36 protein-coding genes and 1 pseudogene (2 of these 37 running past the window's edge) are annotated in these 57,671 nt (G+C 63.0%); 17 read left to right on the forward strand and 20 right to left on the reverse strand.

The window, feature by feature from the left end; genetic code table 11:
* The 4 genes from GGC65_RS04080 to GGC65_RS04095 form a co-directional block, all read right to left on the reverse strand.
* On the reverse strand, positions 1 to 394 hold the 5' portion of the coding sequence (locus GGC65_RS04080) for a TonB-dependent receptor domain-containing protein (protein WP_192645990.1). Its footprint begins 2,252 nt before the window's first position; the window shows 394 of its 2,646 coding nt (coding positions 1–394); it begins with the start codon at positions 392 to 394; its stop codon lies off the left edge, out of view.
* Between the two features lie 210 nt (positions 395 to 604).
* Positions 605 to 1,366, reverse strand: coding sequence for a DeoR/GlpR family DNA-binding transcription regulator (locus GGC65_RS04085; RefSeq protein WP_318780116.1), 762 nt, complete (start codon positions 1,364 to 1,366; stop codon positions 605 to 607).
* An 84-nt stretch (positions 1,367 to 1,450) separates the two neighbouring features.
* Positions 1,451 to 2,746: an L-rhamnose catabolism isomerase gene (rhaI, locus tag GGC65_RS04090; RefSeq protein ID WP_192645992.1), complete on the reverse strand. Its 1,296-nt coding sequence runs from the start codon at positions 2,744 to 2,746 to the stop codon at positions 1,451 to 1,453.
* A gap of 22 nt (positions 2,747 to 2,768) precedes the next feature.
* Positions 2,769 to 4,883, reverse strand: a complete 2,115-nt coding sequence (locus tag GGC65_RS04095) for a bifunctional rhamnulose-1-phosphate aldolase/short-chain dehydrogenase (protein WP_192645993.1) — start codon at positions 4,881 to 4,883, stop codon at positions 2,769 to 2,771.
* A 158-nt stretch (positions 4,884 to 5,041) separates the two neighbouring features.
* Between GGC65_RS04095 and GGC65_RS04100 the strand changes: the two genes are divergently transcribed.
* The 4 genes from GGC65_RS04100 (at position 5,042) to GGC65_RS04115 (ending at position 10,919) form a co-directional block, all read left to right on the forward strand.
* A complete protein-coding gene (locus tag GGC65_RS04100) occupies positions 5,042 to 6,418 on the forward strand; it encodes an FGGY-family carbohydrate kinase (RefSeq protein ID WP_225940668.1) in 1,377 nt (458 codons plus the stop codon).
* Positions 6,415 to 7,557, forward strand: coding sequence for an FMN-dependent L-lactate dehydrogenase LldD (lldD, locus tag GGC65_RS04105; RefSeq protein WP_192645995.1), 1,143 nt, complete (start codon positions 6,415 to 6,417; stop codon positions 7,555 to 7,557). The genes GGC65_RS04100 and lldD overlap by 4 nt, the downstream gene beginning before the upstream one ends.
* Positions 7,558 to 7,578: 21 nt before the next feature.
* The gene (gene rhaT / locus GGC65_RS04110) at positions 7,579 to 8,637 is read left to right on the forward strand and encodes an L-rhamnose/proton symporter RhaT (RefSeq protein ID WP_192645996.1); all 1,059 of its coding nucleotides are present in this window, start codon (positions 7,579 to 7,581) and stop codon (positions 8,635 to 8,637) included.
* Between the two features lie 95 nt (positions 8,638 to 8,732).
* The gene (locus tag GGC65_RS04115; protein WP_192645997.1) at positions 8,733 to 10,919 is read left to right on the forward strand and encodes an AsmA family protein; all 2,187 of its coding nucleotides are present in this window, start codon (positions 8,733 to 8,735) and stop codon (positions 10,917 to 10,919) included.
* A 12-nt stretch (positions 10,920 to 10,931) separates the two neighbouring features.
* On the opposite strand, the gene GGC65_RS04120 is transcribed toward GGC65_RS04115, so the two are convergent.
* The 9 genes from GGC65_RS04120 to GGC65_RS04160 form a co-directional block, all read right to left on the reverse strand.
* Positions 10,932 to 11,801 (reverse strand): ROK family protein, encoded by an 870-nt coding sequence (locus GGC65_RS04120; RefSeq protein WP_192645998.1) that lies wholly within the window; start codon positions 11,799 to 11,801, stop codon positions 10,932 to 10,934.
* Between the two features lies 1 nt (position 11,802).
* Positions 11,803 to 12,510, reverse strand: a complete 708-nt coding sequence (locus tag GGC65_RS04125) for a FadR/GntR family transcriptional regulator (protein ID WP_225940669.1) — start codon at positions 12,508 to 12,510, stop codon at positions 11,803 to 11,805.
* Positions 12,507 to 13,256, reverse strand: coding sequence for a helix-turn-helix domain-containing protein (locus GGC65_RS04130; RefSeq protein WP_192645999.1), 750 nt, complete (start codon positions 13,254 to 13,256; stop codon positions 12,507 to 12,509). Before GGC65_RS04130 ends, GGC65_RS04125 begins: the two co-directional genes overlap by 4 nt.
* 53 nt (positions 13,257 to 13,309) lie before the next feature.
* Entirely contained in the window at positions 13,310 to 14,617 is a 1,308-nt protein-coding gene (locus tag GGC65_RS04135) for an MFS transporter (RefSeq protein WP_192646000.1), read from the reverse strand.
* Positions 14,617 to 16,020: an FAD-binding oxidoreductase gene (locus GGC65_RS04140; protein ID WP_192646001.1), complete on the reverse strand. Its 1,404-nt coding sequence runs from the start codon at positions 16,018 to 16,020 to the stop codon at positions 14,617 to 14,619. Before GGC65_RS04140 ends, GGC65_RS04135 begins: the two co-directional genes overlap by 1 nt.
* Positions 16,021 to 16,022: 2 nt before the next feature.
* Positions 16,023 to 18,200: a TonB-dependent receptor gene (locus GGC65_RS04145; RefSeq protein ID WP_192646002.1), complete on the reverse strand. Its 2,178-nt coding sequence runs from the start codon at positions 18,198 to 18,200 to the stop codon at positions 16,023 to 16,025.
* Positions 18,201 to 18,451: 251 nt separating this feature from the next.
* On the reverse strand, positions 18,452 to 19,225 hold the full coding sequence (locus GGC65_RS04150; RefSeq protein ID WP_192646003.1) for an SDR family NAD(P)-dependent oxidoreductase: 774 nt from the start codon (positions 19,223 to 19,225) through the stop codon (positions 18,452 to 18,454).
* A gap of 5 nt (positions 19,226 to 19,230) precedes the next feature.
* Complete coding sequence (locus tag GGC65_RS04155) at positions 19,231 to 20,718, reverse strand: carboxylesterase/lipase family protein (RefSeq protein ID WP_192646004.1); 1,488 nt, start codon at positions 20,716 to 20,718, stop codon at positions 19,231 to 19,233.
* Positions 20,719 to 20,832: 114 nt separating this feature from the next.
* Positions 20,833 to 36,369 (reverse strand): autotransporter-associated beta strand repeat-containing protein, encoded by a 15,537-nt coding sequence (locus GGC65_RS04160; protein ID WP_192646005.1) that lies wholly within the window; start codon positions 36,367 to 36,369, stop codon positions 20,833 to 20,835.
* A 1,038-nt stretch (positions 36,370 to 37,407) separates the two neighbouring features.
* Here GGC65_RS04160 and GGC65_RS04165 point away from each other — a divergent pair.
* Entirely contained in the window at positions 37,408 to 39,072 is a 1,665-nt protein-coding gene (locus GGC65_RS04165) for a recombinase family protein (RefSeq protein WP_192646006.1), read from the forward strand.
* A 187-nt stretch (positions 39,073 to 39,259) separates the two neighbouring features.
* Here GGC65_RS04165 and GGC65_RS04170 read toward each other — a convergent pair whose 3' ends face one another.
* Entirely contained in the window at positions 39,260 to 39,898 is a 639-nt protein-coding gene (locus GGC65_RS04170; protein ID WP_192646007.1) for a choice-of-anchor C family PEP-CTERM protein, read from the reverse strand.
* A 395-nt stretch (positions 39,899 to 40,293) separates the two neighbouring features.
* Here GGC65_RS04170 and GGC65_RS04175 point away from each other — a divergent pair, with 395 nt between their 5' ends.
* Positions 40,294 to 40,932: a helix-turn-helix domain-containing protein gene (locus GGC65_RS04175; protein WP_192646008.1), complete on the forward strand. Its 639-nt coding sequence runs from the start codon at positions 40,294 to 40,296 to the stop codon at positions 40,930 to 40,932.
* 401 nt (positions 40,933 to 41,333) lie between these two features.
* On the opposite strand, the gene GGC65_RS04180 is transcribed toward GGC65_RS04175, so the two are convergent.
* Entirely contained in the window at positions 41,334 to 42,356 is a 1,023-nt protein-coding gene (locus tag GGC65_RS04180) for an acyltransferase family protein (protein ID WP_192646009.1), read from the reverse strand.
* Between the two features lie 245 nt (positions 42,357 to 42,601).
* Here GGC65_RS04180 and GGC65_RS04185 point away from each other — a divergent pair, with 245 nt between their 5' ends.
* Entirely contained in the window at positions 42,602 to 43,732 is a 1,131-nt protein-coding gene (locus tag GGC65_RS04185) for an acyltransferase family protein (RefSeq protein ID WP_192646010.1), read from the forward strand.
* Between the two features lie 174 nt (positions 43,733 to 43,906).
* Here GGC65_RS04185 and GGC65_RS04190 read toward each other — a convergent pair whose 3' ends face one another.
* Positions 43,907 to 44,590 (reverse strand): helix-turn-helix domain-containing protein, encoded by a 684-nt coding sequence (locus GGC65_RS04190; RefSeq protein WP_192646011.1) that lies wholly within the window; start codon positions 44,588 to 44,590, stop codon positions 43,907 to 43,909.
* A gap of 469 nt (positions 44,591 to 45,059) precedes the next feature.
* Between GGC65_RS04190 and GGC65_RS04195 the strand changes: the two genes are divergently transcribed.
* The 3 genes and pseudogenes from GGC65_RS04195 to GGC65_RS23255 all read left to right on the forward strand — a co-directional run.
* A complete protein-coding gene (locus GGC65_RS04195) occupies positions 45,060 to 45,734 on the forward strand; it encodes a PEPxxWA-CTERM sorting domain-containing protein (protein WP_225940670.1) in 675 nt (224 codons plus the stop codon).
* 212 nt (positions 45,735 to 45,946) lie between these two features.
* Positions 45,947 to 46,396: a L,D-transpeptidase family protein gene (locus GGC65_RS04200; protein ID WP_225940671.1), complete on the forward strand. Its 450-nt coding sequence runs from the start codon at positions 45,947 to 45,949 to the stop codon at positions 46,394 to 46,396.
* Positions 46,397 to 46,524: 128 nt separating this feature from the next.
* A pseudogene (locus GGC65_RS23255) lies at positions 46,525 to 46,947 on the forward strand (CAP domain-containing protein); the annotation flags it as partial.
* An 89-nt stretch (positions 46,948 to 47,036) separates the two neighbouring features.
* On the opposite strand, the gene GGC65_RS04205 reads toward GGC65_RS23255, so the two are convergent.
* Positions 47,037 to 48,047, reverse strand: a complete 1,011-nt coding sequence (locus tag GGC65_RS04205; protein ID WP_192646012.1) for a cell wall hydrolase — start codon at positions 48,045 to 48,047, stop codon at positions 47,037 to 47,039.
* A 174-nt stretch (positions 48,048 to 48,221) separates the two neighbouring features.
* Here GGC65_RS04205 and xrtV point away from each other — a divergent pair, with 174 nt between their 5' ends.
* The 4 genes from xrtV to GGC65_RS04225 all read left to right on the forward strand — a co-directional run bounded on the left by xrtV (position 48,222) and on the right by GGC65_RS04225 (position 51,981).
* Positions 48,222 to 49,136, forward strand: a complete 915-nt coding sequence (xrtV, locus tag GGC65_RS04210; protein WP_192646013.1) for an exosortase V — start codon at positions 48,222 to 48,224, stop codon at positions 49,134 to 49,136.
* Positions 49,129 to 49,833, forward strand: coding sequence for an exosortase-associated protein EpsI, V-type (gene epsI / locus GGC65_RS04215; RefSeq protein WP_192646014.1), 705 nt, complete (start codon positions 49,129 to 49,131; stop codon positions 49,831 to 49,833). The genes xrtV and epsI overlap by 8 nt, the downstream gene beginning before the upstream one ends.
* Positions 49,834 to 49,837: 4 nt before the next feature.
* Entirely contained in the window at positions 49,838 to 50,677 is an 840-nt protein-coding gene (locus GGC65_RS04220; protein WP_192646015.1) for a hypothetical protein, read from the forward strand.
* A 209-nt stretch (positions 50,678 to 50,886) separates the two neighbouring features.
* A complete protein-coding gene (locus GGC65_RS04225; RefSeq protein ID WP_192646016.1) occupies positions 50,887 to 51,981 on the forward strand; it encodes a glycosyltransferase family 4 protein in 1,095 nt (364 codons plus the stop codon).
* Here the strand turns inward: GGC65_RS04225 and GGC65_RS04230 are convergent.
* Complete coding sequence (locus GGC65_RS04230; RefSeq protein ID WP_192646017.1) at positions 51,970 to 52,926, reverse strand: UDP-glucuronic acid decarboxylase family protein; 957 nt, start codon at positions 52,924 to 52,926, stop codon at positions 51,970 to 51,972. The two genes, GGC65_RS04225 and GGC65_RS04230, sit on opposite strands and share 12 nt — an antisense overlap.
* A 145-nt stretch (positions 52,927 to 53,071) precedes the next feature.
* Between GGC65_RS04230 and GGC65_RS04235 the strand changes: the two genes are divergently transcribed.
* Positions 53,072 to 54,235, forward strand: a complete 1,164-nt coding sequence (locus GGC65_RS04235) for a glycosyltransferase family 2 protein (protein WP_192646018.1) — start codon at positions 53,072 to 53,074, stop codon at positions 54,233 to 54,235.
* Here GGC65_RS04235 and GGC65_RS04240 read toward each other — a convergent pair.
* Positions 54,195 to 54,992 (reverse strand): WecB/TagA/CpsF family glycosyltransferase, encoded by a 798-nt coding sequence (locus GGC65_RS04240; RefSeq protein WP_192646019.1) that lies wholly within the window; start codon positions 54,990 to 54,992, stop codon positions 54,195 to 54,197. The two genes, GGC65_RS04235 and GGC65_RS04240, sit on opposite strands and share 41 nt — an antisense overlap.
* Entirely contained in the window at positions 54,989 to 56,443 is a 1,455-nt protein-coding gene (locus GGC65_RS04245) for a tetratricopeptide repeat protein (RefSeq protein ID WP_192646020.1), read from the reverse strand. The genes GGC65_RS04240 and GGC65_RS04245 overlap by 4 nt, the downstream gene beginning before the upstream one ends.
* 222 nt (positions 56,444 to 56,665) lie before the next feature.
* Between GGC65_RS04245 and GGC65_RS04250 the strand changes: the two genes are divergently transcribed.
* Both GGC65_RS04250 and GGC65_RS04255 read left to right on the forward strand, forming a co-directional pair.
* Positions 56,666 to 57,310 carry a polysaccharide biosynthesis/export family protein gene (locus GGC65_RS04250; RefSeq protein ID WP_192646021.1) on the forward strand — a complete coding sequence of 215 codons (645 nt, stop codon included), beginning with the start codon at positions 56,666 to 56,668 and terminating at the stop codon, positions 57,308 to 57,310.
* Positions 57,311 to 57,329: 19 nt separating this feature from the next.
* Positions 57,330 to 57,671, forward strand: partial view of a hypothetical protein gene (locus GGC65_RS04255; RefSeq protein ID WP_192646022.1) — the 5' portion only. It continues 867 nt past the right edge of the window; 342 of the gene's 1,209 nt are visible here — the first part of the coding sequence; its start codon is at positions 57,330 to 57,332; the stop codon falls past the right edge of the window.

The raw sequence follows: 57,671 nt of genomic DNA on the forward strand, positions 1-57,671 counted from the left end.
CGAGCACGAGTGTCGTCGAGCCACCGCTCGCGCCGAGGTTGCGAATGTTGGGGCGCACGATCGGATTGCCGAAATTCCCGAGCCCGGCCGGGATCGTCCCGAAATTGCCGACCTGCGGGATCGAGGCGAGCAGATCGTTCGCTGAGGCAGCGCCCGAGGCGACAACATCGGCCTCGGTGACCGCGACGACATTGGTGCCGACCGGCGCGACGCCGCGCAGCAGGGTGCCGGTGACGACGATGTCGGCATCGGTGGGCGCTTCAGCATCGGCGTCCTGTGCATGGGCGCTGGCCCCGCCAAACAGCGCGCCGGCGCATGCCAGTGCCGAAATGCCCCGCCGCCACGCGTTCCGCCGCGCAGCAAAATCCAGACCCGCGTTCGTCATCGCCTTCATCGCATCCTCCCTGCACTCGCCCTCGCGAGTTGTCCCTTTTGACGGAGGCGCCTGTCCGGCGATCTTTTCCTCCGATGCTACGCTTCGCTGAGCGTTTCTGCATCAATGCTCATTATTTGTCTTTATCAATCACGTCAACGATCATTTTCAATCATTCGAACCCGAACGGCACGGCGAACCGCGGTTTTCTTCCGAAAGGCTTTGGAAAATTCAGGCGACGATGACGCGGATGCCGGCGGCTTCCATCATCGCGACGTGGGGCGGCTCGATTCCGGAGTCGGTGACGACGATGTCGATCTCGTCGAGCGCACAGACGACGTTGCCCGAGGGACCCGAAAATTTGGAGCTGTCGACGAGCACGATGATCTCGTCGGCGCGTTCGATCAGGCGGCGCTCGGCGGCGACGAGGATGACGTCGGCCTGCATCAGCCCCGCAGGGCCCATCGATGCCGCGCCCATGAACAGCTTCGGCGCGTGAAAGCGCGGCATGCCGTCGTCGCCCGCCGCCGACAGCACGATATTCTGCTCGCGGAACACCTGCCCCGAGGGAATGAGGATGCGCGTCGTCGGCTGCGGCAGCAGCGCGCTGACGATGTGCAGCGAGTTGGTCAGAACCTGCAGGCTGAGCCCGTCGAGGTGCGGGCACATCTGCAGCGTCGTCGAGCCACCGTCGATCATCACGCCTTCGCCCGGAATGCAGAGACCCGCGGCTGCGCGCCCGATCGCCTCCTTGGCGCCGCGATTGCGGCCGATATTCTCGTGAAACGGAACGCCCGACAAACCGTCTTCGGACGCGGCGGGCGCGCCGGCTGCTCCGCCGACACGCTTCGCTCCGCCGCGCACGCGCGTGATGACGCCCGCTTCCTCCAGCCGGTCGAGGTCGCGGCGAATGGTGGCAGGTGACGCGGCAACGCGGCTTTCGAGATCGCGAAACGAGACGAACCCGCTCTCGCCCAAGCTGTCGAGGATCATTTTTTCGCGTTCGGCTGCGTGCATATGGGTCCCTGTCTGATGGCGTCTATTTGACGGGAGATGCGCCGAGTTGCAATCGAATGCTTAGACGATCCCTGCGGCCGCGCCCGCAGCCTTGCGTTCCTGCGCCTTGCGATCCCGCCAGCCGCTCGCGCGATAGGCCGCAATCGTATCGATCGCCCCACCCGCTTCGGCGCGCGCCGCCGCAAGGATCGGGGTGACATCGGTACGATAGGCGGCACGCAGCGCCTGAAACGCCATCATCGTGTCGTTTGCTTCCTGCGCCGCGAGCAAGGCCTCGCGGTCGACGAGCAGCGCCTTGGCATAGGCCGCTACGATCGCCTCGGCCGACGAAAGCATGCTTTCGATCGGGTCGGTCACATTGTGTGACTGGTCGATCATGTAGGCGGGACGAAAATCCCCACGCGGGTTCATCTCGGCCTCGATCAGTTCGTTGAAGACGAGGAAGAGCTGGTGCGGGTTGATCGAACCCGAGTCGAGATCGTCGTCGCCATATTTGCTGTCGTTGAAATGGAACCCACCGAGCTTTCCGAAGCGGTGCAGGCGCGCGACAATCTGTTCGATGTTAACATTCGGCGCATGATGACCGAGGTCGACGAGGCATTTCGCCTGATCGCCCAGTTCCTGCGCGACGAGGATCGAGCTGCCCCAGTCCGAGATGACGGTCGAATAGAAGGCCGGCTCGAACATCTTGTGCTCGATCAACATCCGCCAGTCGGCGGGGAGTGCGGCGTAGACCTCAGCCGCCGCATCGAGATAGCGGTCCAGCGAACGCCCCAGATCCTGTTGCCCCGGGAAATTGGTGCCGTCGCCGACCCAGACGGTGAGGTCGGTCACGCCCAGCTGCTTCCCGATCTCGATACATTCGATGTTGTGCGCAATCGCCTGCTCGCGCACATCGGCGCGGGTCGAAGACAGCGAGCCGGTCGCATAGCTCACCGCCTGCCCCGGCTGGTCCTGGAATGTGTTGCTGTTCACCGCGTCGAAAGCGAGCCCGAGCGACGCAGCCTCTTCGCGTAGCGCGCGATAGTCGCTGACCTTGTCCCACGGGAAATGCGGGCTGACGCGCGGGGTCGCGCGGCCGAGCTGCTGGATGACCGCGCAATCCTCGAGCTTTTCATGGATGTTCGTCGGCTCGCCCGCGATCGGGAATTTGGCGAAGCGCGTGCCGCCGCGCCCCGCACCCCAGCTCGGCACCGCGACCGAAAAGCCCGCGACCTTTGCCTTCACGCCATCGATGTCGATGCCGCGCCGGCCAAGCTGGCGGCCGAGGCTGCCATAATCATCGTCGAGCGCGTCGGTCAGACCGGCGTTCAGCCGCTCGATTTCATCCTGTGCGAGCGGCAGGTCGCCAGCCATCATTCTCTCCTGAATCCGTATCTTATCGCGTAAACGCCTGCGCGTTGCCCGCGTCGACGTTGATCATGTTGCCCGTCGACTTTGCCGACATATCGCAGCTGAGGAAATAGACGGCTTCGGCGACATCCTCGGGCAGCACGTCGCGCTTCAGCATCGACCGGTTGCGATAATGCTCCTCGAGCTCGCTACCCGAATCGATCCCATGCGCGCCCGCGCGTTCGCGGCGCCAGTCGCCGTCCCAGATGCGCGACCCCTTGATCACCGCGTCGGGATTGACCGTGTTGACGCGGATGCCGAAGGGGGCGCCTTCGAGCGCGAGGCAGCGCGCGAGATGCAGCGCCGCCGCCTTCGCCGAGGCATAGGCCGAAGCATTGGTCGCCGCGGCAATGCCGTTCTTCGATCCGATGAAGACGATCGAGCCGCCTTCCTGCGCCTTCATCAGCGGAAAAGCCGCGCGCGCGGTGAGGAAATAGCCCTGCGCCAGCACGTCGTAATTGCGCTGCCACAGTTCGAGCGTCGTATCCTCGATCGGCGCCGACGACGCGATCCCGGCATTGGCGACGAGGATGTCGAGCCCGCCGAATTCGCGCGCGCACGCCGCAAAAGCTGCGGCGACCTGCGCCTCGTCGGTGACGTCGCACACCGCCGAGCGGATGCGGTCATGGCCGAAGCGGCCTTCGAGTTCCGACGCGACCCTCGCCAGCGCATCGGCGTCGCGGTCGACGAGCAGCACGCACGCATCGTCGGCGGCAAGGCGCTCGGCGGTTGCGGCGCCGATGCCGCCCGCGCCGCCCGTGACCAGCGCGATGCGCCCGGCGAGCGGTTTGGGCTTCGGCATGCGCTGGAGCTTCGCTTCTTCCAGCAGCCAATATTCGATGTCGAACGCTTCCTGTTCGTCGAGCCCGATATAGGCGCCGATCGCCTCGGCGCCGCGCATCACGTTGATCGCATTCGCATAGAATTCGCCCGCAAGCCGCGCCGTCGCCTTGTCGCCGGCAAAGGTCATGCGGCCGATGCCGGGGACGAGCACGACGACCGGATTGGGATCGCGCATCGCGGGCGAGTTGGACCGTGCGCAGCGCTGGTAATAGGCCGCATAGTCGCCGCGATATGCCTCGATCCGCTCGGCAAGATAGGCTGTGTCGTCGATCCGCGCCGGATCGAGGACGAGCGGCGCGATCTTGGTGCGCAGGAAATGATCGGGGCACGAGGTGCCGATCGCGGCGAGCTTCGCGAAATCGCGGCTGCCGGTGAATTCGAGCGTTTCGGCATCGTCGGCGAAATGCCCGACGCGGCGCCCGCCCATCAGCCCGCGCAGCTTCGGCATCAGTTCCGCCGCGGCGGCGCCGCGCTCCGTCGCAGAACGCGCCGCGACAATCTCGCCTCCGAACGCCGGCGCACCGGCAAGCTTTGCGTTCAGATAATTCGCCGCGTCGGCGATCAGCGCGATCGTATTGTCATAGCAAGTCTTGGCGCTGTCGCCCCAGCAGATGATCCCGTGCCCCGCGAGCATCACGCCGCGCAGACCAGGATGCGTCGCGACATAATCGCGCAGCTTCAGCCCGAGGTCGAAGCCCGGACGCTGCCATGGCAGCCAGCCGACTGCTCCGTTCCAGAGCGCCTTGGTCGCAGCCTCGCCTTCGCTCGATGCCGCGAGCGCAATAATCGCATCGGGATGGACATGGTCGACGTGGGCAAAGGGCAGATAGCTATGGAGCGGGGTGTCGATCGACGCCGCGCGCGCATTAAGCGCGAAGGTGCAGTGCGGCAGATAACCGACCATCTCGTCTTCATGCTCAAGCCCGCGGTAAAGCTTCTCGAGCCCGAGAAGCTTGTCCTGATAGAGCGTCGAAAAGCCGTCGAGCTTCATCGAACCGATATCGCCGCCCGACCCCTTCACCCAAAGGACGGAAACAGTTTCGCCGGTCAACGGGTCGCGCGCCTCGAGCTTTGCCGAGGTGTTGCCGCCTCCAAAATTGGTAACGGTGAGGTCCGATCCGAGGCGGTTCGAACGATAAAGGAGCAGCTCTTCGGGCGACTTCCCTTTCGCCTCTTCGTCCGACCAGCGATTCGCCGGGATGGCAAAAAGCAGCGCGGCGGCATTGGATTGCGGCGGGACGTCCAGAAGATCGGGCATGAAGGAAACTCGTTGTTTCGACTATGGCAAGCCATGTATCGAAAAGGCTGGCGCTCTGCAATCAGTTTCGATAAAGTTCGATCAAATTCGGTCGCAACGAAGCAAGAGGGAGAGGGATGAGGGGTCGCGCAACCATAATCCTCGATGTTGGAAAAACCTTGGCAAAGCTGAGCCTCTGGTCGCCCGAAGGCGCGCTGATCGAACGGCGCGTACGCGCCAACGCGCGTGTCGCGACGGGGTCCTACGCGGCGCTCGACGCCGCGGGAATCGAGACGTGGGCCGCCGAAATATTGCGTGATTTCGCCAAGCTTGCCGATGTCGGCGCAATCGTCCCGGTGGGGCATGGCGCGGCTGCGGCGATCATCCGCGGCGATAGCCTCGCCTGCCCGCCTCTCGATTATGAGGACGCGATACCTGCGTCCGCACGTGCCGCCTATGAGGCCCAACGCGATCCATTCTTCGAAACCGGATCGCCTTCGCTTCCCGATGGGCTCAATCTCGGGGCGCAGATATTCCGCCTCGAAGCACAAGATCCCGATCTGGCGCAAGGCACGCAAATCCTCCCCTGGGCGCAATATTGGAGCTGGTTGCTGAGCGGCGTCGCGGCGTCCGAGGTGACGAGCCTCGGCTGTCACACCGACCTCTGGAACCCGCTGACGGGCTCGGCGTCCAGGCTCGCCGAGCGGCACGGCTGGGCTGAACGTCTTGCACCACTGCGGCGCGCGGGCGACGTGCTCGGGATGCTGACGCCCGCATGGGTCGCGCGCACCGGCCTGCCCGCGGACACCGAGGTCCATTGTGGCCTCCACGATTCGAACGCAGCGCTGCTCGCGGCGCGCGGCTTTGCCGAGATCGCCGATAGTGAATCGACCGTCCTGTCGACCGGCACCTGGTTCGTCGCCATGCGTTCGCCGAAAGATGCGGCGTCGCTCGACACGGGTGACCTCGACGAAGCACGTGACTGCCTGATCAATGTCGATGCGTTCGGCAAACCGGTCCCCTCGGCGCGTTTCATGGGCGGGCGTGAGATCGAGACGCTGATCGGGCTCGACACGCGCCAGATCGATATCGCCGCCGACCAGCCCGCGTTGCTCGCGGCGCTGCCCGGCGTGCTCGCGAGCGGCGCGATGGTGCTGCCAAGCTTTGCGCCGGGGTTCGGCCCGTTCCCCGATGCTCGCGGCCGGTGGATCGCGCGGCCCGACGATCACGCCGCGCGCCGCGCGGCGGTGTCGCTCTATGCCGCTTTCGTCGCCGATGCGGCGCTCCGCCTGATCGGAACGAAGGAGCGATTGTTGATCGAGGGCCGCTTTGCGGAGGGGCAGGTTTTCGTCCGCGCGCTCGCCGCGCTGCGCCCTGACCTGCGCATCTACATCGGCAAGGCGCACAATGACGTTTCTTATGGCGCGCTCCGCCTGCTCGACGCCACCCTGCCTTCCGTCGAGCCGCTCGAACTCGTCACGCCGCTCGACGTCGACATCTCATCCTACCATGATCGGTGGCGGCGCGAAGTCTCGCAAATGGAGGCGGCCGCGTGAAGCCTGCCTCGATCGGCGACTATCGCGAAGCCGCGCGGCGCCGCCTGCCCCATTTCCTCTTCGAATATTTCGACGGGGGTTCCTATGCCGAGCGCACGCTGCGCGCGAATGTCGGGGACCTGCAGGATATTTCGCTGCGGCAGCGCGTCATGAACAATGTGTCGGCGATCGACCTGTCGACCAGCCTGTTCGGCCAGCACCTCGCGATGCCGGTCGCGCTCGGCCCGATCGGGCTTGCCGGGATGGCGGCGCGGCGCGGCGAGGTACAAGCGGCGCGCGCGGCGGCGGCAAAGGGCGTATCCTTTACGCTGTCGACGGTGTCGGCCTGTTCGCTCGGCGAAGTCGCTCGGGGTTCACCGACGCCCTTCTGGTTCCAGCTTTATATGGTGCGCGACCGCGGCTTCATGCGGTCGCTGCTCGACGAGGCGAGCGCGGCGCATTGCCCGGTGCTGGTGTTCACCGTCGATATGCCGCTGCCCGGCGCGCGCTATCGCGACGTTCGCTCGGGGCTGTCGGGCGCCGCGAATCTGCGCGGACAGGCGCGGCGTGTCGGACAGGCCATGGCCCGCCCCGGCTGGGCATGGGACGTCGGCATCCACGGCCGCCCGCACCAGCTCGGCAATGTCGCGCCGCTGCTCGGCCCCAAATCGGGGCTCGAGGATTTCCTCGGCTGGATGAAGGATAATTTCGACCCGAGCGTGACCTGGGCCGACCTCGATTTCGTGCGCGCGCACTGGAACGGCCCGATCGTTATCAAGGGCATATTGGACGCCGATGACGCGCGCCGCGCGGACGAAGCAGGCGTCGACGGGATCATCGTGTCGAACCATGGCGGGCGGCAACTCGACGGCGTGCCATCGGTGGCGCGCGCGCTGCCCGCGATCGCCGATGCGGTCGGCAGCCGGCTGACCATCCTCGCCGACGGCGGGGTGCGGTCGGGGCTCGATGTCGTCCGGATGCTCGCGCTGGGGGCGCAAGGCGTGCTGCTCGGCCGCGCGTGGGCGTTCGCTCTCGCCGCTGCGGGCGAAGCGGGCGTGCGGCATGTACTCGACTTGATCGAAGCCGAAATGCGCGTCGCGATGGCGCTCACCGGGGTGACAACAATTGACAAGATCGGCCCGGAGACGCTGGCCGCCTGACACGAACGAGGGGGAAGAAATATGGACGCGAACCCGCTGCTTGGCGTGTTCTTTCACTGGCTCGGCGGGCTGTCGTCGGCGAGCTTCTATGTGCCGTACAAGCGCATCCGCGCCTGGTCGTGGGAGATTTTCTGGATCACCGGCGGCATCTTTTCCTGGGCGATCGCGCCGTGGCTATTCGCATCGATCCAGACGCACGACCTGATCGGCGTGCTCAGCCGCACACCCGCCGACATCTGGTTCTGGTGCTGGTTCTGGGGCGCGATGTGGGGGCTCGGGGGGCTCACCTTCGGGCTCACCATGCGCTATCTCGGCCTGTCGCTCGGCATGGCGGTCGCGCTCGGACTGACAACGGTCATCGGCACCATGGGGCCACCGATCTTTCGCGGCACGCTGGGCGAGTTGTTTGCGACGACAAGCGGACAGATGGTCTTCCTCGGCATCGCGATCACATTGGTCGGGATCGTCATCGTCGCGCAGGCCGGACGCCGCAAGGAGCGCGAGATGGGCGGAACGGCGGCGCCCGATACGTCCGAATTCAACCTCCGCAAAGGCCTCGCTATCGCGGTCTTTTCGGGGATTATGTCGGGCTGCTTTGCCTGGGGCCTCGACGCGGGGGCGCCGATCCGCGAACTGACACTGGCCGCCGGCACCGACCCGCTATGGCAGGGGCTGCCCGTGCTCTGCGTCGTGCTGCTCGGCGGGCTCACCACCAACCTCATCTGGTGCGGCATATTGATCGCGCGCAACCGCAGCATTCGCCAGTTCGCCGGCGAGGCCGCGCCCGGCGCGACCGAAAAGCCGCCGCTCGCGCTCAACTATGGCCTCGCCGCGCTCGGCGGGACGCTCTGGTACTTCCAGTTCTTCTTCTACACGATGGGTGAGAGCCAGATGGGCCGCTTCGGCTTTTCGAGCTGGACGCTGCACATGGCGAGCATCATCCTCTTCTCGACGCTCTGGGGCTTCGCGCTCAGGGAATGGGCGCCCGCGGGCAAACGGACGCGCGCCTTTGTATGGCTGGGGATCGCGGTGCTGATGCTGTCGACGATCATCATCGGATATGGCAACAGCCTGACGTGACGCCCGACCGAACGGGCGGTGGGCCGATCATCGTTTGATCGCGGCATCCTCCTTGGGAAGAAGGAACGTTCGGACGCGCAGCGGATTGTTTCCGCATGGATATGCGCTCCGGTCCGATGGCCCCGGCCGCCGACTCTTCCGCCGTCCCCTGGGCGGACCGGACGCGGCGCTGGGCGAAGACCGCATGGACGCCCGCGTGGCTCGCAAAGCGTCCACGCCCGCTACGCATCGCGATACGCACCGTTGCAATCGTCCTGCTCACGCTGTTCGCGATCTGGCTGATCCTCTTCATCACCAAGGGCCGGTTCCTGAAAGGTCCTTTCGAACGCTTCGCGACCTCGCAGCTCGAACGTCAGGTCGATGTAGGCGGCGACTTCCAGCTCTATTTCGCGCCGTTTAACGTCAAATTCTATGCCGAGGATATTCGCATCGCCAACCCCGCATGGGCTCGCGAAAAGCAGTTTTTCGTGGCGAGGAGGGTCGATACGCGGCTGGCGACGTTGCCGCTGATCTTTGGCGACCGGATCCTGCGCTTTGCCGATCTCGACGGCGCGCGCGTGGCGCTCGAATGGGACAGCGGCAACCGCCGGAACAGCTGGACTTTCGGTGACCCGAACCGGCCGCCCGAGCCGCTCGAACTGCCCCGGATCCAGCGCGCCGCGATCACGCAGTCTGGTCTCAGCTACCGCGATCCCAAATTACGGCTGTTCGCCGATATCGACATCGACACGGTCCGCGCGGCCGGCACGCGTATCAACGACGACATCCGCTTTTCCGGGCGCGGGACGATGCGCGCGCAACCCTTCACCTTGTCGGGTGGCCTTGCCTCGCCCAATGAAACGATCGCGGGGGGCAGGAATGCGCTGACCCTCCATGCAACCGGCCTCGGCAACAGGCTCGACATATCGGGCACATTGCCCGGCCCGACCGAACTCGAGGGCGCCGATCTCAAATTGCAGGCGCGCGGCGGCAATCTGTCGCGCATCTTCGATTTTCTTGGCGTCGCCATCCCCGATACGCGCGCCTATCGCGTCACCTCCGCCCTCACCTACGAAGACGAAGTCTGGAAGCTGACGGGGATGAAGGGAATGTTCGGCGACAGCGATCTGGCCGGCTCGCTCGCCGTCAGCCAGCCGCAGGGCCGCCTCTATCTCAAGGCCGACCTCGCGACCCGCTCGCTCAATATCATCGATGCGGGACCGTTCGTCGGCTACGATCCGCAGCGGCTCGACAAGATGGGCACCGGTGGCACAGTCGAGACGGTCGGCGGCCGTCCGCGCGTCCTCCCCGATGCGCCACTGCGCGTCGAGGCGCTCAAGCGATTCGACGCGGATGTCCGTTACCGGGTCACCAGGGTGCGCGCCGAAAGCTTTCCGATCAGCAATGTCGACTTGACGCTCGCGCTCAAAAACGGGTTGATGGAGCTCAAGCCGTTCAATTTCGCCGTCGCCGGGGGTACGGTTAAAAGCGATATCTCGATCGACGCACGCCCTGCCGTGGTGCGCACCGAATATGATATTCGCCTGTCGCCGACGCGGCTCGGCACCTTGCTGGCCCGTTTCGGAACCGAGGAATCGGGGACGACGGGCACGGTTAGCGGCCGCATAAGGATGGTGGGCTTTGGCGACAGTGTGCGCCAGTCGCTCGCGACTTCGAACGGCCGCATCGCCTTTGTCCTGCCGCAGGGCAGTTTCTGGACGCGCAATATCCAACTCGCCGAACTCTATCTCGGAACCTTCGTGCAGAAGATGTTTCAGGACAAGCTCAAGAAACCCGTCGAGATCAACTGCGGGGTAATCGCCTTCACGGTTCGCGGCGGCGTCGCGGCCGCCGATCCGATCCTGATCGACACCACGAAGAATGTGATGCTCGGCCGCGGCGGCTTCTCGTTCCGCAGCGAGGCCATCGACATGGCGGTACGCGCCGACGGTAAGACCTTCAGCCTCTTTTCGGGTCAGTCGCCGGTCGGCGTCGGCGGCTATTTCGCGGCGCCGAAGATCGATCCGGTGAGCGACGAACTCGCCGGGCGCGCGGGGGCCGGGCTCGGTCTTGGCATCCTCGCCAGCCCAGCCGCGCTGGTCATCCCGTTCGTCGATCCCGGCGATGCAAAGGCGGCGCAATGCGGTCCCGTGCTCGCCGGCGCCACGGCACAGGCGCAGCGGACGAGCAAGGGCAAACCGCGCGACGATGTCGGCAAGGGTACGACTGCCAAATCGGAAGACGGCAAACAGACCGGCGAAGAGCGGCAAAAACAGCGCAAGAAGTTCCTCGGAATCTTCTGACGCGGTTTGTCTCTATTTCAGGCGGGCGGCGTCCTGTGCGAGCGCAAGCGCGCCGAGCGGGCCGGCATGCGAACCGAGCCCCGGCGGCTGGAGGAAATTGTCGATATCGCCGGTAACGAGGGCGGTAGCTGCATAGCCCGCGAGACTGTCGATCAGCCGGGCGCGAATCTGATCGAGCAATTGCGGTTGGCCGGTGACGACACCGCCGCCGATCAGGATGCGTTGCGGCAGACTGGTCAGCACCAGATTGTGGCAGAGCATGGCGATCGAATGTGCGGCAAAGGCCCATGCCGGGTCATCCGGCGCGACGTCGGAACCCTTTCGGTTCGCGCGCGCCTCAATGGCGGGGCCACTCGCCATGCCTTCGACGCAATCGCCATGGAAAGGGCAGTTACCGGCAAAGCCATCCCCGGCCAGGCGCGGCACCCGCTGGTGGCCGGCCTCGCTATGCCCCAGGCCTCGCAGCGGTTGCCGCCCCGAGATCGAACCGATGCCGATCCCGGTGCCCACGGTGATATAAGCCCAGCTATCGAGACCCTGCGCCGCCCCCCAGCGCCCCTCGGCCAGCGCGGCGCCATTGACGTCGGTATCGAGCGCGAAGGGCTTGTCGCCTGCTAGCGTCAGCAGGTTGGCGCCGTTCCACGACCTTTTGGGTGAATTGACGACGCAGCCATAATCGGGCGCTGCCGGGTCGAGCTGCAGCGGGCCGAAACCCGCGATGCCGAGCGCGTGAAAATCCCAGCTGTCGAGAATCTCAGCAATGGCGCCCAGCGTGTCCTCGGGCGTCGTCGTCGGCACCGCGACCTGATCGCGAATGTCGTCGGGTCCGCTCCCCAAAATGCAGATGCATTTGGTTCCGCCCAGTTCGACCCCCGCGAACACCCTAATATTGGTCCTTCAGCATCTCGCCGATCGAATTGTTGAAATGGCTTTCCATCGCCGCGCGGGCACGCACCGGATCGCGATCCAAAATCGCTTCGGCAACCTCGCGGTGCAGCGCGAGCGTCTCGTCGCGCTCCTCGTGCGTCGTCCGTCCAGCCCAGGCGCGCGGGATCGCCGCCGCCATCAACTGTTCGAACGAGCGTACGATCTGATGAAACAGCTGGTTGCCGCTCGCCTCGGCGATCGTCTGGTGGAAAATCGTGTCGGCCGCGGTGCGCGCCGCCTCGTCATGTTCGACCGACAGGCCGTGTGCCGCGGTGAGGATCGCGCGCGCCTGTTCGTCGGTGCGGTTGATCGCGGCGAGTTCGGCGGTGCGCAGTTCGAGCGTGCGGCGCACCTCCCACACATCGGCGAGCGACACCTGCGCGGTGTTGACCGCATGCCCCATCGACGCCGCCATCACCGACCCGTCGATCGCGCCGACGCGCGGCTTGCGCCCGTTGCCGACATCGACGAGACGCAGCGCCGCGAGCGCGCCGAACGCTTCGCGCATCACCGGGCGGCTGACGCCGAGTTGCTGCGCGAAACTCCCCTCACCCGGCAGCGTATCGCCGACCTTGAGGTCATTCACACGGATGAAATCGCGCACCGATTCGACCGCGCGCTCGACGAGCGACCCGCGCGCGCCGGGGTCGAGCATCCCGCTCATGCCGCGACTCCGACACGGCGCATCGCGGTCGGCGCCATGCCGAAGCGGCGCGAGAAGGCACGCGTGAAGCTGGCGTTGTTGAGATAGCCGCAGCGATAACCGATGCTCGCCACCGGCAAGTCACTCGCCGCGAGCATCTGCCGCGCCTGCCGCAGTCGCCGCTCGCTCAGCGCCTCGGCGACGCTGCATTGATAGAGTTCGCGAAACCCGCGCGTCAGCTTGTCGCGGTTGATGCCGCAGCTTTTGGCGATGTCGTCGATCGTCAGCTTCTCGTGCCAGCGGGTATCGACGATCCGCCGCGCCGCGGCGATGCGCGCGATATCGCTTTCGGTCAGGCTCGGCTGCCCGTCGACGGGCACGAGTTTGCCGGCGCGCAGCGCGGCGAAGAACTGGCAGAGGAGTTCGATGCTGCGCGCGAGGCGCAGCGTGTCGGCGGCACCCTCGTCGCAATCGGGCGCGACGATCGACTGGCCGAGCGCACGCAGGTCCGACGGGAGGTACCAGCGCGCATCGGGATCGGGCAGATCGCCGAACAGGCGGCGGCATGCGGCACGCGACACCGCGAACACAAGCAGATGTTCCTCATTTTCCAGTTCGCGAAACGCCAGCGTGCGGACGACGGGTTCGCCGATATCGCCAAAGCCGAGCAGCAACGCATCGGGCGGCAGCAGCAGCCGGTCGCACGGACCGCGGCCGATATAGGTCGTCATTTCGGGCGACACGATCACAGGATGTTTTGACGGCATGGCACGACTCTCCCTGCTTCGTGCGTAGACCTATCTTACAGCTTTGGCAATAGCTATCTTACAGGTTCGGGCGCGCGGCGCATCGCGAGCAGGAAGGCGAAGAAGGACAGCCCGCTGACGATCACCCCGACGAGCGCGAGCGCCTCCGCCAGCATCGCCTCGCCGCCCATCAGCGCGCTGACGCGAGTCACGACCCACGGCGCGAGGCCAAAACCGATCAGCCCGGCGATCGCGATGAAGGCACCGATGCAGAGGCCGCGCAGTTCGTTCGGCAACAGCACGGTCAGCGCGACCGACACGACGAGCCCGGTCACCGCGCCGCAAAGCGACATCACGCCGAGCGCGACCGCGAGGCCCGCCACGCTGGACATCAGCGGGAACATCGCGGCGGGAACACCGATCCCCGCCGCGATGACCGCGCCCAGAAGAATGCCGCCACGGCGGCGGCTTCTCTGTCCCATATCAGCCGAAATCCCGCCGAGCACCGCGCCCGCGACCCCGGTGCCGAACATCAGCGCGCCGACCCAGCCGGCGAATTGTTGCGGCTGCAACCCGAAATCGCGCGACAGCACCGGGGCGACCCAGACCGTCGCGGCGACGTCGGCCATCACGACCGCGACCTGCCCGGCAAACAGCGGCCCGAGAAACGCGCGCCGCGCCCAGAGCTCGGCGGCGACGATGCGGAACGGCGCATCGGGGCTCGCCTCGACCTCGCGCCGCTCCGGCTCGCGCAGGAATAGCAGGGGCAGCAAGCAGATCGCGCTTATCGCAGCGAGCAGCACATGCGCGCCGCGCCAGGGCGCGAGCCCCGCGAGCCAGCCCGGCACCGAAAAATCGGCAAGCAGGCCGAACAGCCAGCCGGTGAGCGCAAAGCCGAGCGCGACGCCCAGCGCCTTGCCGAGATTGACGATCAGCATCGCGCGGCCACGCTGTTCGGGCGCGCAAAAATCGGCGCAGAGCGAGAGCGCGGCGGTGAGCGATCCGGTCGAGCCGATCCCGACGAGCATGCGCGCCGCGGTGAGCAGCCCCGCGCTCGGCGCAAAGGCGGTAAGCAGGGTGCCAAGCGTCCAGAGCAGCGCCAGCCCGATCGTCAGCCGCACGCGATTGCGACGGTCGACGAGGATGCCGATCGGGATCGAGAAGAGCACCATCGGCACCGCGGCGCCGAGCCCCTGGATCAGCGCGAGCGCGTCGTCGCTGAGCGCGAGTTCGGCCTTGGCGCTTTCCTGGATCGTCCCGAAGCTGCCGAGCGCGGTGAAACCCATCGTCGTCACCAGCGCGAGCAGCAGCAGCGGGACGAGCGTCGCCGGCGCGGTCAGGCGCGACGTCGGCGCGGCGAGCGGTTCGGCCTGCGTCGCCATCACAGCGTAAAAATCTTGCCGGGGTTGAGCAGGTTCTGCGGGTCGAGCGCGCGCTTGATCATCCGCATCTGCTCGACCGCATCGCCCAGTTCGGCGACGAGCCACTCCTGCTTGCCGATACCGATGCCATGTTCGCCCGTGCACGTCCCGTCCATCGCGAGCGCGCGTTCGACGATCCGCGCATTGATCGCCTCGACCTCGGTCATTTCGTCGGGCGCGTCGGGGTCGATCGAGAAGATGACGTGGAAATTGCCGTCGCCGACATGGCCGAGGATCGTCGCGGGGACGCTCGCCGCATCGAGATCGACATAGGTTTCGGCGATGCATTCGGCGAGGCGGCTGATCGGCACGCAGACGTCGGTCGCCCAGCCGATCGCGCCCGCGCGCATGTTGACCGCGGCATAATAGGCTTCATGCCGCGCGCGCCACAGCTTGGTGCGTTCCTCGGGCAGGTTTGACCAGTTGAAGGCGCTGCCGCCATTGGCCTCGGCGAGCATCTTCACCGTTTCGACCTGTTCGGCGACATTGGCGGCGCTGCCATGAAATTCGAAGAAGAGCGTCGGCGCCTCGGGATAGTCGAGCTTCGACCAGCGGTTGACCGCGACCATCTGCTTCTTGTCGAGGATCTCGACGCGCGCGAGCGGCACCGCGCACTGGATCGACTGGACGACGGTATCGACCGCCCCGCCCAGCGTGTCGAAGCTGCACACCGCGGCCGAAATCGTATCGGGAACCGGGTGCAGGCGCAGGGTGACTTCGGTGATGATGCCGAGGGTGCCTTCGGACCCGACATAGAGCCGGGTCAGGTCATAGCCTGCCGCCGACTTGCGCGCGCGGCGCGCGGTACGGATCACCTTGCCCTGCGGCGTCACGACTTCGAGGCTGAGCACCGCATCCTTCATCGTTCCATAGCGGACGGCATTCGTCCCCGACGCGCGCGTCGAGGCCATGCCGCCGATCGTCGCATTGGCGCCCGGATCGATCGGGAAGAAGAGACCCTGATCGCGCAGATGCACATTGAGTTCCTCGCGGCGCACGCCCGGCTGGACGACGCAATCGAAATCCTCGGCATTCACCGCGATCACCCGGTCCATCAGGCTCATGTCGAGCGAGATGCCGCCGTGGACCGCAAGCGCATTGCCCTCGATCGACGTCCCGGCGCCGAACGGCACGATCGGAATGTCGGCGGCCGAACAGAGCGTCACCAGCGCAACGACATCGTCGGTCGATTTCGCAAAGACCACAGCGTCGGGCAGCACGGGAGCGAAATGGGACTCGCTCGACCCATGCTGCCCGAGCACCGCCTGGCCGCGCTGGAAGCGGTCCCCAAACCGCCCCTCCAGCGCCCCCACCAGGTCGGCAGGAAGCGGTTTGCGCCCCCCCGGATGCTCCGTTCCCGCCATGGTCAGAACTTCAGGCTCGCGCGCACGCCATAACGGCGGCGGTCGCCGGTGATACCAAGGTCCGATGCCGGCAGGCCCGCAAGCGCCAGCGTCGTCTGCTCGATATAGGATTCGAAATATTCGGTGTTGAAGATGTTGTTCGCGAACAGCGCGACCTCGACCGGTCCGCGGCGGTACGCGATCGACGCGTTGGTCAGCCAATAGCTGTCGAGGAAGGTCGGCGTCGTCTGGTTGAGCGTCGCGGCGAGCCGCTTGCCCTTGCCGACGAGGCCGGCGCTCAGCGTCAGGTCGCTGTCGCCGCCCGTCTCGATGCGATAGTCGCTCGAAAAGCTCGCGGTCCAGTCGGGCTGGAAGGTCAGCCGGTCGGACGAGAGCACGCGGCCCGTGGTCGCGGTATAGGCCGACGCGTCGGTGATGCGCGCGTGCATCCAGGTGAAGCCGCCGCGCAGCGTCCACGCTTGCACCGGACGGACCATCGCTTCGAGTTCGACGCCATAGCTTTCGACGTCGCCGGTGTTGAGATCCACGGTTACGAGCCCGCCGCCGATCGCCGGAGCGATCGAGTTGAGGCCGATATAATCCTTGTAATCGCTGTAGAAGACGGTGCCCGACAGGCTCATCCCCGGCGCGGCATATTTGGCGCCGGCTTCATAGGTCCACGCCGAATCCCCCTTATAGGTGCGGGTCGGCGCGGTCGGGGCGTTGAAGCCGCCGCCGCGATAGCCGCGCGCGACCGAAACATAGGTCATCAGGTCGGGGGTCCATTTGCGGGTGATCGACAGCTTGGGCTGCCACTCGTCGGACTTGATCTTCGCGGTCGGGACGATGCCGCCCGCGGTCGCGGTGCCGAGCACGGTGGTCGTCGCGGTGACGACCGAGCCGTTCGCGGTGCGGCCTTCATGATCGAAGCGGAGGCCCGCGGCGATTTCCCAATCGAGGCTCGGCTTGAAGAAAAGCGTGCCGAACGCGGCATAGGTATCGCCGACATTCTTCGCGCTCGTGGTGCGGAGGATCGAGACCGGACCCAGGATCGGATGCGTCAGGCGGATCGTATCCTGCCCACGCGCGCGCACCATCTCGTTCGAATAAAAGACGCCGAGCAGCGTCGAGAACTGGTCCGACCATTCGCTGTCGAGCCGCGATTCGAGCGTCAGCGTGCGCAGGCTGTCGCGCGCGATCGTCCGCACCGTGTCGGTCGGCCCGAAATCGCCCTCGCCGTCGGGGGTGAAGCCGTTGCGCATGTCGTACGCGCCGATGACGCTAAGCTTCGACCCGCCGCCAAGATCGGCCTCGGCGCGCGCGTTGAAGCCGCGATATTTGTACGAGACGCGGTTGATCGTGTTGAACTGGACGTCGCGGCGATAGTCGGTCGGTCCGGAGACGCGCGAATAGGGCGTGTTCACCCCGTCGACCCAGTCATAATAGCCTTTGACGGTCAGCGCGAAGCCGTCCGACGGCGTAATCCGCAGCGTCGCGTTGACGCTGTCGGTGTTGAACGGATTGGCGTTGCCGCCGATCACGCTGTTCCGCAGGAAACCGTCCTGCTGGCGGTGCGCGGCGGCGACGCGCAGCGCGATCTTGTCTGTCACGATCGGGCCCGAAACCGAACCCGACACCATCCAGCTGTCGTCCGGTCCGGCATAGCTGCCATTCGCGCGCACCTCGAAATCATTGCCCGGCTGGCGCGTGATGACGTTGATCGCGCCGCCCATCGTATTCTTGCCGTACAGCGTGCCCTGCGGCCCGCGCAGCACTTCGATGCGGTCGACGTCGAGCAGCGGGTTGTTGAGGTACGCCGTGTTCGGCTGATAGATGCCGTCGATGAACAGGCCGACGCCCGGCTGGACGGTCTGCACCAGCGTCACGCCGACGCCGCGGATCGACACAAAGGCGCGGCCGGTGCCGTCGCTGTTGATGTTGAGCCCGGGCGACAGCACCGCGGCTTCGCGCACCGAGTTGAACCCGCGCGCAGTCAGCGTGTCGCCGGTGATCGCGGTCGCGGCGATCGGAACATCGTTCAGCGTCTCTTCGCGCTTGCGCGCGGTCACGACGATCATGCCGTCGTCTTCGCTTTCGGCAGCAGCGGGCGTCGTCGCACTATCCTGCGCAAAAACGGGCGCGGCGCCCAAAGTGGCGGCGAGGACGAGCGTCGAAACAGCGGCAAATCGGAACTTGGTCATCAGGCATCCCCAAAAACGGCGGTCTCGGCCGCCCGTGGGAACCTATATGACAGCTTTTCGACCTATATGAAAGGTCTGCGCATTGTGCCGATCCGCAGACTGGGTTTGCAGCATACGATGACCCAGCCCCAACATCCGTTCGTGCTGAGCTTGTCGAAGCACCGTTCTTTCTGGCGACCTCAACAAAAAGGACAGCCCTTCGACAAGCTCAGGGCGAACGGAGTTGGAAATTGGAGCCGGCCCGATCTGGCCTACCAGCAGCTATATCCGCCGTCGGCTAGCACGATGCTGCCAGTCATCAGGCTTGCCATGTCCGATGCAAGGAACAGGATTACCGACGCCACTTCCTCGGGCTCGCCCAGCCGGCCTTGCGGCGTGCCGTCGATCCAGCGGCGATACATCTCGCCCTGCTTGTCGGCGAAGGCGTTGAGCGGCGTCGCGATATAGGTCGGCGCGACCGCATTGACGCGCACGCCGCGCCCCGCCCATTCGGCGGCAAGGCTTTTGGTGAGCTGGTGCACGGCTGCTTTCGACGCATTGTAGTAACTTTGCGGCTGCGGGCGGTTGACGATGAAGCCCGACATCGACCCGACGTTGACGATGCTCCCCTGCCCCGCCGCGAGCATGTGCCGCCCGAACGCGCGCGCGCACCAGAAGCTGCCGTTGAGGTTCACATCGAGGACATTCAGCCAATGTTCGTCGGCGACATCCTCGGCCGCCGTCTCGCTACGCGCGATCCCGGCGTTGTTGACGAGGATGTCGATCCGGCCGTCGCGCGCCAGCATCGCATCGGCGGCGGCATCGACCGCCGCGCTGTCGGTGACGTCGAGCGCCGCGGCGAAGACCGCGTAGCCCTTGGTGGCGAGATCGGCGACCGCGCGGTCGAGCGCGGCGGCGTCGCGGTCGGCAATCGTCACCTTCGCCCCCGCTTCGGCGAGCGCTTCGGCGGTCGCAAGGCCAATGCCCTGCGCGCCGCCCGTGACAAAGGCGGTGCGCCCATCGAGGCGCAGTCGGTCGAGATACATAGGGATTACTCCGGAACGAAGGCGGCGGCGGGCATCACGGGCTCGTGCAGCGCCTCGCCGCGCGTCACCTGATACACCATCCGGTACGCGCCGAACTCGGGCCATGGCATCGCTCTGCCCTTCGCGAAGCCCGCCCATAGCTCGTGCACCCGGTCGGCGAGCGCCTGTGGCGGGTCCATCCCCGCGAGCCCGCGCGGCCCGGTGACGCTCGGGAGCGTCTTGAACACGAAGGGCATCTCGATCCCGTGGCACGCGCCAAGCTCACCGTCGCACGCGGGCGAGCGCCAGTCGAACTCGTACATCCACGTTTTGCCCTGATGCGCCGCGGCATATTGGCGCGCGGGCCAGCGGAAGACGAGGTCGTTCATCGCGTCGGTCAGCGCCTCGCCCGGCCGCACGCCCTGTTGCTTGTAACCATAGGCCTTCAGCACCGCCTTCGCCTGCGGATGCGACCGCCCGAGCAGCCAGCGCGCGAGCAGCCCGCCGATCTTCTTCCGCACCCCCGTGGGCACGAAATAGAGGTTCATCTCCTCGGCATTGGTGCCGATGACAACTTCCACCTCGCGGCCGGCCCCTTTGCGCAGCGCGTCGACCGGCTTTTCGGGAAGCACATCGTCGCCATAGACCGGAATGAAGCGGCTGATCCCATACACCGGCTCGCACCCGTCTTTCCCCCGCAAATCCACCGCCCAAGGCTTCGCCACCTTCTCGATCGCATCCATCGCCGCCGCATGCGAAACCCCGCGAAACCCGTCGGCATCGGGGGCGATACGCAGCACCTTCGCCAACTTCCGCACCAAGTGCTGCGCCACCTCGATCTCGCGCACCATCGCGCCATGGCCGCTCTGGATGATCGCACGCCGGAACAAGCCCTTCGCGAGCGGTGAGGTCACGAGGTCGGCGATCGCCATCGCACCCGCGCTTTCGCCAAAGACGGTGATGTTGGCGGCGTCACCCCCGAAGCGCGCGATATTGCGCTGCACCCATTCGAGCGCAAAAAGCATATCGCGCAGGCCCAGATTGGTCGGCGCCCCGGGCACAGGCAGGAAGCCATCAATGCCCATGCGGTAGTTGATCGCGACGCACACGATGCCCGACGCGGCAAAAGCGCTGCCGTCGTGAACCGCCGCATCCTTGCAGCCACCGACGAAACCGCCGCCGTGGATGAAGACCATCACCGGCGCCCCATTGGCGTCCTTTGGCGCCCAGACATTCAGCCGAAGATAGTCGCCATCGCGGCCGTCGCTGCCCGGACCGACGAGCGGCGTGGGGTCGACCATGGGGAAAGACTTGATCCGGTGCGGCGCCGCAGGCCCCGGATCATCCATATCGCGCACACCCTCCCACGACAGCGGCGGACGGGGAAGTTCGAAACGCGCGGGTGGCGCCGCATAGGGGATGCCGAGGAAGCGCACCACCTGGCCATCAATTCGGCCGCGTATCGCGCCGCCATCGATTTCGATGGGCGCACCATATTGTTCTGCAGCAATCATTCCAGCGGCATATCACCTGTCATGGCGACGCGCCTATGATCACTGATATGCCCAGCGGATGAAGAAATATGCCCGGATGCGGGGGCGGAGCCCGATGCCCCGCCCCTCGCGCGCCTAGAACCGCACCCGGAAACCCGCACTCCCTTTCAGATTATACCCGGCGCCGAAATCGGCGATGGCCGTATCGCCCGAAACTTCGGTGTAGAGGGTGAAGCGGTCGTTGCCCCAGCTGTAGCTGCCGCCAAGCCCCAGTTCGCCCGACAGGCGGTGGTCGCGATTGGTGATCGGCGTTCCCGACACATCGGCCTCGGCCCCGTCGAGCCATTCATAGTTGAGGTTCATCACGCTGTAGAGGCGCGTGCGGCGGATGTCGCCCGCCCGACCCTTCCAGCTCGTCTGATGATCGATCGCGATGCCCCAGCGAGTCTTCAGGCTTTCGCCCTTCGCCGCCGAAACCGACGCATCGGCCGGATCGGCGAAGCGGTCGAAATCGACCTTGGCATAGCTCATCTGGACCTGCGGCGTGATCGAGAGATTGCGCCCGACCGGCGTCTGCTTGCCGAGCTCGAGGCTGAAGGCTTGGCCGTCACCCTTATTACCCTGCGCAAGCGACCCGAGGATGTTCGATTCGAGGTCGCTGTCGAACCAGCTGAGCTTGACCTGACCGTCGACGTAAAAGCCCTGCGGCCCGTACCAGGTCATCGTCGCGCCGACGCCATAGCCCTGCGTGTCAATGGTGCCGTTGCCGAAGATCGACGTCACCGCGCTGTCCGCCTTGCCATAATGCGCGGTCAGCCCGCCGACGAGCGCGGCGCCGTCGCTGCGCTCTGCCAGCACCGAGTCGAGGCCGAGCTGCGCCTGCCATTGGTCGACCTTGCGATCGGCACCGCTGGTCGAAACGAGCGCCTCCGGACGCTGGCGTTCGGATTCGAAACGGCCCCACAGGCCCGCACCGGCGACTGACGACGCGGCCCACGACCGGTTGCCGACGCGCTGCTGCAAGGTCGGCAGGCGGTTCAGCGACTGTAGCGCGCCGACATAGGCCTCGTACACCGGAACGCCCGGCTGATAGAGCGGACCTTCGGGATTGCCAGCGCCATCGAGCCGCGACGAACGCAGGTACCAGTCGCCATCCTGCGGCGTCGACACGCCATTCTTGTAGAGGCGATAGCCATAGGCGCCCGCGATCACCGCCTGCTGGCCGTCGAACAGATAATCCCCGTCGAGCGTGAAATTGCCGTTCGATGCACCGGCGACGTCGACGATCTTGATTCCCTCGACGGTCTGCGCGCCGAGGCCGCCGCGGTTGATCACCGTCACCCGCGTATTGCCCGAGGTCGCGCCGTTCACGACCAGGCGATCGGCCGCCGACGTATCGCCGCCGAGTTCCGCCTCGATCTCGAGCACGCCGCCGTTGCCGGCATAGTCGCCCGTGACGGTCAGCGAGCCAATACCGCTGCCCGGTGCGACGATACCCGCGTTGACAATGCTACCAACGCGCCCGGCGCCTTCGAGCCGGCCCGCCGAGGCAACAGTCACCGGTCCGCCAAGGCTTCCCTGCACCGAGAGCGTGCCGCCCGTGACGTTCGTGCTTCCGCCAAAACCGGCATTGTCCGCCGTGACGAGCAACGTGCCCGCGCCATTCTTGGTCAGCACCCCGGCGCCCGAGAACAGGCCATTATAGGTAAAGACCGTATCGGCAGCGGCCGTGATCGTCCCGCCGCTCGCGACGACGATGTCGCGCGCGCTTGTAACGCTGGAGCTCGTTTCGAGCGTGCCTCCGTCGAGCGTCACATCGCCATCCGCTGCGCCGAGGTTCGCGTCGCTCGAGATGCGCAGCGTACCTCCCGCGATCAACGTGCCGCCGGTGTAGCTGTTCGTGCCGCCGAGAACGAGCGTGCCCGCGTCGGATTTGACGAGTTGCGCCGCGCCGCTGAGCGCCGAATTGATCGTCGCGGTGAAGCCTGCGCCCGCGACGCTGCCGTCGCCGACGCGGATCGTTGCAGTCGCATCGGTCAGGGTGATGCCTCCGCCCGTGATCACATAATTATTCGCAGCGAACTGCATCCCGGCCGCCGACACAACGCCGAGGCTGTTGTCGACCGTGACCGTTCCGCCGGTGCCACCGAAGATCGCAAAGGCACCGTCCGAATAGGCGGCGTTGATCGCGCCATTCGCGCCCGTCCAGCCGTCGTTGCCGCCGCTGTTCTGCCACACGCCGTTGCCGCCGTTGATCACGCCATTATTCTTCGGCCCGCCCGCGCCATCCCAGAAATTGAGCGTCAGCCCTGCCGAATTTACGAGATTGACCTGTCCCGCGATCGAGGTCTGCACATTGGCATTCGCACCCGTCGGCAGCGTGCCGAGAGTGACGCCATTGTTGGTCAGCGTGCCGCCATAGTTGAACATGCGATAGACGCCGACGTCGAACGCCCCGCCCGTCGGGACGCCGACGTTGATCACGCCATCGAGGACGAGATTGCCGCCGACGTTGACCAGATCGTTGAGCGCGCCGCCCACGACCCCGGCCGCGCCGAAGTCGAAGTCGAGCTGCGTCGTCGCCGACAGCGACAAATTGCCGCCGATCGTCAACGTTCCGGCCGAGCCGGCGCCCGGCGCCAACGTAGCGCCGTTGCCGATCACGACATTGCCGCCGATCGTGCCGATGCCGCCCAGCGTCGCGCCCGCAAGGACGCTGGTCGTCCCGGTCGCTGCGGCATAATTGCCGTTCACGAACATCGTACCGTCGGCGACCGTTGCGCCGCCATAGGTGCCGTTGCCGCCAAGGATCAGCATGCCGGCGCCGCTCTTTGTAAAGCTGCCCGCGCCCGAAAGCGCGCCTGCGAGCGTCAGCGTCGTCCCCGCATCGGTGCGGAAACCGCCGGTACCGATCAGCTCGACACCCCGCGCCGAGGCAAAGGTCGCCGCCGTTTGCAGCGTGCCGCCGTCAAAGCGGAGCGCCCCGCCGCCCAGATTGGCGTCGGCGCCGATTTGCAGCGTGCCGCCGTTGATCGACGTATCGCCGGTGTAGCTGTTGGTGCCCGTCAGGACGAGCGTCCCTGCGTCGGTCTTGACCAGCCCGGCCGCGCCCGTCAGTTCGGCATCGATCGTTGCGACATAGGCCGCGCCCGCCGCAGTGCCGTCACCGACACGGATCACCGCCTGCGCGCCGTCCAGCCTCAGCGCGTCGCCGGTGATGCGATAACCGTCCGTCGCGAACTGCATCCCCGAGGCGCCGACCGCGCCGAGGCTGTTGTCGATCGTCACCGTTCCGGCGTTGCCCGAGAAGATGGCGAAGGCGCCATCATCATAGCCCGCGTTGACCGCACCCGTGATGTCGGCCCAATTGTCGTTGCCGAGGCCGTTCTGCCAGGTGCCGTCGCCGCCGTTCACGGCATTGTCGAACTTCGGCCCGGCCGCGCCATCCCAGAAGTTGAGTGTCGCCGATCCCTTGTTGATCAGGTTCACTTCGCCCGCGATCGACGTCTGTACCTGTGCGTTGGCGCCCGCGGGCATCGTCCCGAGCACGAGACCGTTGTCGGTCAGCGCGCCGGCATAGTTGATGATACGATAGAGGCCGATATCGAATGCACCGCCCGTCGGCACCGCCACGTCGAGCGTGCCGTCGAGGACGAGGTCGCCGCCGACGTTGACCACGTCGTTGAGCGGACCGCCGACATCGTTCGCGCGGCCGAACTCGAAGCCGAGCGTCGCTCCCGCAGCGAGCGCGAGATTGCCGTTGATCGTCAGCGTACCGGGCGCGCCCGCGCCGGGGGCGAGTGTCGCGCCGCTGTTGACGAACATATTGCCGCCGATGATGCCTGTCCCGCCCAGCGTCGCGCCTGCGCCGACGTTGGTCGCGCCCGTCGCGGCCGACTGGTCGCCATTGACGAGCAAGGTGCCCGCACTGACGCTGGTCGTCCCGCTATAGCTGTTGCTGCCAGTCAGGATCGTCGTGCCCGAACCATTTTGGTCGACCCCGCCGCTGCCCGAAATCAGACCCGCGAAGGTCTGGGTGTCGGCGCGACTGAAGACGAGCAGGCCATTGTTGACGATGTTGCCCGCGATCGAGCCCGAGGTGCCTCCATTGCCGAGTTGCAGCGTACCCCCCGCGATCGTCGTGCCGCCGGTGAAGAGATGGTCGCCGGTGAGGATCGTCCTTCCCGAACCCATCTGCTCAAGCGAACCGCCGCCCGAAATCAGTCCGGCAAAGATCATATCGTCCGACCGGTTGAACGCAATAACGCCGTCGTTGACGACATCGCCGGTGATCGCGCCGCCGGTCCCGCCGCTGCCGATCTCCAGCCGTCCGGCGCGGATCGCCGTATCGCCGGTGTAGACATTGTTCGCCGTCAGGACGAGCGTGCCCGCTCCGTCCTTGGTCAGGCTGCCCGCGCCCGAAACGACGCCCGCAAGCGTCAGACCCGCATCGGTCAGGAAGGTCGCATCGCCGTCAAGGTCGACCGTGCGGTTCGAAACCACCGCAGCGGTCGTGTGCAAGGTGCCACCCCCGAACGACAGTCCGCCCGCCGCATCGCCAAGGTTGGCGTCGGACGAAATGCGGAGGGTGCCGCCGTTGATCGCGGTGCCGCCGGCATAGCTGTTGGCACCCGACAGGACGAGCGTGCCCGCGTCGGTTTTGACCAGCATGGCGGTGCCGGTCAGATCGGCGTCGATCGTCGCGGTATAGCCCGCGCCCGCGGTGCTGTTGTCGCCGACCCGGACGAGCGCCTGCGTACCCGTCAGCGTCAGCGTGTCGCCGGTGACGACATAGCCGTTGCTGGCGAACTGCATGCCCGAGGTCAGGACGTTGCCGCCGCTGTTGTCGATCGTGACGGTGCCCGGCGCCGCGGCGAAGACCGCGAAGCTGTCCTGCGCATAATCGGCGTTGATCTCCCCGTTCGCGTTGGTCCAGTTGTTCGAACCACCGGCGACGCGCCACACGCCATCGCCGCCGTTGAGCGCACCATCATGCTTGGGTCCGGCAGCGCCGTCCCAAAAGCTGAGTGCGAGACCCTGCGAATTGACAAGGTTCACCTGACCCGCGACCTGGGTTTGGACCAAGACGCCCGCGGCACCGCCGGGAATTGCACCAAGGGTCAGACCATTGTCGGTCAGCGCGCCGCCATAGTTGAATATGCGGTAGATGCCGGGGCCGAAGGTCCCGCCCGCCGGGACCGTCACATTGATCGTTCCGTCGAGCGTCAGGTCGCCGCCGACATTGACCAGATCGTTGAGCGCGCCGCCCGGGACATCGGCCTGTCCGAACTCATAATTCAGGATCGAACCGCCGGCGAGCGACAGATTGCCATTGATCGTCAGCGTGCCTGCGCTTTCGCCGGGCGCAAGGATCGCGCCGTCGAGCATCGCAACATTGCCGCCGATGGTGCCCGTACCGCCAAGCGTCGCGCCCGACAGGACCGTCATTGCCCCGGTCGCAGCCGACTGGTCGCCATTGACCAGAAGGGTACCCGCGTTGACGAAGGTTGCGCCCGCATAGCTGCTGGCGCCGGTCAGCGTCAGCGTGCCGAGACCATCCTTGGTCAGCCCGCCCGCGCCGGTGAAGCGCGGCGCGATGCCGATGTCGTGGCCGTCGGTATCGACAATGCCGCCGTTCGCGCCGAGCGTGATGTCGAGCGTATCAAAGTCGTTGAAGAAGCCCCCATTATCCGCGGTCGCGCGCAGCACGCCGCCGTCGAGAGTGACGTTAGCGTCGCCCAGCCCACGCACAAATCCTGAGGTTTCCAGAACCGCACGATTATTCGTCGGCCCCTGCAGGATCAGCGTTCCACTGACGCCCGCCGCCCCGCCGAGATAGATCCCGCCTTCAGATCGAACTAGGCCGCCATTTTCGATGAGCAGCGAACCGTTCGCCTGATTGCCGATGGTCAGATTGAAGGTCGTCACCTGCCAGCTTGATCCGGCGCCCGTCACGACCGCGCTGCCGGTGGCGTTGGCACCGATATAGCCCTGATTGCTGACGGCGCTTGCACCATTTTCGATGCGCAACGTTCCGGAACCGAAGCTGCCAACAGTCAATTGCTGGCTGTTGACCCATGACGTTCCCGCTCCGGACAGGATGGCGTCGCCATGCGACGACGTCCCGACGACCCCGTCATTGCTCGTGACCGTGGCACCATTTTCGATGCGCAGCGTGCCGGCGCCGGAACGACCGACGTTGATCCGTCCACTGTTTTCCCACAGCGAGCCGGCCCCGTCGACCAGCACCAGGCCGATCCCGTTGCCACTCGCGCCGATCTGTCCGCCGATGCTGACGACCTTGCCGCCGTCGGTGATGTTCAACGTGCCGATACCGTCGTAACCGACGAGCACATCGCCATTGTTCGTCCATGTCGAGGCGACACCGTTGGCGCCGACGCCCGAAACATTGACGACACCCTGGCTGCCGGCGTTGGAGCCGATCCAGCCCGACTGATTGCTGACCTGACCGCCCGCGGTGATGTTCAGCGTGCCGTTGCCGAACTCGCCAATGACGATGTCGCTCGCCCCGGTCCATGTCGAGGCATTGCCGCTCGCATCCTGTCCCGAAACGGTGACCGTTCCCCGACTGCCCACATCGTCACCGATATAAGCGATATCGGCGACGGTCACGATGCCGCCGTCGAGGATGTTGAGCGTGCCCGTGCCAAGGCGGCCGACACGGAGGATGCCCGTATTTGCCCAGGTCGAGGCGTTACCGCCGGCGGCCGTACCGATGACAGTGACGATGCCCTGTTCGCCAACCTCGCGGCCGATCACACCGTCCGCATTGGTCAGCGTCCCGCCGCCCGCGAGCCGCAGTTCGCCGGCGCGCACATTGACCTCTCCGGCAAAGCTGTTCGTGCCCGTCAGGACCAGCGTGCCGAGGTCGGTCTTGATGACGTCGCCGATGCCGGTCAGGTTCGACGCGATCGTTGCGGTATAGGCCGCGCCGCCGATCGAGCCGTCACCGACGCGAATGATCGCCTCGGCCGCGGTGAGTGCGATACCGTCGCCGGCGATCACATAGCCGTCGCTCGCGAACTGCATTCCCGACGCCGCGACGGCGCCGAGTGAGCCGTCGACGGTAACCGTGCCGCCGGTACCCGAGAAGACCGCAAAGGCATCGTCGGTGAAGGGCGCGTTGGCCGAGCCGTCGAACTCGGTCCAATTGTCGTTGCCGCCGCTGTTCTGCCACAGGCCGTCGCCGCCGGTGATCGCCCCGTCGTTCTTGCCGCCATTGACGCCGTCCCAGAAACGCATGGTGAGGCCGGTCGTGTTGACCAGATTGACCTGGTTCGCGACCGAAGTCTGTACGAAATAGCCCGCATCGACATCGAGCCCGTTGTCGGTCAGCGACCCGCCATAGTTGATGATGCGATAGACACCCGGATCGAAGCTGCCGCCCGGGGGCACCGACACATTGAGCGTACCGTCGAGCGTCAGGTCGCCGCCGACCTCGATCAGATCGTTGAGCGCGCCGCCAACGACGTTCGCCTGCCCGAAGTCGACGTTGAGCGTCGCCGCCGGAGCGAGGGTCAGGTTACCCGCGATGGTGAGCCTGCCCGGAATCCCGCCGATGTCGCCCGGATTGAGGTTGCCGTCGAGAATGTCGACATTGCCGCCGACCGTGCCGGTGCCGCCCAGCGTGCCGCCCGTTGCGACAATGACGCCGCTCGTCGCGCCGCCGAGGATGCCGTCGACGAGCAACGTGCCGCCCGCGACCGACGTCGTGCCCGTGAATGCCGAGCTGTCGCCGGTGAGGCGCGTGGTGCCTGCCGCATGGCCGATCGTGCCCGCGCCCGACATGGCGTTGGCGAAGAGATAGTCGGCCTCGATATGGTTGAAGTTGAGCTCTCCGGCGCCAGGGCCGAAGCTGATGCTGCCATCGATGTAGCCAGCTGCCGCAGCAGCAGCGCCCTCGACGCCGCCGATATTGACGGTGCCGCTGGTGCCCGCATCTTCGGCGAGTGAAATACCTGTACCGCCGGTCGCCCGTCCGCCATCGGCGACCGTCAGAATGCCGTTGCCGGTGGTCGTGCCGACCGACAACAGGCCGCTGGTGGTGAAGGTCGAACCGGCGCCCGATACCAGCGCGTTCGCGCCTTGGGCGATCGTACCGATCTGCGCCGAAGCAAAGCTCGTAGTGGCCCCGTTAAGCACAGAGAACTGGCCGTTGCGCATGATGAAAGTACCGCTGCCCGTCCAGTTCGACCCGGCGCCGGTGACGGTAGCGGTGGACATGGTGGTATTGCCAGCGATCGCGCCGATAAAGGCTGCTTGGCCCGAGCGTAAGATGCCGCCATTGCTGATCATGATTGTCGAGGTCGCTGCTGTTGTGGTCGCCGCCTGAAGCTGGCCGTTGTTCGCCAATTCGACCAGCGAACCAGCACCCGAGATGTTCAGGTCCGCCGAACCCGTTCCCGCCAGCGTACGAAGCTGCATGCCGGTACCAGAGGTCGTCCGGATCACACCGCCGTTCGTGACATTGATCGTCGCGCCGCTCGGGCTGGTGACGACAGCGGAAACGCGTTGGGCATTGAGGGTCGAACCTGCGCCCGAAACGGTGAGCGAGCTGCCCTGCGCGGTCACAAGTCCCGTCGTCGCCACCGTGTTTCCGGCATTGATCCGCAGCTCGCTGCCCGGCTGGGCGGTGATGTTGCCGCCGAAATTGCTGTTGCCGGTGAGGTTCAATATCCCCGCGTCGACGGCAACCGAGCCCGTCCCGAAGAAGGAGCCGCCATAGCTGTAACTGTCGGACCGGTTGAAGGTGAGCGCGGTCGCGCTGTTGAGCATGATGTCACCCGCGAACGAACCGCTGGTGGCGCCATCGCCGATCCGCATCCCGCCCTGCGCAATTGTCGTGAGCCCGGTGTGCGCCGCATTGCCGGTGATGATCAGGGCGCCGAGACCGGTCTTGGTCAGCGACCCCGACCCGTTGGTGTTGCCCGCGAGCGTCAGCGATGTGCCGGCGTTGAAGGTCGTCGCCACATCGATCGCGCCGCTGCCGATGAAGCTGATGTCGCGGTTGGTGACGATCGGGGCGATCAATTGCAACCTGCCGCCGTCGAAGCTGATGCCGCCCGCCGCGGTGCCCAGATTGGCGTCGCCCGAGATCTGGACGGTGCCGCCGTTGAGCGCGGTGCCGCCGGTGTAGCTGTTGGCGCCGCTCAGGACCAGCGTGCCGGCGTCGGTCTTGACCAGCCGGCTCGCGCCGTTGAGATTGGCGTTGATCGTCGCGACATAGCCCGCGCCTGCCGCGGTGCCGTCGCCGACGCGGATGATCGCATCGGGATCGACCAAAGTCAGCGGTCCGCCATTGATCAAATAGCCACCCGTCGCGAACTGCATGCCCGTCGCGGTGACCGCGCCGCCGCTATTGTCGACCGTGACCGTGCCGGGCGCGCCCGCGAAAATCGCGAAGGTGCCATCGGCGTAGGCCGCGTTGATGCTACCGTCGGCGCCCGTCCAATTGTTGTCGGCGCCGCCGAGATGCCAGGTGCCGCTGCCGCCGTTGACCACATCGTCGAACTTGGGCCCGCCCGCGCCGTCCCAGAAGCTGAGCGACAGGCCGTCGCTATTGATCAGGTTGACCTGCCCTGCGACCGAGGTCTGAACGGTGACATTGCTGCCCGGCGGCATAGAACCCAGCGCGAGCCCGTTGTCGGTCAGCGTACCGCCATAGTTGAACACGCGGTAAATACCGCCGCCGAAATTGCCGCCGGTCGTCACATTGACGTTGATCGTGCCGTCGAGCGTCAGGTTGCCGCCGACGTTGACGAGGTCGTTGAGCGCGCCGCCCACGACGCCCGCCTCGCCGAATTCGAAGTTCAGCACCGAACCGCCTGCCAGCGCCAGGTCGCCGTTGATGTTCAGCGTGCCGGGGCTGTTGCCCGGTGCGAGGATGCCACCGTTCAGCACGTTGACGCTGCCGCCGATCGTCCCGTCACCGCCGAGCGTCGCGCCCGAAGCGACGGTCACAAGGCCCGTCGCGGCCGACTGGTTGCCGTTGATGCGGAGCGTACCGGCGTTGACGTTGGTCGCGTCGGCGTAGCTGTTGTTGCCGCTGAGCGTCAGGATGCCCGCACCCGACTTCGTAAGCCCGCCCGCGCCCGAAATCAGGCCACCCAGCGCAAAACTGGTTCCGGCGTCGGTCAGGATCGTGCCCGCGCCGGTCAGGCTAGCATTGCGCGCGCTCGCAAAGGATGCGGTCGTGCGCAGCGTGCCGTTCGCGAAGGTAAGACCGCCGGCCGCTGCGCCGAGGTTGGCATCGGCCGAAACCTGCAACGTGCCGCCGAGGATCGAGGTGCCGCCGGCATAGCTGTTGATCCCCGAAAGCACCGTAGTGCCCGCGCCGACCTGCCGCACAGTGCCGCTGCCCGAGATCGTCCCCGCAAAATTGACGAGGTCCGACCGATTGAAAACAAGCACGCCATTGTCGACGACATCGCCGACGATGCTGCCCGTCGTCCCGCCATTGCCAAGCTGGAGCGTGCCCGCGTCGATCGTCGTGCCGCCGGTGTAGCTGTTGGTGCCGGTGAGCACCGTCGTCCCCGTCCCCGCTTGACGCAGCGCGCCGGTACCGACGATCTGGCCGCCATAGGCGAGCAGGTCGCTGCGGTTGAAACCGAGCGTTCCGAAATTGTTGACGAGCGCGCTGGCAATCGAACCCGTCGTCCCGCCGCCGCCGACGAACAGCGTGCCGCCGTTGATGTTGGTCGATCCGGTGTAGCTGTGGTTGCCCGTCAGCACCCAGGTGCCGCTGTCGTTCTTCGCAAGCGTGGTGACGCCCGTTCCGGCGTTGCCGATCGAACCCGCGAGCGTGTTATTGCCCGTGTTGGTGCCGCCAAGCGCGATCGTGCGAGCAAGGTTGTTGCTCGCCAGCGTCACCAGCCCGGTGTCGGTGAAGACGATCGCGCCGGCGCCCGACGATTCGATGAAGGTGACGCCCGCCGACAGGGTGAAGAGGCGGTTCGTCGTGTCGCCGCTGCCGGTATAGCGCAGCGTCGAGCCGTTGCCGATGACGAGGTTCGCCGCAGCCGCCGACGAGGCGCCGATGCTGCTGGCAAGACCGCCGTTCGACAGCTTGTCGACCGCGAGCACGCCGCCGTTGATCGTCGTCACGCCGGTGTAGGTGCTGTTTGCGTTGGTCAGCACCCACGTACCCGCGTCATTCTTGGTCAGGCGGGTAATGCCGGTGCCGTTGTTCGTGATTTGCGCACCGAGGATATTATTGCCGGTGTTGGTTCCGCCGAGCGTCAGCGTCTGCGCGGTGTTCGCGCTGGCAAAGGTCAGCGGTCCGGCGTGCGTGAAGGCGATCGCGCCGGTGCCCGACGCATCAAGCTTGCTCGTCGTCGAAGCGCCGAGCGTGAACTGACGGTCCGTGCTGCCGCCGGCGCCGATATATTGCAGCGTCCCGCCGCTCAGCACGAGATTGCTCGCCGCCGAGGAGGACGAACCGATCGAACTGTTCGCGCCGCCATCGTCGAGACAAGCGACCGCAAGCGTCCCCTGATTGATGACGGTGGCCCCGGTGTAGCTGCTCGAACAGCCCGAGAGCTGCTGGATGCTGCCGCCATTCTTGATCAAACCGCCGGCACCGCTAATCGCACCGCCGAAATTGGCCGCGACAAGGCTGCCGCCGAGATTGATCGTGAGCGTCGCGCCGCCGAGCGTGATATTGCCGCCCGCCGATCCGCCGCCTGCCAGGGCGGCGACGCTGTTGCTGTATCCGTCAAGGTCGAACAGGACGCCCGCGGTATTGTCGAGCGACAGCCAGCCGCTGCCAAGTGCAGTCGTCGACCCGGCACGCAACGTGCCATTTATTACGCGAAAATTGTTGGTCGAGCTGTTCACCCCGGACAGGAGCAGAGTCCCGGCACCGTCCTTGAAGAAGAATCCGCCGCCGGTAATTGCGCCGGAAAATTCCAGCGTTGTCCCTGCGTCGACGACATTGATGTTGCCGTTTCCGGTGAGCGCAAAACCGCGATCGGTCGAGGCGCTGGCGCCGGTATAGCCGAGCGTCCCGCCCGCAAAGACGAGGTTCGATGCCGCCGCCGACGAGGCACCGATCGCGCTCGCCTGCCCACCGTTCGCGATACAGTCGATCGCGAGCCCGCCGCTGATCGTCGTGACGCCGGTATAGTCGTTGTTGCAGCCGTTGATCGCCTGCGTGTAGCTGCCCGCACCACGGGTGAAGCCGCCGGTGCCGGTGATCCGGCCCGTAAAGGCGCCCTGGCCGCCAGCGGTCGTCAAGGTGCGGCCGCCAAGATCGACAAGGCCGCCGCCGATGATCGCCGCAGCATTGATATCATAACCGCCGAGATCGAGCGTCGCGCCGGCGTTGACGGCCATATAGCGCCCGCCCGGGCCAAACGCCCGCGCCGAGCCGGCGCGCAGGGTTCCGGCGGTCACGATCGTGTCGCCGCTATATGTGTTGGTGCCGCTGAGGACGAGCGTTCCCGCGCCATCCTTGACGAGATTATTGCCCGAGCCCGTCGCCACGCCGCTGATCGTCAGCGTCGTTGCCGCCTGCTCGACGTCGATGCGGCCGTTGCCGAGCGCGAGCGTGAAGCCGCGGTCGGTCGTGACGCTGCCGCCGGTGTAGCGCAGCCGGCCGTCGTTGGAGAGGATGATGTTCGCAGAGGCATTGCTTGCAGCACCGATACCGCTCGCGACACCCCCGTCGGTCAGCGTGTTCACGGCGAGCGTACCGCCGGCGATCGTCGTCACGCCGACATAGTCATTTGCGGCATTCGCGAGCGTCAGCGTGCCGGCACCCGTCTTGGTAAAGCTGGCGTCGTCGGCGCTCGTCACGAGACCGGAAAAGGTCAGGTTGGTTCCCGCCTGCGTCACGTCGATCGTCCGCGAGATGCCGCCATTGACCAGCGTGAAGCCGCGATCGCTGCTGGCGGTGCCGCCCGTATATTGCAGCGTCCCACCCTCGATCACGAGGTTGCCCGACGCCGCGGACGACGAACCGATGCTCGACGCAACGCCGCCGTTCGCGATGCTCGAGACCTGCAGGATGCCGTCGGTCAGCGTCGTCCCGCCGGTGTAGCTGTTCGCCCCCGACAGCACGACGCGGCCGGCCCCGCCTTTCGCGAAGGAGGTGACACCGCCGCCATCGACGATCGCAGACGCGATCGTGAAAATGCCGCCGCCATTATGCTGGACGCCAAGCGCCCCGCCCGCGACGCCGCTCGTCAGCTGACCGCCGGTGATCGTCTGGTTCGCCGTGCCGACGCTGGGCGCGATGATGATCGTGCCGTCGACGCCCAACGTATTGGCCGCACCGACGGTGACCGTCGACCCTGCCGCGGCCGAATATCGCAGGCCCGCAAGGTAGACATTGCCGCCGACTGTGCCCGAATAGGGCGAATTGGCGGCCCCGGCGCTGTCGCTGATGATTTCGCCGGTCGCCCAGGTGGCGGCATTATCCTTGTTCGTATAATCGGCCGCGTCGAACGCAACGACATTGCCGCCAACGATCTTGGCATAATCGGATCCGTTGACGGTCGCCCAACCGCCGAGCACGCCGTCAAGGTTGGTCGTCGTGATCGCGCCCGCGCCGGGCAGCACGAAATTGACCAGCCCGCCCGTACGATTGATCGCGCCGAGATTGAGGTTCACCGTACCGCCCGCGCCGCTGATCCCGCGCAGTGTGTTGCTGCCCGCGCTGACCGTCAGTCCATTGAATGTCTGGCTGTTGACCTCGCCCGCCGCGCCCAGCATATCGAATGCACCGCCCGAAAGCACCAGATGCGATGCCGACGAAAGGATGTTCGACACGGGGCCGCCCGCCCCGGTAAAGTCGAGCGCGAGCCTGCCCCCCGCAACCGTCGTCGCGCCGGTATAGCTGCTCGCGCCGGTCAGCGTGAGCGTGCCGGCGCCCGCTTTCGTGAGACCGCCGCTTCCGGCGATGGCACCGCCGAAGCTCTGCGCGGTTGCGGCATTGACCGTCAGCGTGGCGCCGCCGAGCGCGACCGTGCCGCCATTGCCCGTGAGCGACGGCGCGACGAGATCGAAGCCGCCGAGGTCGAGCGTCCCGCCGTTCACGACAAATCCCGTCGCGTTGCCGAACGCCCCGGCAATCCCGGCCCGCAGCGTACCATTATTTACCGTTACGGTACCGCGCTGGGCATTCGCCCCGCTCAGAACCCAGGTTCCCGCGCTATCCGCGACGATATTGCCGGTACCCAACATGACGCCCGAGAAGATATTGGTCCCGGTATGGCTGCCACCGAACGTCAGCGTATCGGGATTCGGAGTCCCGGCGTTGAACGCGAGCGCGCCCGACAGCGTGAGCGCGCCGGTGCCGTCGTTGCGGATCGCATTGGTCGCGCCATTGACCAGCCACTCGCGGTTGCTGGCATCGCCCGCGCCGATATAGCTGAGCGTTCCGTTGTTCAATACGATTGTCGTTCCTGCACCGAGCGAACTTACAGCCCCGATATCGGCGAGCTTTCCGACACGGATTTCGCCCGCCAGCGCTGCCTGATCGGTAAAGATATTCGCGTTGCCGAGCAGGACGTGGCGGCCAGCCGCGGCACTGAAACCGAAAGCCCCGCCGCTCAACACGCCGAGCAGGCGGACGTCGGCGGTGTCGGCAAAGAATGTCCCGGCGGTCGAAATATCGACGTCACCTGTGATTTCGAGCGTACCCGTGCCCTGATTGCGGATCAGCGCGGCGTTGCCGTTGATATCCCAATTGCGGTTCGAACTGTCACCATCGCCAATGTAGAAGAGGGTGTCGCTATACTGGCTCTGCTGGTTAAAGATGATCGTACCGTCGGCGACCGTCACCGGCGCGCCGAGCGAACTCGCCTCGCCAAGGTTGCCGATCGAGGTGAAGCGCGCCGAGCAGGTTCCGTTGCAGCCCTGGAAGACCGTGCGACCGGTATAGTCGCTCAGGTTGTTGCTCATCGTGATGCCGCTCGCCGCAAGCTGCACCGATCCGTTGCCTCTTATCTGGGCGGCGCCTGCGCCGGTTCCTTCGAGGATCAGATTGCCGCCGTTGCCGATCGTAACCGTTCGCGACGTGCCCGCGCCGCCGATCGACAACCGGACGTTCGAGGCGGCCGCGGTGAATATATTATTTCCTGCGGCACCGAGCGCGCTGTCGGCCGTCGCGTAAAGACTGCCCGCGTTGATATTGATATTGCCGGTAAAGCTGTTCGCGCCGTTCAGGACCAGCGCGCCATTGCCAGCCTTGATCAGCCCGTTCGTCCCCGCCAGAACCGAATCGATCGTGCTGATCCCCGTCGCGGTCGAGATCGTCGAATTGGCCGCGCCCAAGGTGATCGTGCCGCCGCTCAGCACATAGCCCGCCGAACTGAAAGTGATATTGCCGACCGTCACCGGCGCGCCCACATTCACCGTCCCCGCTGTGCCGCCAAAGATCGCGTTGTCGAGATCGCCATTGTTCCACGGCTCGACAAAGGGACCGCTCACCCCGTCGCCATTCGGACTCCAGTTGAGGTTGGCGAGGTTCCATGTGCCCGTGCCGCCCGAACCGACCGCTGTCCCGTTGGCGTCCCAGTACCGATCCTCGGCCCGCGCCGACAGCGGCGCGCACGCCAGCACGGCCGCCAGCGACGCTCCGCACAACAGGCGGCGCGACAGCGGCCTGCCCTTGCGGATGGAGGGCGCAGGCTTGCTGTCGATCGTCATGATTTTTCCTTCGGGCACGGTTCAGGGGATCGTGAGCGGGTCACGGGGGAGGATTTGCCTGGCGGTGCGGGACCACGTTGGGCGGGACAAAATGACGGCAATGTGCAGGGCGAAGGGGACAGAAAGAAACGCGTCATCTCTGATCATACGGACCCCAGTGGTTGCAGCGTTGCTCGCAAAACGAGCGCAGCCCCTTCTTTCGGCATGGCTGGCGCTCGTGAGACGAGCGACAGCACAGCTTCCCCACCGCCAATCTTCCGCCGCCGAAGCGGGTCCATGCGGAAAATCAGGCCAAGCCAACCTTCCGACACAAGCGGAAGGTGGCGCGCCCGGCGACTACGAAATTTATATTATCAATAGGTTACCGGCCGTCAGTAAACGAGGGTATGTCACGGTATCGATACAGGAAACTGATACGGGGGTAACATCGACGCCGCTATCGTCGCCGGGAATCCGGAAGGCGCCTGGGCGCTTGCCGCCGTCGCTCCATCCCTGCGACACCGGTCGCGCGGGCGAACGGCGGCGCATATCGACCGCGAGACGGCCGCCGGATCGCGAGGCAGATATTGGAGAGTTTGGGAAGATGTCGGCACGGTGCCGGACTCTAGCGTTGGTGCCCCTGGCCGGAATCTATATCTAAGCCTATGATTTTGATATATTTTTTCTTTATCCATTTTGGACATAATGATGGCCCAAAGGGTGGCCTGCAACGATTTTTTGGGGGGGGTTCGAGTCTTCTTCTCTCAAGAATGCTCGTCAAATCTTATGACTTACCGTCGGCAGAATCACAAGTGGGCCAACGACACCGAGCCGTGATAGCTAGTCCACCATTATAGAACTGAGCCACGCGCGCCCTCCCCCCGGAGCTGCCAATCAACGCCTCGGCAAGTCCTTTTAGAGCGGTGAACGATAAGGGCGAGCTCGCATCTTCCCCGGCAGCGCTCGTAAGCGGAGTGCCCAACTGTCTGAGGAGCTGTCATCGATTTGTCAGAAAAGATCGGTCACACCAGCTAACCGCGTTTATGGTTTGGAGACGGTGTGTCGCAAGAACGTTCTCATCAAGGTCGACTGGCAGAGGCGATCCCTGCCGCGCAATACATCCGGATGTCAACGGAGCATCAGCGCTATTCGCCTGATAGTCAGCGCGCGGCAATCGCTACCTTCGCAGACGCTCGCGGATTTGAAATCGTTGAAACGTACGTCGACGCGGGACGAAGTGGACTAACGCTCGCAGGACGACCGGCGCTCAAACAACTTTTTGCCGACGTCCTTTCCGGCGAAGCTAATTTTCGCGCCATTTTGGTTCTCGACGTCAGCCGATGGGGCAGATTTCAAGACACTGACCAGTCTGCGCACTACGAATATATGTGCCGTGCTGCTGGTGTCCAAGTCCACTATTGCACTGAGCCGTTCGACAATGATGGCGACGCTCTATCGTCTATGATGAAGCACATGAAGCGCGTTATGGCAGCCGAGTTTAGTCGAGAGCTGTCCGTCAAAATCTCGCGGGCGCAACGACATCAAGCAAGCCTGGGTTTCAAGCAAGGCGGCGATCCGCCCTTGGGAATGCGCCGTCAGGTGATCGACGAGGGGGGCAGACCACGAATGGTACTGCACCGCGGCCAGCGAAAGGCCCTGATCACTGATAAAGTGGTTTGGATCCGCGGCCCATCCCGTGAAATTGCGCTGGTCCGGCGCATTTTCCATCTGTTCGTGACAGAAGAATTGCGTTTGGGTCAAATCGAATCCTGGCTCAACGACCGGCGCTATAAACAAGCCAATGGCAGGGCTTGGACCACGAGCGCGGTCCGGCGCACACTAACCCAGCATCTTTATTCCGGCCGATACGTCTTCGGGAAACGTCGAAATAATCTGGGACGCCCAGCGTTCACCTCGCCCGTCAACTGGGTAACGGCACATGTGATGACGCAAATCGTGCCCACCGAACTTTTTCAGGCGGCTCAGGAGCGTCTCGCAGCCATCACGCGCAGAGTGTACTCGGGGAATGAAATTAAGGAGGGACTGGCACGGCTACTGAGAGAGGAAGGCCATTTATCCGGCCGTTTGATTAAGAGGTGTAGCTACCTGCCGTCTCCCGAGGCGATCGACACGAGATATGGAAGCCTCGCGGCGGCGTTTCGCTCGGTTGGATATGAGATGCCCTCAAGGATCAAAAAGAATCCCGCCGGCCAGCCCTACTCCGATGACGACCTCCTCAATGATCTCCGTCGAATTCATCGGGAAAAGGGATATCTTAGCGGTCACGCGATACAAGCTGATGCTGAGGCTCCGAACAGAAAATACTTTGTCAGAAGATTCGGCTCGCTCGCGAAGGCGTTCGAGCTAGCTGGATTCAAAATGACATCAGCCGAGCGGCGGAGAGCGGCAGCGGCATTTCGCGAAGAGCACGGCGTTCCATGCAAACAGCCCAAGATTTCAATCCGCCGAAACTGCGACGGCTCGCCGCTATCAGATGCGGACCTTATCGCTCATTTGAAACGTCTCTTAGCCGAGCATGGATATCTTTCCGTCCAACTGATTGATGCAGCACCCGAAATACCCGCGAAAAATCTCTACCGCAGGAGGTTCGGCGGGCTCCGTGCCGCCTATGCCCAAGCCGGTTACTTTGGCACTCACAGCGAAATTTTGCGCGCGGCGCGATCCCGTCTTAGCGTGCGGCTCCCTTGCCTCACGCCCGCGTAGATTGGTGACTGAAGCCCGCTGCGCGAGTTGGTTCTAAGGTCGAGCCGCTGCATCACCTGTTAGCGGGTCTCGCAGAGAGATCCGTCCACTGCGATTGGTAGTCGATCAAAAGAATGCGACAGCTTCGAACAAAAGAAATGCCGCCGATCTACGACCGGCGGCATTCTCTGCCAAAATTTAAGAGTTGTCAGGCGAAACGGACGCCGGTTGTGACCGGCGAACGACGGCGCATTCCAAACCCAACAGCCGCGAATCCAATCAGCATCAGAGCCCAAGTCGCGGGTTCCGGGACAGCGCTAACGGAAACATTATCTAAAGCGGCGCCGTATGCACCCGCGTTCTGCGAGGCGAAAGACAGGGTGGTCGAAGTCCCAGTCGCCAAAAAATTGTACGTATATTTCGACCAACCCATGTTAACCTTGCTCGTACCCGTGGAATCGAAGCTGAACAGGCCATCGGTTGCCCCAGTAGCACTAACCAGGACATTTTTCGTGATGGGAGCACCTTCGGGATTTCCAGCCAGCCAGAATGTCACATTATATTGGATACCGGCGAGTGTATCGAACGTCTGCTGGATGCCGCCTTGCGCATTCCCGTTGAGGTCAACGCTTCGCGACCCGTCTTGGGCGTTCCAATAGCTGCCAATGTAGTCGACGCTGTTACCGGTTACGGACCATCCGTTGATCGATGAATTATTTCCACCGGCAACGGTGGCGAAGGAACCTGCGGGCGCGCCGGCTTCAAAGCTCCCGTTCACGAATTCAGCGGCGGCGGCGCCGGAAGGAAGCAGCGCAACGGCGGCAATGGCAGCGAGAAGACCACGCATAATTATTTCCCCTATTTCGCGTCACCCGAACCTTGCCCCGATGATCGATCAGACCAAAGCGATCCAATGTTACGGCTCGTTACATTATGTTAGAATTGACACAAGGAACTAAAGGACCGCCGCGCTGACAAATGCCCCACAATGGGACACATCATCGACCCACTAAACGAATGCAGCGGAGGCCCGAGGCTTTCGCGGGCGTTCGAACTTCTGCTATTGTGGACGCAAGAGGCGCAGCGGTGGTGCCTGGAACGCCGGGCACGGTAACATTTACGCAGCCCCTCTCGCGTTTTTCAAAGCGTGGGCATCGTAAACGAGAGCGTCTCGCTTGGTTTGGAGTTAACTGTCTAACGGGTCGAGATCGCCGGGCCCGTCGCACTTTGGATTGGGGCATCATGACTGCCATCGCTTATATGGAGAAAGTTCCTGGCGGGTCCTGCGAGACCCGGATGCGCTTTCCAGTTGGAAGAGCAAAACCTGGCGAGACGGAAATCACGGTACATAATATTTCCGAATGGAGCCTGGTCTTGGAGGGAGATGTGCCGCTCGAGTTAGGGCTTCCGATTGACGTCAAACTTCCACACAGCGGGGCGGTGCGGGCCCATGTCGCGTGGGTGAGCGGTCGCCTGGCGGGGCTGGATTTCGCGGTCCCGATATCCCGCATTTCGCTGGGGGCAGCACGCCTTCAGGGCGCTGTTGCACTTGCACCCGAAATCGCTGGCACAGCGCGCTACAAGGAGAGTTTCGGGTTGCGCGTCCAGCGCCTTCGCTTGGCGAAATCCATGTCGCAGAGAGATCTCGCGAGAAAGATGGCGGTAAGTGATGCTGCCGTATGCGGTTGGGAACTGAACCGGACGCGGCCTAAACCCCCACGCATGCAAGAGTTGGCAACGATCCTCGATGTTAGTCTGGCCGAGTTGCTTGGTCAGCATGGAGCCAATAGCCTGCAAGCACAGATTGCAAGCGCCCGGGAAGCCATCGCGACCACTGCGCGCATAAGTGAAAATCGCGTCAGAATTCAGATCGATCACTGATCGTCAATCTCGGCGTTTAAACGAGTTCAACAATCAACATACTCTCGGACACGGATCTTAAAAAAATTTAAAGAGGCAGGACAACTATACGATGTATCCGTTCGCAATCAGCCTCATAGCCGGACTTTCATTTGTACTGGTCTACAGAAAAGCGAGACACGAGACCATTATGCCGCAGCATGACAACGAAAACATTGCTTTGTCTTGGTTGAAAATAATCATTGTTGCCTCGGTGCCTGTCATAATTGTCTGGACTATATGGCTGGCGCTAAAGCCTTTTCCCGATTGATCTCGACCTTGTACAGCCTCTCGAAGTTTGATTGCAGACATACTTCTCCGACCTAGGCCGAGCAAAGGCGTTGTTACCAACCGTCGCGGCTTGGCGAAACAACATCGCCACCTCAAATCGGACGATTAATTGCGATAGTGTCGGTTCGATCCTTAGTTGTCAGCCGCCGCGCGAGCCTATTCCAGTATTTTTCGTAACGAAACGTCGAAACATGTGCACAGAATAGCGTGACAGCAATAAGCAATGGTCGCTTTAAATATTTGACGAGGACGTCCCCCGCGCCGAGCCATGTATTCGCGAATATCCCATGAAACACGTAGAGCGCGTAAGAGGTCTGGGCGGTATAAATAACTGCGCGCGATCGGCAAATTTCCAAGAGCCAAGGTCGCGCATCGTATAGCGATGCCCCTATCATCAGGGCTGAAATATAGGGCCTCAGAAACGGGAGAATGCCCGTACGCAAGTCGGCGCTGGCGAACAGGAGCGGCAACAGGAGAAATGGGTTGAAGCCAGCGACCAATTTTCGGGCGCGGTCGCCTAGCCAACCCTCGTAAACAAGCGCGAGCGTCGCCCCCGCAAGTATCTCATCGGCGCGAAACCAGGTCACGATCGACATAGGTTCGTACCAATATATGCGCGCGCAGGTGATTGCGACGCACGCAAGCGGTATGGTGAACAAAGCTCGCGTCCCGCCGATGGCAACGAGCAGAGCAATCGACAGGTAAAACTGCACCTCTAGACAGAGGCTCCAAAAATGGCTGCCTGGACCAACCAGAAAGAACGGGGGCAAATTAGCGTAAAATAGGAGATTTCCAGCGACTGTTGCTAGGCTAGCATCGCGTGCGACGGCAAACGCAAGAAGCATCCCGAGCCAACCCAGCGGAACGATGCGCAGGAGCCTGCGCACAAGAAACCGCTGTATATTGCCGTCCTCGATCAGGAAACGTGTTATCAGGAAGCCTGATAATGTAAAAAATATCACCATACCGGTCGCTGCCGTCGGAGCGTTTAACGCCCATCCACTCGGGCCGACCGGGAGAAGGTGTCCGACCAGCACGAGGGTGATGCTTAGCGCTCTCCATCCGTCGAGCAGGGGCAAGTGTTTTAAAGGTGCAACAATGTTGGTCGATTGCATCTAAATGACGCTAAGCCGTTTTGGAGGCATGTCCAGCGCCTTAAGCGCCTTGCCGGCGTGTGCCGCCCCTCGCAATTCGCCTGGCGTGGCGCGCATCCCTTCCAACATAACAAGAAGGCCTCGACCGAGAGAAGGTGGGGGCGCCCGGAGACGCCCCATCACAGCAGACATTGAGACATTCACCGCGACCGCAGCCCACAAAGGCGGGAGTTGCGCCGTTTCGACGCTGATGATAGCCGAGACCGATGAATAAGGGGGAGTCCGTCGGCCGTGATGCCGTAATCGACGGCTGGCGCGGTATCAGCGTGCTGATGGTGATCCTCGGCCATCTTTTTGCTTATCGTGCCAACAAACTATATCCGCTCGAAGCGCTCGATGCCACCGGTCTGCCGATTGGTTCGAAGATCTTGGCTATTGCCGGCTCGCTGGGCACCCTCGGGGTCTGTTTCTTTTTCATGATCAGCGGCTATTTGATTACGACCCTGCTCCGCTCCGAAGAGAGCAAGCGCGGATGTGTAAGCTTAAAGGCGTTCTACGTGCGGCGGATATTTCGGATCATGCCTGCATTTTACGCCTATGTCTTAGTCGTCTACTTGCTCGGCCGCGCTGGCGTGATCCTGATCGATGACAGCGCTGTGCTCCGAAGTTCGCTCTATGTGTGCAATTTTGCGGGCTTCGCCTGCTCGTGGTGGCTGGCACACTCATGGAGCCTGGCCGTGGAAGAACAATTCTATCTGGTCTGGCCCATAATCTTTGCATACGCCGCAGTCGCACGCCGGCGTGCGGCTATCGCGTTGATCGCGGGCCTGGTCCTCGGCTCGCTGTTCGTGCCCACTCTCGGCAGCTTCGTTTACATCATGGTCGGCGTGCTAATGGCATTGTTCGTTGGACTGCGGGAGCGACTGACGGAAATCAACGGTAGGTGGTTGTGGGTTTCCCTTGTAGTGCTGGTCATGCTGCCCGCGGCACCTCAGCCGGTCGCGATGATCGTTACGCCAATCAAGCCCGTTTTAGCTGCCGTGCTCATGTTCGGGACGCTCTTCGCGCATCATGCTGGCGCGCTACGCAACATCCTTTGCAGCAATTGGCTGACAAAAATTGGGCTTGTTTCCTATAGTCTCTATCTTTGGCAGCAGATGTCACTCGCTCCGTTTGAATGGGGAGGACGCTTAACAGGCGCCAAGGCTCTGTACGACTATGGGAACGCTGCGCTTGGACTAGCTTTCATCCCGGCGGCAATCGCATCTTATTTCCTGATCGAAAAACCTATGGTGAAACTGGGTCATCGCCTGTCTCGCCGGGTCATGGACCATCATACTCGGCCATCTGAAACGGCGCCAACGCGATCCAGCGATGACGGGCGCATTCGCCTCTAGCGATACCTTCGATATAATAGCGCTAGGTAAGTCCGTGCGTCATAATGTATCGACGCCGGCAGTGGCTCGCTCAATCGGCCCAGATTCGGAACACAAAAAAGCTGCTCCTCACGAAATTTTCCAATAGAGGTTCAAGCTAGGCGAACTGCAGCCGAACGCATGCGATCCGCGCCGTCAATCGATCTCGATGAATATCCGGATCTTTCCAGGGCTGGCCCCTGTCGCTCGCGCGATCTTCTCTCGACCTTGGCTTATCAGCACCTCAGCGGGATCTGCAGCAAGATCCACGAGTAGCTGCGCTACTGGGACCTCTAACAGTGCTGCGAGAGCTGTCAGGCGATCGTTCTTCGGCCTTGCCCGCCCAGATTCCCATCCCGAAATCGAGGGCCCACTTACACCCAACTCGGCCCCTACCCGCGCTTGACTCAGACCTTTAGCGATACGCAGCCGCTTCAGGTTTGCGCCGAAACGCACGTCGGAAGAATGCAGGGCGGTGGCACCCGGGCTGGCCAAAGCTGGTTCGATGACATTCTCCACCACCTCGCTCCGCAACTGAGCTGCACTAAGAGCAGCGGACGAGATCGGCGCCGCGAACTGGCAGCCAAACATATTGTCGCTCGCCCACACGATCATCGTCGAAACAGATCCGGCATGCGGGAGCTCGATTTCGATCTGATCGTCAACTGCCAGCGGTGAATCGCACTCGATCAGCATTCCGCTTCGGGAGATATTATGAATCAGCACGTGGATGTCCGCGCCTGCGGAGTGAGCGCCTGCCGCACTCAGATGAAGCTTCCGCCGTACAGTTCGCCGTCTGCGGCCCGCCGCTGGCGCATCCAAATATGCCGAAATAACCATGTACGCTTAGTCGGACCTTACGGTTAAAAAAACCTTACCGCATACCGCCGCGGCGATCGTTTTGCGCGTTGCTTTGCCGGATGTCGATAGTCGCGACTCGGACCAGCGCGCAGCACCTTTGCTAACGTCGATCCAGCTCGCCCGAGAAAATCAAATCAGCGACATATAACATATCATAACACAGGCAGGCGATCTGAGTGGGCCGACGGTTCGACGGCATCCCCATTTACGCGAGGTCATTAAGCGCGGCAGAGTTTCCGCCACTGATTTCAAACTGCTCGCTGCCGGCGTTATCCGCAGATAACCTGCGAAATCAGCACTCCACATCGTCGCCGTTTTGCCCATGATGCTGATCACCGGGCAACCACCATTTTGCAGCTCGTTCGTTCTGTATCCAATCGGGACTCATTAAGCGTCAGTTCGAAACAAAAATCTTCACTCGTTGTTATATATCGGGTAATCAGCTGACATGGCGGAGATAAAGACCTTTCTGGGATCGCGGCTGCGTGTGGGGGCAATGGCGATCGCGTTGCTCCTCCTTGCGATCATGTCGATGACAATACCCGCGTTTAGCGGCGACGGCGGGAAGCTGCTCGCCCAGACGACGGATGTTTTGGAGCGCTTTGTCGGCCGCTCACCCGGGGAGCGAGATGAAACCGACCTGCTGAAAGGAAAAAAAAATAGGGACGAGCCGCTCGCGGATCGGCTCTTTGGCCGCCGCATCAACGGCGGGGGCGATCCCGAGCAACGCGCGCTTGGCAAAATTTTCGATACGCCGCCCGAGGACTCGATCAAGGAGCTGGTGGACGGCCCGCCTGGACCACTCGCGCTTGGCGAACCAGTGGGCTCTGGCATTCCGGCGCTTGGAGATGTCGGCGGCGGATCATCCTCTGGCTTTCCCGGTGGCATCAGCACGGTCGTTCCTTCCGGACCGGCGGCAACCCCCGGCGGGCCCAATCCGGGGAACCCCACACCTGGCGGACCGACGGATCCCGGCGTGACGCCACCAGTGGCGGCAGTTCCCGAGCCCGGAACATGGGCCCTGATGTTGATCGGGTTTGGTTTGTGTGGTGCCGTTCTCCGGCGGCGGAGGAGGTCCCTCCCCCCAGGATCGTCGAGCAACCCACAATGCGAACCAGCCTGATCGTCGCGCTTCTAATCGTCCCCGCTGCAATCCTAGGTGCGTTCATAGGCAGCGATATTCTGGTTAACCCGCCGGCCGCTCGCTCCCCGATCGCAATCGAGGGATCGCCACCTTTTCCTTCAGCGTCGCGCAAAGCTGGGAGGGAGTCGCTCTCGTCCGTAGAGCTGGAGACGGCCGTACGAGGCGGTCTGCTTCCGCAAGGAACGAAGTCGTTGCTGACGACTGTCGGCCCCATGCGACATGGTGATTTCAAATGGGATGAAACTGGAGTTCCCTCGGGCAAGGTGACCATCTGGGTTGATCTGCGGACCCAATTGATGTCCGTATTTCGCGGCGGCCATGAGATCGGCACGGCAGTCGTGGTTTATGGCGCCGATAGCATGGCATCCCCTACCGGACGCTTCGCCATCCTCACGAAAAGCCGCGACTATCATTCGCGTGCCTATGATGCGCCGATGCCCTACTCTATGTTCATAACCCACACCGGGGTCGCCCTGCATGGAAGCCCGATGTCCAGGCGCCGCGCCACGCACGGCTGCGTCGGGCTGCCGATCGAATTCGCCCGCCTTCTTTTTGCCGCCGCGGCAGTTGGCGACGAGGTACGGATCGTTCGGTCCACGGCCGATGTGCCGCCAGCGCAGGAGGCCGCGGCGACATCCTAACGCGTCGTTAACCATGTTGCGCCACCCGGTTTTAGAGCCTCCGAAGTTACCAATCCCCAGCATCTTGGGGAAACGGTATGCCACGGCTCAACAATATGGCGGGGAAACTCGCTTTCCTTGCTGTAGCGATGACGCTGTCGACTGGCGCCCAGCCCAGGCTGGGAGGGCTCAACGATCGTCTTCTCGACAGTCACAATCGCGAGCGAGCCAGCGCAGGTGTTCCAGCGCTTCGCTGGAACTCAGACCTAGCGCAGCGAGCGCAAGCTTGGGCGGATCACCTTTCAGAGACGGGAACGTTCGAACACTCGCCGAACCTTCCCGGTCGCCCGCTTGAGGGCGAAAACATCTGGGGTGGTACGCCGGGAGCTTTTCGGCCGGAAGCTATGGTCGATCGCTGGATCTCCGAGAAGAAAGATTTTATTCCGGGCGTGTTTCCAGCGAATAGCCAGACTGGACGGCCACAGGACGTTTCTCATTACACCCAACTGATCTGGGCCCGCTCGGGCGAAATAGGGTGCGGCCTCAGCGATAAGGGGGACGAGGAGATCCTTGTCTGTCGGTACAGCGAGCCGGGAAATATAAGGGGCCGCGACCCGTTTGGGCAGGACTGGCAGAAGGTCCTCGCCAAGGCGCAATCCGATCAGTCCAGCCTTAGACTACCTTTGACAGCGTCTGCGGTCGGCTTTGCCGGCGTTGCGTCGGCCTTGATCGAAGGCAAGATATCACCCGCGGGAAGCGCTGCTTTGTCGCCATCGGCCAGTGCGCCAGCCGCTTCGTCCGCGATGATGCGCGATTTGGACGACGGCGCCCCTGTAAGGGGTTCAGGCGCCGCGACGCTCATCTCAAAATCGCTGATGCCAACCGCCTGCGGTTGGTCGTCCAGCAACTGTTCCTGGCTTACAGATTGATTGAACGCGGCACGCCGCCCCCATCCGCCTGTCCACCGATAAAAAATATGGTGATCAACCTGCGCGATTTTTGCGAGTGATGGGGCCCAGTAGGGGACGACGTAATCCGCGTGGTAATGGGTAGCCATCCCTACGCTACGTTCGACATATCCAGACAGCGCTGCGAGGGCAACGCGCCTCGCGGCGTCCCACCCGGAGCGCGACGGCTTTCGCGCCAGGCTTCCGTCACAGGTGAACGTGAATTGGCAACCCGTTCGCCGCTCGGAGCCTTGATAAACAACGCCGCAAATGCTGCTTGGAAATGCAGGATGGCGCGCCCGGTTCAAAATCACCTGAGCGACACCGCGCTTTCCGGTCTCGGACTCTTGTGCCGCTTCGTAGTAGATTGCTGCCGTCAGGCAGTCCATCGCCGAACGGCGACCGGCGAAGGCGGAGGCCGTAAGGGGTACCACGAGCGGCGGCGCGACCTCGACGGGCGCCGTCGAGAAAGGCAGCGCTGCATTTTCGGCAAGCGCATCGTCAGGCGTAAGCGGCATATATTCTTGAGTGGGCACCGCGGGCGGCTTTTCCCTGGCAGCCTCAACGCGCTTACGAATGTCTGCAGAAGACACTGCGCGCTGATTGGATCCGGCGGAAAGCGCCCACCAGGATGCAGCTGCAAGTCCGACCGCCGCGGCGAAAGCGGCCAGAGCGCGCAAAGCCTGGCGGCGGCCCCGCCGCTTTTTCCCTTCTGCATGGTCCATATGTACCGGGGCTATCCCAAACTCTCAAAAAACGCCGCTATGCCAAACCGCGCCCAGTCACTCAACAGGCCTCCAATTTTGTCCCGCCCTGACACGGTCTATAGCATGAGCAAGATTGGCATGGGGACCAGTTTCGTATATCCGGTCTTCAACTCTTCTATCATCGAGTAATTAATGGCCACTGCCGCCGATTCCAAAATCACGTCAGGCCTTCCGGGTCCCGCGTCGCGCGTGATTCCGCTCGGATCGATCATACTGGCGCTTGGCGCCGCCCTGTTCTGCATTCCAACGATGATGTTTGTGGTACGCCATTCCTGGACGGGTGAAGAAGGTGCCCACGGGCCGATCGTTCTCGTTACCGGACTTTGGTTGCTTTACCGCCAATGGAAGGACACGGAGGGGCTTGCAAATGCTGCGCCATCCCGACCTGTGTGGGGCCTCCTCGCCATCCTCATTCCGCTTCAAATTTTTGCGCGAATTACCCAGATCGTCGAGATCGAAGGCTATCTGATGTATTTCACCTTATTGGTGGTGCTCTACAGCCTCGTTGGTCTTGAGGTGATGAAGCGCCTCTGGTTTCCGCTATTTTATCTCGCCTTCATATTTCCGCCGCCAGATACGTTGGTAGCGATTGTGACGGTCCCGATGAAGATGTGGCTTTCAGAGGCTGCGATCTGGTTCCTAAGCTTGCTTGGCTATCCGATCGGCGGCGAAGGCGTGAGAATTTATATCGGTCAATATGAATTGCTCGTCGCGGCGGCCTGTTCCGGTATCAACTCGATTATTTCGCTTTCGGCCATATCACTTTTCTACATATACATGCGTCATCAAGCGCGCTGGCAATATGCCTTGCTCCTTGTCCTGTTCATTATCCCCGTCGCCTTGGTCGCAAATTTCTTTCGCGTCCTGATCCTGATCCTGCTCACCTACCACGCCGGCGAGGCCGCCGCCCAAGGCTTCCTGCACAATTTTGCCGGAATCTTGATGTTCGGGATCGCTCTGATCTCCATCTTCGCGCTCGACCTTTTGCTGAAACCCATCTGGGACCGTTATGTCGGCGAGTCAGAAAAGGCGCCGGCAAATGGCTGAAGGTCATCGACCAAGCGCATCTGAACTGTCGCGGCGTAACATGCTCTTGGGCGCGGTTCTTGCCGGCGCCTCGGGATTTGCATTTATGCGCCAGCCGGCGATCGCCCATCCGGTGGTCCCCGAGAAGGATTTTGAGAGCTGGGTTCCACCAAAGTTTGGGGACTGGAAGACGGTCTCACAAAGCGGCGTCGTGCTTCCGCCGCCCGATACACTGCGTGACCGCCTATACGATAACCTCGTAACCCGCGTGTATGAGGCGCCAAACCTTCCTCCTGTCATGTTGCTTCTGGCTTATAACAATGCTCAGGACGGAGTTCTTCAGGTCCACCGCCCCGAGGTTTGCTATCCTGTCGGGGGCTTTGAACTCAGCACCACGCGGGAGATAGCTTTCAAGGCGAGCGGTCAAACCGTTCCCGCCAATATGTTCACCGCAACCGCTCCAGGTCGCGTCGAGCAGGTCGCCTATTTTACCCGGCTTGGTACGGCTTATCCGCGCAGATGGATCGAGCAACGGGCCGCGGTCATGCGCGCGAACCTGGCGGGCGAAATTCCCGATGGCATGATGATGCGGGTCTCCGCCTTGGGTATCGACCAGGCAGAGGCTCAGCCGCTGTTGGCTGGTTTCGCGAGCAAATTTATCGAAAGTTCGAACTTACGGATGCAGCGTTTGCTGTTGGGACCAGATTCAAGAGGATAAGGCAATGAACCGGACACTCAGCTTCACCTTCGCGTTGATCGCGCTCTCGCTTGCAGCCTGCGACAAGGAAGCGACCGGCCAGGTCGCGGCCGTTGTCAACGGAGAAGAAATCACTCTCCAGGAAATCAATGCCGAACTTGGCAGCACACCCATCCCCGACGGTGTAGATAAAAAGGTCGTCCAGCAGGCCGCACTCCAAAGAATTGTTGAACGGCGCCTTCTCGCCCAAGCCGCGCGGGACGATGAAATCGACAAAACCCCCGATTATCTTCTGCGCGAACGCCAACTGCGTGATGCGCTTCTCGTCCAACTCATGAGCCAGCGCGCCGAGCGCGCCTTGAAAGTGCCCGGCGAGCAGGAAATCGACAAGTTTATCGCCGACAATCCCGTTATGTTCGGCGAGCGCAAGATATTGGCAGTCGATCGTATCCAATTCGCGCTGCCGAAAAATGTCGATCAGCTCAAGGCCCTTGAAAACGATCATTCTATGGAGGCAGTGGCAGCTCGCCTCAAACAGATGGGGATCGAGTTTCGCCGGGATGCGACGCAGGTCGATTCCGCAGCGCTCGGCCAACAGCGACTGCAACAGATTCGCGCGCTGCCCGCTGGCGAACCATTTGTCGTTCCGGAGAATGGTGTTGTAACTGTAGGCGTGGTGACCGGGGAGCGGGCGGAGCCCGTACCTGCGGCAAATGCGCGCCCTCTCGCAGTTCAGGCTCTTCGCAACAAGCAGCTGAGTGAAACGATGCAGCAGCGGCTGAAACAAAGCCGTGCCGGTGCAGAAATTCAGTATCAGCCTGGCTTTGCACCGGCCGCCGCTAAAGGCGACGGCGCAAAAAAATAGCGGATAGGGACGCCCCACATCGTGGGGATCCCGGCGAGGGTAGATGGATGTGGGAGGCGGCCAGCTCTCCCCTGCCCGATCATCCACGGCAACGGTGATGAGTCCAGACCAGTGTCGGTTACCGCCGCCTACGACGAGCCAGCACGCACCAGACTTATGCGCGCGGTCGTCTCAGCGCCCCACGGCACGGCGAACCGGAGTTTGAATAGATGAGACTATTATTCGCGTTACCCGGCTTCCATCGCTACGATCGCGGTGCCGAAGTCGCCTTGCTGTCGGTGGCCGATGCGCTCGCACGCAGCGGTGAGGACGTTACCGTGATGGGCTCGGGAGAAAGCCGCGGCGACGTCGCATACAAATTTCGCCATGTACCCGCAGTCCGACGCGAACACTTTGAACGTTTTCCTCATTTCCCGCCCTTCCGGAGCGAGACAGCTTGGGAAGATGCCAGCTTTGCACCCGGATTGCTCGCAGCTTATAAGCCTTCAGCCTATGACGCGGTCATAACCTGCTCCTTTCCCTTTACCCATTGGGCGCTAAGACGCCCCTCTCCTGTGAAACCACTGCAGATTTTTGTTACGCAGAATGGTGACTGGCCGGCCTTCGCATCCAATTCCGAATACCGAAGTTTTGCGTGTGATGGTCTCATATGCACCAATCCCGATTATCTGGCACGCAACGAGCAACGATGGAAATGCGCGCTAATCCCGAATGGCGTCGACCTTGCGCGCTTTCGACCAGGTCCACTCGATCGTGCCCGTTTCGGCCTTCCGGAAGATCGCCCGATAATTCTCATGGTTAGCGCCTTCATCGCGACAAAGCGCGTTATGGATGCCATCCGCGCGGTCGCTAAACTCGAAGACGCCTTTCTCGTCGTTGCAGGCGACGGCCCGCTTCGCGACGAGGGCCAAGCCCTTGCGGATGCGCTGCTTCCGGGCCGCTTCAAGCGGGTTAGTCTCGCCGCAGCGGAAATGCCGATGCTCTATCGCTCGGCGGATGCGTTTCTGCATATGTCGCTGCTCGAATCCTTCGGGAACGTCTTCATCGAGGCTTGGGCAACCGGGCTTCCGGTGATCGGGCACGACAGCGATCGACTGCGGTGGATTCTCGGTAAAAACGCCGAGTTCCTCTGTGATACCGAAAATCAAGCCGCACTTGTAAGCACGCTGCAGGCCGCCCTTGCTCGCGGACCTGCTCGGACGGAGCACCCCGACGGAATCGAACGCTTTTCCTGGTCTACCATAGCAGACCAGTACCGCGAATTTATTACCGGCCTGCTGGCCGCGCGACCGTCAGTTCGCTAGCTGCCGGAAATAATCGATAGTCTTCACCAAGCCGTCGCGAAGCGCAATCGAAGGCTCCCAATCCAGCTCGGCACGCGCGAGGGAAATGTCGGGTTTACGCTGGGTGGGGTCGTCCGAGGGCAGCGGAAGCTGTACCAGCTTCGACCGGGCGCCGGTCATGTCGATCACCAGTTCGGCAAGTTCTCTAATGGTAAATTCTACAGGATTTCCGATGTTCACGGGGCCCGTAAACCCATCTCGAGAAGTCATCAGGCGCAAGAGACCTTCGACGAGGTCATCGACATAGCAGAAGCTCCGGGTCTGCGAACCGTCGCCGAAGATCGTAATGTCCTCGCCGCGTAGGGCTTGCATGATGAAGTTGGAAACAACGCGGCCGTCCGACGGATGCATTCTCGGGCCGTATGTGTTGAAGATGCGCGCGACCTTCACATCGATTCCATGTTGCCTATGATAATCGAAAAAGAGGGTTTCGGCGCAGCGTTTCCCCTCATCGTAACAGCTGCGTAGACCGATCGGATTGACGTTGCCCCAATAGCTTTCGGTCTGCGGATGCTGCGTCGGATCACCATAAACTTCGCTCGTTGAAGCCTGGAGGATGGGTACCTTGATACGCTTTGCTAGCCCAAGCATGTTGATCGAGCCGATGACCGAGACTTTCGTCGTCTGCACAGGATCATGCTGATAGTGGATTGGCGACGCGGGACACGCCAGATTGAATATAGCGTCGACTTCCACAAAAAGCGGCAGACAGACATCGTGGCGGAGAAATTCAAAACGGGGGTGGCCCAACAAATGGGCTATATTCGCCTTAGCGCCAGTGAACAGATTATCGACGCAGAGCACTTCGTCACCCGCTGCAATCAGCCGGTCGATGAGATGCGATCCAACGAACCCGGCCCCGCCGGTAACCAATACCCTTCGGGCCGAGAAATATTGGCGTGCCATTATCATTGTCCCCCCAAATGTTCACAGCCTTCCTAGACACCGGACCGGCGAATGCATAGGGACGATGTGATTTGAGTGGCAAATTGAGACACCTGCAGCGCAAATTCGTACGGGCTCACCAGTCCCATAAAAGGTTGGCGTCACAATGATCATTTCTCTCGCCTGGATCGTGATGCTGCCCCTTTCGTTCTCCCTCGTCTACTTGGGGGTAGAATTGGCATTCGGCTTGCGCCCTCTGCCGGACGAAGTTTGGAAGGGCTTCGATCGCCCCAGAAAGGTGACCATTTTGATCCCCGCGCATAACGAGAGCGCAGGGATCTCGCTCACCGTGAGCGCGCTTCGGGCGGCAGCGCCGACCGCAGAAATTGTGGTCGTTGCTGACAATTGCGACGACGATACAGCGTGGCTTGCGCAGCAAGAAGGGGCGACGGTCGCCGTGCGCCACGACAGAGAGCGGCGTGGAAAAGGTTTTGCCTTGGCGTTCGGACGTGAGGTCCTCGAGCGCGACCCGCCCGAAGTCGTTATTATCATCGACGCCGACTGCCGCCTCGCTCCCGGCAGCGCGGAGCGACTGGCGTTGCGTGCGCTGGTATCCGGATTGCCTGTGCAGGCTTCAAATTTGCTAACGTCGGATCGAGCTTCGCCGCTGGTGGCTGTTTCGAATTTCGCGATGCTCGTCAAAAACCTCGTACGTGCGCGGGGCATCACGCGGTTAGGCGGCGGCGCGATGCTTTTTGGAACTGGCATGGGGTTCTGCTGGCCCCTCTTCGCGCGGCTCCCCCTCGCCACGGGAGACGCCGTCGAAGATCTAAGTCTGGGTTTGTGGCTCGCCAGACAGGGCGTACCCGTCGACCTCGACGATCGTGCCTTGGTAACGAGCAACGCGGCGCCGATTGAGAGCAGTCGCGCCCAGCGCAGCCGTTGGGAGCATGGGTTCCTGCGCACGGCTGCGGTTAAGGGCGTGCCTCTGATAATGGAGGGCCTTTTAAAGCGCTCTCGAAACTTGACGAGCTTAGGTGCGCATCTGCTCGTCCCACCCCTGGCACTTCTAATGCTCCTGTCAGTCACCGCGTTGGCGGCCGTCGCAGCGGTGGGATTCTGGAAGGGCTATTGGCTGCCCCTCATCATCGGAGGAAGCGCCTTCACCTTCGCGATCATAATGCTTCTGATCAGCTGGTGGAACTATGGAAGGGCCGTGTTGCCCTTTGCCGACCTTCTGCGCGTACCGTTTTACATTTTATGGAAGATACCGATTTACATCGGTTTCTTCACTCGTAACCAGAAAGACTGGAACCGGACGCAGCGGTGAGGCGAGCAGATCTGTCCTTTTGCCAGCGCCGCCAGATCAAGAATATTTCGGGGCCGTCGACAAGGTAGCGACGCCACAGCCGGCGGGGTTCGGTCGCCAACCGGAAGAGCCATTCCAAGCTCGCGCCCTGCATCCAGAGTGGGGCCCGCCTTTTCGCGCCCGTAAGAAACGCGAGCGATGCACCCACGCAAAGCGCAACGCCTCGCGCCCGGCCGCGCTCTAGTATTTCAGAACAAACGAGTTCGCTCTGTGGAGCCCCAATTACGAAGAAAATGACATCGGCGCCGCTGGCTTCGACGAACTCGGCTATCTCGGTGCGCGCTTTGGCATTGTGCCGAACTCCCATAGGCGGCTGGTGAAACTGCCACGCAAACCTCGGATAGCGCTGAGCGATGTCGTGATGAAACTGTGCATCACCTCCTACAACAGCTATCTTTCCCGAAAGGAGCACGTCCTCCAGCAAATCGCGGGTCAGATCGCTTCCCCGCACCAGCGGGAGATCCAAGCCAGACCATGATGCCAACCGCTGCAAGATGCGGCTGTCGCAAACGCAAAGCGTTGCGCGCTCATAGCTTCCGATATGCGCCGGATCCTGCGATCTGTACAATTGGACAATGTGATCGACATTGGGAGTGACGACATAGCTGAACGACTGCCCACTAGCGAGATCTGCCACTCGGGCGCCGACCGACGCGGCCGACCATCGATCAAACATCATTCCCAAAAACTCGCAGCGAAGTGCGCCCTCCCCGATCATCGCGTCACAATCCGGCCGAACAGACCATTGGGTGGCGGCTGACCGGGCAGAAGGTCGACACCATATAAGGTGGTGGCATTAGTTATCCCTTTCAACGCCTCGGCAGTGCATGGTTGCTTCAATCGGGTGCAAACGTCGTTATAAAGTTTCCAGCCACTGAGAAGTGCAGGCGCTGCACGGGTCAAGCGCCTTGAGGTTGCAAGCGCTTCACGGTCCTGCCCGGTCTCTAAGAGCCAGTCAACATAGGCCTTAGTCATATGCGAGTTCTGAGAATTTTCCCTTAAACCCTGACGCCATACGCGGCGCGCATTCTCGAAGTCGTCGCGACGTTCATAGATGCGCGCGGCCAGTGACCATGCCCTCTCCTGGGCAGGGCATTGGCTCACAGCGACTTGCGCTGACCTGAGCGCACCCGAAAGATCATTTTTTTGAAGCCTCGCCTCGGCATCAACCGTCGACGCCAGGCAGTGGGTCTTGTCCTTACCCAGAATCTGCTGAGCCAGCGTGCCGGCGTCATTCCAGCGGCCTTCGCGCGCTGCGAGGCTCGCGTCAACTGCGTGCCGATCTTCTCCGCCAAGGCCGCCAAGCACGGCGCGTGCGCTCGCGACCTTCCCGCGATCCGCAAGATATTCTGCGAGGGCAAGCTTAACGGGCTTCGATCCAGTCGACGTTATGGCCTTCAAACTTTCGCGGTCCAATCCGTCCGGAATATATTCACGCACGACCGCGAAAATGGCTCGAAGCTGTTGCTCGGGAAGCTTTGGATCGGCGAGCAACGCCGTGATCAACCGTATTGCATCTTGGGGGCGCCCATCCTTGAACGAGAAATTTGCTTCATCAAGCCGCACGTCCCGATTATCGGGCGCAAGCGTCCGCAGGAGCGCGAACTGGCTTCGCATTCCCGGCGCGTCGCGCATCACCCGGAACACCTCGAGCCTCGTCATCACCACACCCACGGTCTCGGCTTTTGAAACCCCGTAATTAGCCAGTACCCGAAGCGCGTTGGCCGGTTCACCTCTGCGAACGGCGACACGTGCTTTCAGAATGACGCCGCCTTCGTTATTTGGGTCTTGAGAAAGAATCTTATCGGCATACGCATCCGCCTCGGCGAACCGACTGCGGATGACGGCATGGAGGCCGCGTATCAACAAAGCTTCGGGCTCGGCGGGATTGAGCGACAGTATCGCGTCTGTCGCCTCGAGAGATTCGCGCAAATTTCCGGTCTGGAGGCCAAGTTGCGAGACCGCTTGGAGGGCCTCCATATTGGTGGGATCCAGTGACATCGCATTGCTGTATGCGTCGTAGGCACCGGGCAAGGAACCGGCGGTCATTTCAATTCGCCCCCGCAGTATGTGGAACTGCGGCTCATCGTCGCGCAAGGCAATCGCCTCGTTGATTGCGATGCGGGCCTCGCCGAGCCGGCGTTGCTCAAGAAGCGATTGCGCCTGCATTGCCCCCTCGGCGGCAGCAGCATCAGACCGGCCGCAGGCTGTGAGCGCAGCGCAAATTGTCAAGGAAAAAGCGATTAAAATTGTCCCATGTCGGGGCGCATTTCGTATCATACTACCCATCATGAGCCAGTATTCCGCGGGTTAACGTGGTAGCCAAAGACTATGGCCTACCTTATAAAGGTCATCGTTGAACTGTCGACAGGTCACTGAGGTATCTCCCGAATGATTAGAATTTTGCTCTCCGGTGGGATCATCGCAGCAATCGCCGGGCTGCCGGTCGTTCATGCGCAGGCCCCCGAGGCACTTCCCTCCGAACCCAGGCTCACGACCGCGAGCGGCGCAGCGGCGACGTCCACGGCCTCGACCTATCGCATCAATGCCGGGGACGAACTGGAAATATACGTCTGGGGGGAAGAGCGCCTTCAACGCAAGGTTAAAGTCCTTCCCGACGGGACAATGGCTTTCCCGCTCGTAGGTCAGATCAAGGTCCAAGGATTTCTGCCTTCTGAAGTGGAGGGATTGATCACGAACGGGTTGAGCGCCCAATATGTCGGTGCTGTCCCGCAGGTTACGGTCTCGGTCGTCGCTGCTTCCGGGATGCAATTTTCGGTCATGGGTCGGGTGAAGTCGCCGGGGACATTCTCACCGGGACGTTATGTCAATGTTCTTGAAGCCTTGAGCATGGCCGGTGGGCCTGCGGAGTTTGCGAACCTCGACAATGTGGTGATCATTCGCAAATCGAACGAGCAGCTAACAACACTGAATGTGCGCCTTGCCCCGTTATTCAAATCGGGGGTTGACGCGAAAGATGTGGCGCGCGCCAATATTTTGCGCATCGAAACCGGCGACACTGTAATCGTGCGCTGATGAACCGGGGGATTTTCTGATGAAGAAGCTCGCTTCTTCCTTGGTTGCGGTAATTCTTGCCTGTCAGGCACAAGTTGCGCTTGCTCAGTCAGAACCCGAGGCCTCTCTCGAAGTCTCGATCGGAGGCGGTCTCGCTACCAATCCCTATCTTTACGCCGATGCAGAGACTGCAGGCTCGGTCACCCTCAGTGTTTCGCCATCGATCATCTATGAGGACGAGCTGGGCGACACGAGGCTCGGAGGAAATCTTCGTGTCTCGCAATATACCAATCGATATGGCAGTGACATTGCAGCACGCGTGGAAGCTTCCGCACAGCGGATGCTTGACGAGCTGACCAGCGTTAGCATCTCGTCTTCCGTT

Source organism: Sphingopyxis sp. OAS728, assembly GCF_014873485.1.
Classification (GTDB): domain Bacteria; phylum Pseudomonadota; class Alphaproteobacteria; order Sphingomonadales; family Sphingomonadaceae; genus Sphingopyxis.

What these genes read in the sequence shown, in the direction of transcription:
- GGC65_RS04085 (WP_318780116.1), bottom strand. Translation starts at nt 1,366, where the DNA reads ATGATCCTCGACAGCTTGGGCGAGAGCGGGTTCGTCTCGTTTCGCGAT.
- rhaI (WP_192645992.1), bottom strand. Translation starts at nt 2,746, where the DNA reads ATGGCTGGCGACCTGCCGCTCGCACAGGATGAAATCGAGCGGCTGAAC.
- GGC65_RS04095 (WP_192645993.1), bottom strand. Translation starts at nt 4,883, where the DNA reads ATGCCCGATCTTCTGGACGTCCCGCCGCAATCCAATGCCGCCGCGCTG.
- rhaT (WP_192645996.1), top strand. Translation starts at nt 7,579, where the DNA reads ATGGACGCGAACCCGCTGCTTGGCGTGTTCTTTCACTGGCTCGGCGGG.
- GGC65_RS04115 (WP_192645997.1), top strand. Translation starts at nt 8,733, where the DNA reads ATGGATATGCGCTCCGGTCCGATGGCCCCGGCCGCCGACTCTTCCGCC.
- GGC65_RS04125 (WP_225940669.1), bottom strand. Translation starts at nt 12,510, where the DNA reads ATGAGCGGGATGCTCGACCCCGGCGCGCGCGGGTCGCTCGTCGAGCGC.
- GGC65_RS04130 (WP_192645999.1), bottom strand. Translation starts at nt 13,256, where the DNA reads ATGCCGTCAAAACATCCTGTGATCGTGTCGCCCGAAATGACGACCTAT.
- GGC65_RS04135 (WP_192646000.1), bottom strand. Translation starts at nt 14,617, where the DNA reads ATGGCGACGCAGGCCGAACCGCTCGCCGCGCCGACGTCGCGCCTGACC.
- GGC65_RS04140 (WP_192646001.1), bottom strand. Translation starts at nt 16,020, where the DNA reads ATGGCGGGAACGGAGCATCCGGGGGGGCGCAAACCGCTTCCTGCCGAC.
- GGC65_RS04145 (WP_192646002.1), bottom strand. Translation starts at nt 18,200, where the DNA reads ATGACCAAGTTCCGATTTGCCGCTGTTTCGACGCTCGTCCTCGCCGCC.
- GGC65_RS04150 (WP_192646003.1), bottom strand. Translation starts at nt 19,225, where the DNA reads ATGTATCTCGACCGACTGCGCCTCGATGGGCGCACCGCCTTTGTCACG.
- GGC65_RS04155 (WP_192646004.1), bottom strand. Translation starts at nt 20,718, where the DNA reads ATGATTGCTGCAGAACAATATGGTGCGCCCATCGAAATCGATGGCGGC.
- GGC65_RS04160 (WP_192646005.1), bottom strand. Translation starts at nt 36,369, where the DNA reads ATGACGATCGACAGCAAGCCTGCGCCCTCCATCCGCAAGGGCAGGCCG.
- GGC65_RS04170 (WP_192646007.1), bottom strand. Translation starts at nt 39,898, where the DNA reads ATGCGTGGTCTTCTCGCTGCCATTGCCGCCGTTGCGCTGCTTCCTTCC.
- GGC65_RS04175 (WP_192646008.1), top strand. Translation starts at nt 40,294, where the DNA reads ATGACTGCCATCGCTTATATGGAGAAAGTTCCTGGCGGGTCCTGCGAG.
- GGC65_RS04180 (WP_192646009.1), bottom strand. Translation starts at nt 42,356, where the DNA reads ATGCAATCGACCAACATTGTTGCACCTTTAAAACACTTGCCCCTGCTC.
- GGC65_RS04185 (WP_192646010.1), top strand. Translation starts at nt 42,602, where the DNA reads ATGAATAAGGGGGAGTCCGTCGGCCGTGATGCCGTAATCGACGGCTGG.
- GGC65_RS04190 (WP_192646011.1), bottom strand. Translation starts at nt 44,590, where the DNA reads ATGGTTATTTCGGCATATTTGGATGCGCCAGCGGCGGGCCGCAGACGG.
- GGC65_RS04195 (WP_225940670.1), top strand. Translation starts at nt 45,060, where the DNA reads ATGGCGGAGATAAAGACCTTTCTGGGATCGCGGCTGCGTGTGGGGGCA.
- GGC65_RS04205 (WP_192646012.1), bottom strand. Translation starts at nt 48,047, where the DNA reads ATGGACCATGCAGAAGGGAAAAAGCGGCGGGGCCGCCGCCAGGCTTTG.
- xrtV (WP_192646013.1), top strand. Translation starts at nt 48,222, where the DNA reads ATGGCCACTGCCGCCGATTCCAAAATCACGTCAGGCCTTCCGGGTCCC.
- epsI (WP_192646014.1), top strand. Translation starts at nt 49,129, where the DNA reads ATGGCTGAAGGTCATCGACCAAGCGCATCTGAACTGTCGCGGCGTAAC.
- GGC65_RS04220 (WP_192646015.1), top strand. Translation starts at nt 49,838, where the DNA reads ATGAACCGGACACTCAGCTTCACCTTCGCGTTGATCGCGCTCTCGCTT.
- GGC65_RS04225 (WP_192646016.1), top strand. Translation starts at nt 50,887, where the DNA reads ATGAGACTATTATTCGCGTTACCCGGCTTCCATCGCTACGATCGCGGT.
- GGC65_RS04230 (WP_192646017.1), bottom strand. Translation starts at nt 52,926, where the DNA reads ATGGCACGCCAATATTTCTCGGCCCGAAGGGTATTGGTTACCGGCGGG.
- GGC65_RS04235 (WP_192646018.1), top strand. Translation starts at nt 53,072, where the DNA reads ATGATCATTTCTCTCGCCTGGATCGTGATGCTGCCCCTTTCGTTCTCC.
- GGC65_RS04240 (WP_192646019.1), bottom strand. Translation starts at nt 54,992, where the DNA reads ATGATCGGGGAGGGCGCACTTCGCTGCGAGTTTTTGGGAATGATGTTT.
- GGC65_RS04245 (WP_192646020.1), bottom strand. Translation starts at nt 56,443, where the DNA reads ATGCAGGCGCAATCGCTTCTTGAGCAACGCCGGCTCGGCGAGGCCCGC.
- GGC65_RS04250 (WP_192646021.1), top strand. Translation starts at nt 56,666, where the DNA reads ATGATTAGAATTTTGCTCTCCGGTGGGATCATCGCAGCAATCGCCGGG.